Origin of the sequence: Streptomyces sp. NPDC053427, from assembly GCF_044544985.1 — a bacterium.
Classification (GTDB): Bacteria; Actinomycetota; Actinomycetes; order Streptomycetales; family Streptomycetaceae; genus Streptomyces.
On record NZ_JBITYA010000002.1, the window covers coordinates 581760 to 638336 of the forward strand.

The 56577-nt window shown below is 72.4% G+C and carries 49 protein-coding genes and 2 tRNA genes (2 of these 51 running past the window's edge); 20 read left to right on the top strand and 31 right to left on the bottom strand.

The window, feature by feature from the left end:
- From ACIGWZ_RS07225 to ACIGWZ_RS07235, 3 genes are all read right to left on the bottom strand, one after another.
- Positions 1-187, bottom strand: partial view of an LLM class flavin-dependent oxidoreductase gene (locus ACIGWZ_RS07225; protein WP_400061694.1) — the beginning only. 929 nt of this gene lie to the left of the window's left edge; the window shows 187 of its 1116 coding nt (coding positions 1-187); its start codon is at positions 185-187; its stop codon lies beyond the left edge, outside the window.
- 106 nt (positions 188-293) lie between these two features.
- On the bottom strand, positions 294-1019 hold the full coding sequence (locus ACIGWZ_RS07230; RefSeq protein ID WP_400061696.1) for an aspartate/glutamate racemase family protein: 726 nt from the start codon (positions 1017-1019) through the stop codon (positions 294-296).
- A 119-nt stretch (positions 1020-1138) separates the two neighbouring features.
- Positions 1139-2050 (bottom strand): decarboxylase, encoded by a 912-nt coding sequence (locus ACIGWZ_RS07235; RefSeq protein WP_400061698.1) that lies wholly within the window; start codon positions 2048-2050, stop codon positions 1139-1141.
- Positions 2051-2255: 205 nt separating this feature from the next.
- On the opposite strand from ACIGWZ_RS07235, the gene ACIGWZ_RS07240 reads away from it, so the two are divergent.
- A complete protein-coding gene (locus ACIGWZ_RS07240) occupies positions 2256-3221 on the top strand; it encodes a D-2-hydroxyacid dehydrogenase (protein ID WP_400061700.1) in 966 nt (321 codons plus the stop codon).
- A gap of 71 nt (positions 3222-3292) precedes the next feature.
- Positions 3293-4744 carry an amidase gene (locus tag ACIGWZ_RS07245; protein ID WP_400061702.1) on the top strand — a complete coding sequence of 484 codons (1452 nt, stop codon included), beginning with the start codon at positions 3293-3295 and terminating at the stop codon, positions 4742-4744.
- Between the two features lie 604 nt (positions 4745-5348).
- On the opposite strand, the gene ACIGWZ_RS07250 is transcribed toward ACIGWZ_RS07245, so the two are convergent.
- A complete protein-coding gene (locus ACIGWZ_RS07250) occupies positions 5349-5849 on the bottom strand; it encodes a DUF3830 family protein (RefSeq protein WP_400061704.1) in 501 nt (166 codons plus the stop codon).
- Between the two features lie 140 nt (positions 5850-5989).
- Here ACIGWZ_RS07250 and ehuB point away from each other — a divergent pair, with 140 nt between their 5' ends.
- The 6 genes from ehuB to ACIGWZ_RS07280 all read left to right on the top strand — a co-directional run bounded on the left by ehuB (position 5990) and on the right by ACIGWZ_RS07280 (position 10599).
- Complete coding sequence (gene ehuB, locus ACIGWZ_RS07255) at positions 5990-6922, top strand: ectoine/hydroxyectoine ABC transporter substrate-binding protein EhuB (protein WP_400061706.1); 933 nt, start codon at positions 5990-5992, stop codon at positions 6920-6922.
- A complete protein-coding gene (gene ehuC / locus ACIGWZ_RS07260; RefSeq protein ID WP_400061708.1) occupies positions 6919-7701 on the top strand; it encodes an ectoine/hydroxyectoine ABC transporter permease subunit EhuC in 783 nt (260 codons plus the stop codon). Before ehuB ends, ehuC begins: the two co-directional genes overlap by 4 nt.
- A complete protein-coding gene (gene ehuD / locus ACIGWZ_RS07265) occupies positions 7698-8348 on the top strand; it encodes an ectoine/hydroxyectoine ABC transporter permease subunit EhuD (protein ID WP_400061710.1) in 651 nt (216 codons plus the stop codon). The genes ehuC and ehuD overlap by 4 nt, the downstream gene beginning before the upstream one ends.
- 100 nt (positions 8349-8448) lie before the next feature.
- Positions 8449-9204 carry an ectoine/hydroxyectoine ABC transporter ATP-binding protein EhuA gene (ehuA, locus tag ACIGWZ_RS07270; RefSeq protein WP_400062024.1) on the top strand — a complete coding sequence of 252 codons (756 nt, stop codon included), beginning with the start codon at positions 8449-8451 and terminating at the stop codon, positions 9202-9204.
- Between the two features lie 464 nt (positions 9205-9668).
- Positions 9669-10427, top strand: coding sequence for an IclR family transcriptional regulator (locus tag ACIGWZ_RS07275; protein ID WP_400061712.1), 759 nt, complete (start codon positions 9669-9671; stop codon positions 10425-10427).
- Between the two features lie 98 nt (positions 10428-10525).
- Positions 10526-10599, top strand: a tRNA-Lys gene (locus ACIGWZ_RS07280).
- A gap of 50 nt (positions 10600-10649) precedes the next feature.
- Here the strand turns inward: ACIGWZ_RS07280 and ACIGWZ_RS07285 are convergent.
- The 5 genes from ACIGWZ_RS07285 to ACIGWZ_RS07305 form a co-directional block, all read right to left on the bottom strand.
- Positions 10650-12428 (bottom strand): AMP-binding protein, encoded by a 1779-nt coding sequence (locus ACIGWZ_RS07285; RefSeq protein ID WP_400061713.1) that lies wholly within the window; start codon positions 12426-12428, stop codon positions 10650-10652.
- Positions 12429-12620: 192 nt separating this feature from the next.
- Complete coding sequence (locus ACIGWZ_RS07290) at positions 12621-13214, bottom strand: lytic polysaccharide monooxygenase (protein WP_400061715.1); 594 nt, start codon at positions 13212-13214, stop codon at positions 12621-12623.
- Between the two features lie 108 nt (positions 13215-13322).
- On the bottom strand, positions 13323-14381 hold the full coding sequence (locus tag ACIGWZ_RS07295) for a VanZ family protein (protein ID WP_400061717.1): 1059 nt from the start codon (positions 14379-14381) through the stop codon (positions 13323-13325).
- Positions 14382-14524: 143 nt separating this feature from the next.
- A complete protein-coding gene (locus tag ACIGWZ_RS07300; RefSeq protein WP_400061718.1) occupies positions 14525-15745 on the bottom strand; it encodes a hypothetical protein in 1221 nt (406 codons plus the stop codon).
- Positions 15745-16164: an SsgA family sporulation/cell division regulator gene (locus ACIGWZ_RS07305; RefSeq protein WP_400061720.1), complete on the bottom strand. Its 420-nt coding sequence runs from the start codon at positions 16162-16164 to the stop codon at positions 15745-15747. Before ACIGWZ_RS07305 ends, ACIGWZ_RS07300 begins: the two co-directional genes overlap by 1 nt.
- Before the next feature lie 662 nt (positions 16165-16826).
- Here ACIGWZ_RS07305 and ACIGWZ_RS07310 point away from each other — a divergent pair.
- The 3 genes from ACIGWZ_RS07310 to ACIGWZ_RS07320 all read left to right on the top strand — a co-directional run bounded on the left by ACIGWZ_RS07310 (position 16827) and on the right by ACIGWZ_RS07320 (position 21474).
- Positions 16827-16900: transfer RNA gene (locus tag ACIGWZ_RS07310), tRNA-Lys, on the top strand.
- Between the two features lie 618 nt (positions 16901-17518).
- Positions 17519-19531 (top strand): glycosyltransferase family 2 protein, encoded by a 2013-nt coding sequence (locus ACIGWZ_RS07315; protein WP_400061722.1) that lies wholly within the window; start codon positions 17519-17521, stop codon positions 19529-19531.
- A complete protein-coding gene (locus tag ACIGWZ_RS07320; protein WP_400061724.1) occupies positions 19528-21474 on the top strand; it encodes a galactose oxidase-like domain-containing protein in 1947 nt (648 codons plus the stop codon). Before ACIGWZ_RS07315 ends, ACIGWZ_RS07320 begins: the two co-directional genes overlap by 4 nt.
- A gap of 159 nt (positions 21475-21633) precedes the next feature.
- On the opposite strand, the gene ACIGWZ_RS07325 is transcribed toward ACIGWZ_RS07320, so the two are convergent.
- The 13 genes from ACIGWZ_RS07325 to ACIGWZ_RS07385 form a co-directional block, all read right to left on the bottom strand.
- On the bottom strand, positions 21634-22737 hold the full coding sequence (locus ACIGWZ_RS07325; protein WP_400061726.1) for a glycoside hydrolase family 6 protein: 1104 nt from the start codon (positions 22735-22737) through the stop codon (positions 21634-21636).
- Between the two features lie 218 nt (positions 22738-22955).
- Complete coding sequence (locus tag ACIGWZ_RS07330; RefSeq protein ID WP_400061728.1) at positions 22956-23564, bottom strand: hypothetical protein; 609 nt, start codon at positions 23562-23564, stop codon at positions 22956-22958.
- A 115-nt stretch (positions 23565-23679) separates the two neighbouring features.
- A complete protein-coding gene (locus ACIGWZ_RS07335; protein WP_400061729.1) occupies positions 23680-24459 on the bottom strand; it encodes an HAD-IIA family hydrolase in 780 nt (259 codons plus the stop codon).
- Between the two features lie 99 nt (positions 24460-24558).
- Positions 24559-26139, bottom strand: coding sequence for an alkaline phosphatase family protein (locus tag ACIGWZ_RS07340; RefSeq protein ID WP_400061730.1), 1581 nt, complete (start codon positions 26137-26139; stop codon positions 24559-24561).
- Positions 26140-26256: 117 nt separating this feature from the next.
- Entirely contained in the window at positions 26257-27327 is a 1071-nt protein-coding gene (locus tag ACIGWZ_RS07345; protein ID WP_400061731.1) for a 2-aminoethylphosphonate ABC transporter substrate-binding protein, read from the bottom strand.
- Positions 27328-27414: 87 nt separating this feature from the next.
- Positions 27415-28212, bottom strand: coding sequence for an ABC transporter permease (locus tag ACIGWZ_RS07350; RefSeq protein WP_400061733.1), 798 nt, complete (start codon positions 28210-28212; stop codon positions 27415-27417).
- Complete coding sequence (locus ACIGWZ_RS07355) at positions 28199-29083, bottom strand: 2-aminoethylphosphonate ABC transporter permease subunit (protein ID WP_400061735.1); 885 nt, start codon at positions 29081-29083, stop codon at positions 28199-28201. The genes ACIGWZ_RS07350 and ACIGWZ_RS07355 overlap by 14 nt, the downstream gene beginning before the upstream one ends.
- A complete protein-coding gene (locus ACIGWZ_RS07360; protein ID WP_400061737.1) occupies positions 29076-30254 on the bottom strand; it encodes an ABC transporter ATP-binding protein in 1179 nt (392 codons plus the stop codon). Before ACIGWZ_RS07360 ends, ACIGWZ_RS07355 begins: the two co-directional genes overlap by 8 nt.
- A 1-nt stretch (position 30255) precedes the next feature.
- Positions 30256-30960: a phosphonatase-like hydrolase gene (locus ACIGWZ_RS07365; protein ID WP_400062026.1), complete on the bottom strand. Its 705-nt coding sequence runs from the start codon at positions 30958-30960 to the stop codon at positions 30256-30258.
- A gap of 32 nt (positions 30961-30992) precedes the next feature.
- A complete protein-coding gene (locus tag ACIGWZ_RS07370; RefSeq protein ID WP_400061738.1) occupies positions 30993-32114 on the bottom strand; it encodes a TIGR03364 family FAD-dependent oxidoreductase in 1122 nt (373 codons plus the stop codon).
- Between the two features lie 139 nt (positions 32115-32253).
- Positions 32254-33024 carry a GntR family transcriptional regulator gene (locus tag ACIGWZ_RS07375; RefSeq protein WP_400061740.1) on the bottom strand — a complete coding sequence of 257 codons (771 nt, stop codon included), beginning with the start codon at positions 33022-33024 and terminating at the stop codon, positions 32254-32256.
- Positions 33025-33049: 25 nt separating this feature from the next.
- Positions 33050-33997 (bottom strand): hypothetical protein, encoded by a 948-nt coding sequence (locus tag ACIGWZ_RS07380; protein WP_400061741.1) that lies wholly within the window; start codon positions 33995-33997, stop codon positions 33050-33052.
- Between the two features lie 233 nt (positions 33998-34230).
- Positions 34231-35370, bottom strand: a complete 1140-nt coding sequence (locus tag ACIGWZ_RS07385; RefSeq protein WP_400061743.1) for an ROK family protein — start codon at positions 35368-35370, stop codon at positions 34231-34233.
- Positions 35371-35453: 83 nt separating this feature from the next.
- Between ACIGWZ_RS07385 and ACIGWZ_RS07390 the strand changes: the two genes are divergently transcribed.
- Positions 35454-36569 carry a Gfo/Idh/MocA family oxidoreductase gene (locus ACIGWZ_RS07390; RefSeq protein ID WP_400061745.1) on the top strand — a complete coding sequence of 372 codons (1116 nt, stop codon included), beginning with the start codon at positions 35454-35456 and terminating at the stop codon, positions 36567-36569.
- Between the two features lie 599 nt (positions 36570-37168).
- Here ACIGWZ_RS07390 and ACIGWZ_RS07395 read toward each other — a convergent pair.
- From ACIGWZ_RS07395 to ACIGWZ_RS07405, 3 genes are all read right to left on the bottom strand, one after another.
- Positions 37169-38026: a fumarylacetoacetate hydrolase family protein gene (locus tag ACIGWZ_RS07395; RefSeq protein ID WP_400061746.1), complete on the bottom strand. Its 858-nt coding sequence runs from the start codon at positions 38024-38026 to the stop codon at positions 37169-37171.
- Between the two features lie 139 nt (positions 38027-38165).
- Positions 38166-39086, bottom strand: coding sequence for a YidC/Oxa1 family membrane protein insertase (locus tag ACIGWZ_RS07400; RefSeq protein WP_400061748.1), 921 nt, complete (start codon positions 39084-39086; stop codon positions 38166-38168).
- Positions 39087-39184: 98 nt separating this feature from the next.
- The gene (locus ACIGWZ_RS07405; RefSeq protein WP_400061750.1) at positions 39185-39490 is read right to left on the bottom strand and encodes a DUF6412 domain-containing protein; all 306 of its coding nucleotides are present in this window, start codon (positions 39488-39490) and stop codon (positions 39185-39187) included.
- A 154-nt stretch (positions 39491-39644) separates the two neighbouring features.
- On the opposite strand from ACIGWZ_RS07405, the gene ACIGWZ_RS07410 reads away from it, so the two are divergent.
- The 3 genes from ACIGWZ_RS07410 (at position 39645) to ACIGWZ_RS07420 (ending at position 44056) form a co-directional block, all read left to right on the top strand.
- Positions 39645-41585, top strand: coding sequence for an AMP-dependent synthetase/ligase (locus ACIGWZ_RS07410; RefSeq protein ID WP_400061752.1), 1941 nt, complete (start codon positions 39645-39647; stop codon positions 41583-41585).
- Positions 41586-41832: 247 nt separating this feature from the next.
- The gene (locus tag ACIGWZ_RS07415) at positions 41833-42516 is read left to right on the top strand and encodes a DUF4142 domain-containing protein (RefSeq protein WP_400061753.1); all 684 of its coding nucleotides are present in this window, start codon (positions 41833-41835) and stop codon (positions 42514-42516) included.
- Positions 42517-42595: 79 nt separating this feature from the next.
- The gene (locus ACIGWZ_RS07420; protein ID WP_400062028.1) at positions 42596-44056 is read left to right on the top strand and encodes a DUF1996 domain-containing protein; all 1461 of its coding nucleotides are present in this window, start codon (positions 42596-42598) and stop codon (positions 44054-44056) included.
- 243 nt (positions 44057-44299) lie between these two features.
- Here ACIGWZ_RS07420 and ACIGWZ_RS07425 read toward each other — a convergent pair whose 3' ends face one another.
- Positions 44300-45100, bottom strand: coding sequence for a PucR family transcriptional regulator (locus tag ACIGWZ_RS07425; RefSeq protein WP_400061755.1), 801 nt, complete (start codon positions 45098-45100; stop codon positions 44300-44302).
- 610 nt (positions 45101-45710) lie between these two features.
- Between ACIGWZ_RS07425 and ACIGWZ_RS07430 the strand changes: the two genes are divergently transcribed.
- The 3 genes from ACIGWZ_RS07430 (at position 45711) to ACIGWZ_RS07440 (ending at position 49265) form a co-directional block, all read left to right on the top strand.
- Positions 45711-46493 carry a hypothetical protein gene (locus ACIGWZ_RS07430; protein ID WP_400061757.1) on the top strand — a complete coding sequence of 261 codons (783 nt, stop codon included), beginning with the start codon at positions 45711-45713 and terminating at the stop codon, positions 46491-46493.
- A 48-nt stretch (positions 46494-46541) separates the two neighbouring features.
- Positions 46542-48080, top strand: coding sequence for an NADH-ubiquinone oxidoreductase-F iron-sulfur binding region domain-containing protein (locus ACIGWZ_RS07435; RefSeq protein ID WP_400061759.1), 1539 nt, complete (start codon positions 46542-46544; stop codon positions 48078-48080).
- Positions 48081-48296: 216 nt separating this feature from the next.
- Entirely contained in the window at positions 48297-49265 is a 969-nt protein-coding gene (locus tag ACIGWZ_RS07440) for an SCO0930 family lipoprotein (protein WP_400061761.1), read from the top strand.
- Here the strand turns inward: ACIGWZ_RS07440 and ACIGWZ_RS07445 are convergent.
- From ACIGWZ_RS07445 to ACIGWZ_RS07455, 3 genes are read right to left on the bottom strand one after another with little or no spacing between them, the layout of a single operon-like run.
- A complete protein-coding gene (locus tag ACIGWZ_RS07445; protein ID WP_400061763.1) occupies positions 49243-50751 on the bottom strand; it encodes a sodium:solute symporter in 1509 nt (502 codons plus the stop codon). The genes ACIGWZ_RS07440 and ACIGWZ_RS07445 overlap by 23 nt on opposite strands.
- Positions 50748-50981, bottom strand: coding sequence for a DUF3311 domain-containing protein (locus tag ACIGWZ_RS07450; RefSeq protein WP_400061765.1), 234 nt, complete (start codon positions 50979-50981; stop codon positions 50748-50750). Before ACIGWZ_RS07450 ends, ACIGWZ_RS07445 begins: the two co-directional genes overlap by 4 nt.
- Before the next feature lie 32 nt (positions 50982-51013).
- On the bottom strand, positions 51014-51790 hold the full coding sequence (locus tag ACIGWZ_RS07455) for a class E sortase (protein ID WP_400061766.1): 777 nt from the start codon (positions 51788-51790) through the stop codon (positions 51014-51016).
- A gap of 154 nt (positions 51791-51944) precedes the next feature.
- Between ACIGWZ_RS07455 and ACIGWZ_RS07460 the strand changes: the two genes are divergently transcribed.
- A complete protein-coding gene (locus ACIGWZ_RS07460) occupies positions 51945-53027 on the top strand; it encodes an SMP-30/gluconolactonase/LRE family protein (protein WP_400061768.1) in 1083 nt (360 codons plus the stop codon).
- Positions 53028-53135: 108 nt separating this feature from the next.
- Here ACIGWZ_RS07460 and ACIGWZ_RS07465 read toward each other — a convergent pair whose 3' ends face one another.
- Positions 53136-54491, bottom strand: a complete 1356-nt coding sequence (locus ACIGWZ_RS07465) for a DUF445 domain-containing protein (protein WP_400061770.1) — start codon at positions 54489-54491, stop codon at positions 53136-53138.
- 292 nt (positions 54492-54783) lie between these two features.
- Between ACIGWZ_RS07465 and ACIGWZ_RS07470 the strand changes: the two genes are divergently transcribed.
- A complete protein-coding gene (locus ACIGWZ_RS07470) occupies positions 54784-56094 on the top strand; it encodes an SGNH/GDSL hydrolase family protein (RefSeq protein WP_400061771.1) in 1311 nt (436 codons plus the stop codon).
- Between the two features lie 28 nt (positions 56095-56122).
- On the opposite strand, the gene ACIGWZ_RS07475 is transcribed toward ACIGWZ_RS07470, so the two are convergent.
- Positions 56123-56577, bottom strand: the 3' portion of a protein-coding gene (locus ACIGWZ_RS07475; RefSeq protein WP_400061773.1) for a DUF1707 domain-containing protein. Its footprint extends 241 nt past the window's final position; 455 of the gene's 696 nt are visible here — the last part of the coding sequence; its start codon lies off the right edge, out of view; the stop codon is at positions 56123-56125.

The window sequence follows — 56577 nt, forward strand, 5'->3', positions numbered from 1 at the left end:
AGCGGTGGAAGCCGCGGCGCTCTGCCGTGCGGGCGATGTCGACGGCGGTGCGTACGGCGCCGGTGGCGGTGTTGCCGGCGCCGACGGTCACCAGGTCGAGTACGGACAGGGGCACGGGCGCCGTGCCCCGGGCGGTGCCCCGGATGCCGTCGTCGGTGCCCGGCCTGTGCTCCACTTCGCCACTCACGGTGCGGATCCTCCTCGCGTCTCGCTGGTCTGCGAGAAGGTCAACCGGAGCGGCTCTCCGATTATTCCGGCGCCGGTCCGGTGATTCCGGCCGGCGCCGAAGCGCCCTAGGCGTGCGCGGCCCGCGCGAAGAGCGTGCCCAGCGGCGGGCAGGCGATCGGGCGGTCGAGGAGTCGCAGCCCTTCCCAGACCGTGACCTGATTGGCGGTGAGGACCGGCTTGCCCAGCTCGGCTTCGAGGTCGGGCAGATACGCGGCGGTGTGCAGGGCGGTGTCCGGCAGCAGCACCGCCTCGGCATCGGGATGGTCTCCGGCCCGCGCGAGCGCCAGCACCTCCGCGCGGCCCCAGGTGCCGACCTCGGCGGCGGTGATGATGCCGCTGCCGCGGGTCGAGACGACCTCCGTACCGGCGGACTTCAGGAACGCGCGGAAGTGCTCGGCCACCTCCTCCGGATAGGTCGCCGCGATCGCCACCCGGTGCGCGCCCAGCGCCTGGATCGCGTGCGCGAAGGCGAAGGACGTACTGGAGGCGGGCAGGCCGGCCGTGGCCGACAGCTCCCGTACCTGTTCGTGGGCGCCCTCCCAGCCGAAGACGAAGCTGGCACTCGTACAGGCCCAGACGACGGCCTCGGCGCCGCGTTCCTTGAGTTCCTCGACGCCGGCCGCGAGCCGGGCGGCGGAGCCCATCTCCAGGAGCGCGTCGACCCGGTGGGCGTCCTCGCCGATATCGGTGTGTACGAGCGGGAGCCCGACCGCGCCGCCGAGCAGCGCTTCGAGCCGGGGGTAGTCGTCCTCCGCGGAGTGACCGGGGTAGAGGAAGCCGACCGATGCCATGCAGGCCTCTCTTTCGTGTACGGCGGTGGGTGCGGGTGTGCGGGTCGGGGACTGCCGGCGGTGGGGGCGCCGGCAGTGCGGGGTGGTCGCGGGGAGGGGAGCCGGGTCCGGGCCGGCTCTCACACCGAGGGCGGGGGCCCGGGATCCTCGGGCAGGAAGGGCGGCGGCTCGATGCCGTCACCCACCTCCCCGTCAAGAGGCGCGGCCGGCCCGGCGAACGCGGCCTCGGGGGTCACCCCGGGCCTGCTCTCCGGAACGCCGGCCCCCGACCCGGTCATCGCGGCGGGGCCGCGCCGCGCCACCGGATCGAGCAGCGCCTGGTACGGGCCTACCGCGTACACGCCGATGGCGCGCAGCGCGGCCCACATCGTGACCTGGTTGGCGGACAGGACGGGCATCCGCAGCTCGGCCTCCAGCTGCGGGATGACGTCGTAGGTCGGCAGGTTCGTACAGCTGATGAAGAGCGCGTCGGCCGCGCCCACCACAGCCGCGCGCGCCATGTCGACGACATCGCGGTAGGGCACCTTCCAGATGTGCCGGGTCAGTCCGAGGTAGGCGCGGCCGGTGACCGTGATGCCCGCCTCGCCGAGATAGTCCTCCAGGGAATCGGTGACCGATTTGGTGTACGGGGTCACCACCGCGATGCGTCGTGCGTCGATCTCGCGCAGCGCTTCGAGGAGTGCGCCCGATGTGGTGAGGGAGGGAACCTCCCCCGCCTGGGCCATGGCGGCACACATGGCCCGCTCGCCCGCCACACCTCCGACGAAGCTGCCGGAGGTGCAGGCATAGGAGATGACCTGCGGGGAGACCGCGCACAGTGCCTGCACGGCGGCCTGCAGGGTTTCGTGCTCGCTGACCAGACGGGCCAGATCGAGGCTGACCTCGACGGGCACGAAAGGAGTCCGGGTGAGGTGGAGGGACACATCGTCGGGAACCCATCGCCACAGCTCGCGGTCGAGCGCGAAGTCGAAGGGAGCGACGACGCCCACGCCGAGCTGAGGCTGTGGGCCTCCGAGAAAAGAGACGTCCATGAAGGCCCCTAGAAACGAAGGGGTGGAATGGCCAGGCCAGTGGCCGGGGAAGTGGTACAGCCGGTGCGTGCCGGGACGTCGGGACAGAGCCGTTGTTGACACGGTAGATACGACTTCTTAGCGTGGTCAATCCTCGCATCTCAGGCATCTGTCGGCGCCCTTTTTTCTTCATACGGGGCACACGTTTCAGAACGGTTTCTGGCCTATGTCCGAAAGCACCGTCCTTGTTCTTGGTTCCGACCCGCCACCGAAGCTGGACCGTCTGACCGGCAGAGCCCGGGTGATCTTCGCCGACGAGGCCTCGCTGGCCGACCTAATCCCTTCCGCCGATGTGCTGTTGGCCTGGGATTTCACCTCCGATGCGATCCTCCGGGCATGGCCGGAAAAGGGCCCCAGGCCCGGGTGGGTGCACACCGCCAGCGCCGGCGTGGACCGGCTGCTGTGCCCGGCACTGATCGCCGACGACACGCTGGTGACCAATGCGCGCGGCGTCTTCGAGCAGCCGATCGCCGAGTACGTCGCCGGCCTGGTGATCGCCATGGCCAAAGATTTCTACGGAAGTTGGGAGCTCCAGCGACAGCGGCGCTGGCAGCATCGCGAAACCATCCGGGTGGCGGGCACCCGAGCGGTCGTGGTGGGCTCCGGCCCGATCGGCCGGGCCATCGGCAGCACCCTCCTGGCACTGGGTGTCAAGGTCGATCTGGTCGGCCGCCGGGCCCGTCCCGACGATCCGGAATTCGGCCTCGTCCACCCGGGGGAGGCGCTGAACGGCCTGCTGCCCCACGCCGATTGGGTGGTCTGCGCGGCCCCCCTGACGGAGGCCACCCGGGGGATGTTCGGCAAGGAGGCGTTCGCCCTGATGCCGCCGCGGGCCCGGTTCGTCAACATCGGGCGCGGGCCGCTGGTCGTCGAGGACGAGCTGGTGGCGGCGCTGCGCGGCTGGCGGATCGCGGCCGCCGCACTGGACGTCTTCGAGCAGGAGCCGCTGACCACCGACAGCCCCCTGTGGGACGTCCCGCATCTGATCGTCTCGCCCCATATGAGCGGGGACACGCTGGGCTGGCGGGACGCGCTCGCCGAGCAGTTCCAGGACAACTTCGACCTGTGGTCGGCCGGCGAGCCGCTGCGCAATCTCGTCGACAAACGGCTCGGGTACGTACCGGTGCAGTGACGGCGCGGGCCGCCCCGGCCCGGCACCCCGCCCGCCGCCTCCCCCGGGGGCGGCCGACGCTCGGAGGACGCATGACGACCGAACCGACCCCCACTCACCTCGCCGACCTCACCGCCGTACAGCTCACCGCCGGGTACGCGGCCGGCACGTTCTCCCCCGTCGAGGCCACCCGGGCCGTCCTGGAACGCGCCGAGGCCGCCCAGGCCCGGACGAACTGCTTCACCCGGATCGCCGCCGACGAGGCGCTGGCGGAGGCCGGGAAGTCGGCGGAGCGCTGGCGGTCGGGGACGCCCGCGGGGTTGGTGGACGGGGTGCCGGTCACCGTCAAGGACCTGCTGCTGACCCGCGGCGCGCCGACGCTGCGCGGCTCGCGGACGGTGCGCGAGGAGGGCGCGACGTGGGACGAGGACGCGCCGTCGGTGGCCCGGCTGCGGGAGTCCGGCGCGGTGTTCGTGGGCAAGACGACCACGCCGGAGTTCGGCTGGAAGGGTGTCACCGACAGTCCGCGGCACGGGGTGACGGGCAATCCCTACGACCCGGAGCGCACCGCGGGTGGCTCCAGCGGCGGCAGTGCGGCGGCGGTGGCGCTGGGCGCGGGCCCGCTGAGCCTGGGCACGGACGGCGGCGGCTCGGTCCGGATCCCGGCCTCCTTCTGCGGGATCTTCGCCCTCAAGGCCACCTACGGGCGGGTCCCGCACTACCCGGCGAGCCCGTTCGGGACGCTGGCGCATGTCGGGCCGATGACCCGGGATGCGGCGGACGCGGCGCTGATGATGGAGGTGATCTGCGGGCCGGACTGGCGGGACTGGTCGCAGCTGGGGCCGGTGGCCGGGTCGTTCCGCGCGGCGCTGGACGAGCCGCTCGCGGGGCTGCGGGTGGCGTTCAGCCCGTCGCTGGGCTGGGATGTGCCGGTGGCCGGGGACGTCGCGGCGGCGGTGCGCCGGGCCGTCGGGGCGCTCGCCGAGCTGGGCGCGGTGGTCGAGGAGATCGACCCGGGCATCGCGGACCCGGTGGCGGCGTTCCACACGCTGTGGTTCAGCGGGGCGGCGCGGGTCGTGCAGCATCTGGGTGACGCCGAGCGCGAGCTGCTCGACCCGGGGCTGCGGGAGATCTGCGAGCAGGGGGCCCGGTACAGCGCGCTGGACTATCTGGCGGCCGTCGACACCAGGATGGCGCTCGGCCAGGCGATGGGGCGTTTCCACAGCGCCTACGACCTGTTGGTGACGCCGACCGAGCCGATCACGGCATTCGAGGCGGGCGCGGAGGTACCGAAAGGATCCGGCCATGCCCGCTGGACGGGCTGGACGCCGTTCACCTACCCGTTCAACATGACGCAGCAGCCCGCCGCGACCGTCCCCTGCGGGGTGGACGGCGCCGGGCTGCCGATCGGCGTGCAGCTGGTGGGAGCGCGCCACGCGGACGCACTGGTACTACGCGCCGCACACGCGCTCTACGAGGCAGGCGCGGCAAGGATCCCCGCACCTCCCGCCCTGGCGGGCCCTGCTGCGGCTACCTCTGCCTGACCTTCCGGCCGTGCCGGTCCTGCTGCCTTTGCCGAGCCTTCTGGCCGGGTCTGCCGGTCCCGCCGGGTCCGCCGGGTCTGCCGGTCCTGCCGGTCCTGCCGGGTCCTGACGGCTCCGACGGGTCCTGACGGCTCCGACGGGTCTGCTTGTCCCGCCAGGTCCTGACGGCCCCGCAGGGTCTCCCGGTCCCGCCAGGTCTGCTGGCTCCCCCGGGTCTGCTGGCTCCCTCGGGTCTGCCGGCTCCCTCGGGTCTGCCGGGTTTGCTGGCTCCGCCGGGTTTGCTGGCTCCGCCGGGTCTCCCGGTCGCGCCAGGTCCTGTCGGGTCTGCCGGCTCCGCCGGGTCTGCCGGGACTGGCGGCCCCGCCGGCCCTGCCACCGCTGCGACCGAGCCGGACCTACCACCCCCGGGCCGGGCGGCGTCCCGTCGGTCATCTTGCGCACCACGGGAATACCGCCCCGCACCCGCCGCGTTGAGGCCCGCAAGGGGCGCGCGCACCCCCTACGGGATCTGTTCCCCGCGCCCCTAGGTGGCCCAGGGCCCGGCCATGACACACCGGACGGGCCCAGGGGCCGCCCGCGGGCACGCCTTACGCGGGCCGGCGCCTCACGCGCGGCGGAAGTTGAGGGACTCGCCCAGGGCGCCGGCCCGCCACAGGTCCTGGCAGGCGTCCGCCATCCGGTCCAGGCCGTCGACGACCGCGCCCCACACGATGCCCGGAACCCAGCCCGCGTCGCCGTTGATCAGCAGGTTGTTGCGCTCGTAGAAAAGGGCGAGGTCCACGACCGTGGCGCGGCCCTGGTGCTTGGCCTGCTGCTCGTAGCCGTACGAAGCGGTGCCCAATTGGGTGTCGCTGAAGGTGAAGTAGCACAGATCGCCGGGGATCGGGGTGATCGTCGGGTTCTCCAGCGGCGGCTCCTGCGGAGCGAAGGGCGGAACGAGGGCGTAGATCTCGTTGCGGGCGTACTTGGCGTGGTAGACGTCGCCGCCGAGCGGGAGCGCGTCCCAGACGGCGTTACAGGTGATCGGCGCGCGGTCGTCGAGCAACTTGGCCGTGCAGCTGACGCCGCGCTTGTCCAGGGAGACTTCGATGAAGCGATCGGTCATGCCCCGATCGTAGGGGGGCAATACCGGCCAACGGAACAAGTCCCGCCGCTCGTATCAGCATCACTTGTATTGCCCTCGATTACATCAAGGGCCGGAAACGATCGGCATATGTTCGGAGGGTTTCGGGTAGTCGCGCGCCCATGGCTCCACCACAGGGGAAGACCTCAAAAACCGAAGAACAATCGACAGGCGGCATCCGTCGCCGCTCGCTGCTCGCGGGGGTAGCGGCGCTCGGCGCAGCGGGTGCGATAGGAGCGACCAGTGCCTGTAGCCGGGTGTCGACGGCCCAGGACAAGGACGGCGGGCATCTGCTGGAGCGGCTGAAGGCCAAGGGCTCGGTGACGCTGGGCCTGGCGGGCGAGCAGCCGTACGGGTACATCGGCGAGGACGGCAAGATGACCGGCTCGGCGCCCACCATCGCCAAGGTGATCTTCAAACGGCTCGGCGTGCCCAAGGTCGAGCCCTTTCCGACCGATTTCGGCTCGCTGATCATCGGGCTGAATTCTCAGCAGTTCGACGTGGTCGCGGCCGGGATGTACATCAATCCGGAGCGCTGCGCAAAGGTCATCTTCGCCGATCCCGAATACCAGATGCTGGACGCGTTCATCGTCCCCAAGGGAAATCCGAAAAAGCTGCACAGCTACAAGGACATCGCCCGGACCGGGGCAAAAATGGCGACCGGCGTCGGTTACGCCGAAATCGGGTACGGCGAGGAAGCCGGCGTCAAGAACATCACCACGCTGCCGGACCAGCTGGCGGGTCTGCTCGCCGTCGAGCAGGGCCGGGTGGACGTCTTCGTCGGCACGGCCGTGACCGTGCGCAATGTCGTACGGCAGTCGAAGAGCACCAAGGTCGAGGCGACCGCCGAGGTCACCCCGTATGTGAAGGGCAAGCCGGTCATCGACGTCGGCGGCTTCGCGTTCCGCACTCCGGAGACGAATCTGCGCAACGCGTTCAACCGCGAGCTGCACAAGATGAAGAAGTCCGGCGAACTCCTGGAGCTCATGCGGCCCTTCGGCTTCACGAAGGACCAGATGACGACGATCACCGCCAAGGAGAAGTGCCGACCATGAGCGATATCAGCTGGGGTTTGTGGGAACTCCTCCTCAACGGCCTCTGGATCACCATCCAGTTGACCGTCTACAGCGCGGCACTCGGCGTGGTCGTGGCCTTCGGGATCGGTATCGCGCGCACCCATCATCTGCGGATCGTCCGGTTCCTGTCCGGCGCCTATTTCGAGATCTTCCGTGGCACCTCCGCGCTGATCCTGATGTTCTGGGTGTTCTTCGTGGTGCCGATGGCCTTCGGCTGGCAGCTCGTCCAGATGTGGGCCGCGGTCCTGACGCTGGGCCTGACGTACGGCGCGTACGGCTCCGAGGTCGTCCGCGGCGCCATCGCGGCGGTCTCCCCCGGACAGCGCGAGGCGGGCATCGCGCTCAGCTTCTCGCCCACTCAGCAGCTGCGGAAGATCATCCTTCCGCAGGCCTGGCCGGAGATGGTCCCGCCGTTCAACAACCTGCTGATCGAGCTGCTCAAGGGCACCGCGCTGGTGTCGCTCCTGGGCGTCCCCGACATCACCTTCGGCGCGCAGCTGGTGCGCAATGCGACCGCGCAGAGCGCTCCGGTCTACACGATCATCCTGGTCATGTACTTCGTCCTGGCCTTTGTGCTGACCCGGGGGATGCGTGTGGTGGAGCGGCACGCCAAGACAGGTATCGGCCAGGCCCCGACGAAGCGGGCGGGTCTGACATCGAGGTTGAGCATCGGCCGGCAGTCGAGCCCGATCGGCCCGGTGGCCCGTACGGCCACCAGCCCGACGACCGGTACCGCAGCGGAAGGTGAAGTCCGATGACGTTCGACTGGTCCGCGGTCGGCGACTTCATGCCGACGTTCTGGAAGGGCGTACTGGTCACCCTCGAGGTGCTGGCGCTCGGCTCGCTGATGGCCTTCGCGCTCGGTCTCGTATGGGCACTGGCGCAGCGCTCCTCTCTCAAGGTGGTGCGCTGGCCGGTGCTCGCGATCACCGAGTTCGTGCGCAACACCCCGCTGCTGGTACAGCTGTTCTTCTTCTACTACGTCATGCCCGAGTGGGGCATCACGCTGACCGCCATGGTCACGGGCGTCATCGGACTGGGCCTGCACTACTCGACGTACACCGCCGAGGTCTACCGCGCCGGCATCGACGGCGTGCCGCCCGGCCAGTGGGAGGCGGCGACCGCGCTGAGCCTGCCGCGCAGCCGCACCTGGATCGCGGTGATCCTGCCGCAGGCGATCCGCCGGGTCGTTCCGGCGCTGGGCAATTACGTCATCGCGATGCTGAAGGACTCGCCGATGCTGATCGGCATCGGTGTGCTGGAAATGCTGGGCGAGGCACGGCAGTTCTCCTCCGAGACCTTCCAGACCGTCGAGCCCTACACCGTCGTCGGTATCGCCTTCATTCTCATCGCCTACCCCGCTTCTCTTCTGCTGCGAGCCCTGGAGCGTCGTCTTGTCCGCTGACAGCACTTCCCACACCCCCAAGAACACCGCGAGCGGGAAGGACGTTGCGTCCGGTTCCCCCTCCGGCGAGAGCGCCAACCCGGCGGTCGACGGCAGCGAGCTGATCCGCTTCGACAAGGTCACCAAGCGCTTCGGCTCGCACACCGTCCTCGACTCGCTGGACATGAAGGTCTACTCCGGCAAGCACGTCACGCTGATCGGTCCGTCCGGCTCCGGCAAGACCACGATCCTGCGCCTGATGATGACGTTGCTGAAGCCGGACGAGGGCACCATCATGCTCAACGGCGAGTACCTCACCCATGAGAAGAAGGGCGACAAGCTCGTCCCGGCGGGCGACAAGCACAGCCGCGCGATCCGCAAGAACATCGGCATGGTCTTCCAGCAGTTCAACCTCTTCCCCAATATGAAGGTGCTGCGGAACATCACCGAGGCGCCGGTGCACGTCCTGGGGCTGGACAAGGACGCCGCGGAGGAGCGGGCCCGCGAACTGCTGGACCTGGTGGGCCTGACCGAGCACCTCGACAAGTACCCCACCCAGCTCTCCGGCGGCCAGCAGCAGCGGGTCGCCATCGCACGGGCGCTGGCGATGCGGCCGCAGGTGCTGCTGCTGGACGAGGTGACCTCGGCGCTCGACCCGGAGCTGGTGGCCGGCGTGCTGGACGTCCTGCGGGACATCGCGCACACCACGGACATCACGATGCTCTGCGTCACGCACGAGATGAACTTCGCCCGGGACATCTCCGACTGCGTGATGATGTTCGACGCCGGCCGGGTCATCGAGTTCGGCCCGCCGGAGCAGATCTTCACGGACCCGGAGCACGACCGGACGCGGGAGTTCCTGAGCGCGGTGCTGTAAGGCGGTGGCGCGACGCGGTGGCGTAACGCGGTGCCGTGAAGGGCGGCGGGGACTGCGCACAGATGGCTGGATGGGGCGGCTGGGACTCGTGCGACCCACGTGGCCACTGCCCCCGCCGTTGCCACCGATGCGCCCCCGGCGCACGCCCAAGCGCCTCCATGTGCGCCCCCGTGCCACGTAAAACGGAGCCCGGTCCTCTCCCGAGGGCCGGGCTCCGGGCACGTCACGGAACGACGACCCGGCGCACCGGCAGACCCCTACCATTCCACCGGCATATGCCAGTGAAACTCTCTCCTGCACAGACGCGTGAAAGGCATCGTCTTTCGGTCAAGACCCCCTCCATCGAGGGCCGTTGACCGCTATCGTGATACGAGCCCCGTTGTCCGGGAACGGTGCGCGCATGCGCCGCCGCGACCGCCAGCGAGGTGACGACGCAAGCGGTAACAACCTGCTAGGGGGACACCGTGGCGCTGAAGCCCGAGCCGACCGCGCCGTTCCATTCGGTGCAGTACGCCCTTCGCGTGCTCGAAACGATCTCCAGGCACGCCGACGGCGTGACCGACGCGCAGATCGCACGCGAAACCGGCCTGCCCACCGGCCATCTCGCCCACATGCTGTCGATGCTGCGGCGCGAAGGCTATGCGGAACAGGTCGCGGACGGTGCGTATGTCGTCGGTGAATCGCTGCTCCTGCTGGGATCCGGCGGCGACCGGCACCACGCCCTGCGGGACAAACTGCAGGTCACCCTCGACGAGCTGCGTGATTCGGTGGGTGCGGCGGTCTACATCAGCCGGTACATCGACGGCGAGGTCAAGATCCTGCACTACGCCGACGGGCCGCTGGCCCCGAAGGTCAACGAGTGGGCCGAATTCCGCCGCACCGCCCACGCCAGCGCGGTGGGCAAGTGTCTGCTCGCGCAGCTCGACCACGATGGCCGAAAAGACCACCTTTCGCGCCACAAGACCGCCCGGCTCACCTCCCGGACGATCACCAACGAGAAGGTCCTCTTCCACAAGCTCGACAGCCAGCCGCCGACGGTCCCGGTGCTCGACCTCCAGGAGTACGCCGTCGGCACGGTCTGCGCCGCCGTACCGATCACGGCCGGTTCGGCGGTCGGCTGCCTCGCGCTGTCCATGCCCCTGGAGCACGCCCACCGTCTGCGCCAGGCCGCCGATGCCCTCAACCGCAAGGCCGCTCCGGTACTGCTGTCGCTGGCGATCTGAGCGGGGGCCCGCCGGGGTCTCCGCCGGCCTTCCGCGGGGCCGTCCGGGCGTGGTCGGAAGCACCCCTTCGGACCAGGTAGTATTTCTTTCGTCAGCGCGCGCCGCTAGCTCAGTTGGTTAGAGCAGCTGACTCTTAATCAGCGGGTCCGGGGTTCGAGTCCCTGGCGGCGCACCTGTGAAGTGGGCGTTCTCGGTTCTCCGGGGACGCCCACTTCGGCGTTCTCACCTCTCCAGCAGGTGCCCTCGATCATGAGCGCGGTAGTGGGCCAGCAGCGCGGCGCGGTCCTCGTCGGTGAAGCGGCGGTACTCGCTCCCGGCCGGGGTGGCCGGTCCGCGCGCCCCGCCGCGTCCCGTCCCCATCGGTGTCCACCAGACCGGTTCGGGACAGTGGAATCCGGCCCGGCGCAGGGCAACCCGGTGCACCTTGTTGGTCGCGGTCACCGGCAGCGCGGCCACGGTCCGTACGAAGCGGGGCGCCATCTTCGTCCCGAGGTCGGGCTGAGCGGCGAGAAAGGCCACGAACTCCTCCGGGTCGAACGCCGCGCCGTCCCGCACCGCAAGGGTCGCCATGACCTGGTCCCCGGCGACCGGATCGGGCACGGCGTACACGGCGACGCCGCCGGCCGGGGCGTACCGGGCGAGGATGTTCTCGATCATCGCGGCGGCGAGATTCTCGCTGTCGACCCGCAGCCGGTCGTCCGTACGGCCCGCGAAGTGGAAGAACCCCTCGGTGTCCCGGAAGAAAAGATCGCCGGTCCAGTACCAGCCGGCGCCGGCCCTCCCGCCGGGGGTGCCGCGGGTGCGCGCGGCGGTGGCCTCGGGGTTGCGCCAGTAGCCCTCGAAGGAGCTGCGGCCGCGGTTGACCAGCTCGCCGATGGCCTGCTCACCGTTGAGCAGCCGGCCGTCGGCGTCGAGGCGGGCGCGGGGCAGCTCGGCGGCGGTCTCCGGGTCGACGACGGCGAGATCGTCGCCGGGGGCGGGCCGTCCGATGGCGCCGGGCGGGGTGTCCGGGGAACGCTGGAGGGCGGCGCCGCCCTCGGAGGAGCCGTAGCCCTCTATCAGGCGCACGCCGAACCGGTCAGCGAAACGAGCGGCGTCGACCGTTCCGGCCTCGGTGCCGAATCCCGTACGGAGCGGGTTGTCGCGGTCGTCGGGGGCGGGCGGGGTGGCGAGCACATACTGCACGGCGCGGCCCACGTAGGTGAAGTACGTGGCGCCGTAGCGGCGGACGTCCGGGAGGAAGGCGGAGGCCGAAAAGCGACGGCGCAGCGCGACGGCCGCGCCGCCGGCCAGGGCCGGGGCCCAGCCGGCGATCACGGCGTTCCCGTGGAACATCGGCATGCAGAGGTAGTGCACATCGTCGGGCCGCACGCCGAAGTATTCGACCAGCGAGTTCCCGGCCGCCGCCAGCCGTCCCTGGGTGCAGACGGCCGCCTTGGGGGCGCCGGTGGAGCCGGAGGTGAAGTAGAGGAGCATCCGGGAGGCGGGGGTGGGGGCGCAGCGGCCGGTGATCTCGTCGGGGTGGGCATCCTCGTAGGGCGTGAGCAGCGCGCGGTAGGCCGGGTCGTCCACGACCAGGACGCGCCGGGGCGGGATCGGCAGCTCCAGGCCCGCCAGCAGCGGCAGGTGGGTGCGTTCGGTGATCAGCAGCGCGCAGTCGGTGTGGACGATGTCGCGGGCGAGCTCGGGGCCGCGGCGGGTGGGGTTGATGCCGGCCACGGCGGCCCCGGCGAGCGCCGCGGCGCCGAGCCAGAGCGGGTACTCGGGCACGTTGTCGAGCAGCACCCCGATGTGCGGCTCGGCCCCGCGCGGCAGCAGCTCCCGGAACAGCGCCGCCCGCGCGGCGGCCCCGGCGGCCGCCTCATGGTGGGTGAGCGCGCCCTCGGCACACTTCACGCCGGTGCGGTGGTCGCCCCATCGGGCCCGTACGAGTTCCGCGACGGTCAACGGGCCGCCGCCCGCGCCGGGGGTGTTCCTGTCACTGGTGCGGTGGGCTGCCATGGCGTCGGAGGGTAGCTGACGGTGCGTCAGAAGGGGAGGCGTCCGTCGCTCCTGGGCGGGCGGCCGGGGCGCCGGGTCTCCCTGGAGGAAGGCAGGGAGACCCGGCGGAGACGACCGGCGCCGCCACGGAGAGCGACGGACGTCGGGAGGTGGACGTCAGGAGGGTGGAGAGCGGGGGCCAGGAGCCGGGGGTCAGGAGAGGTCGACGTCCGAGCAGGCGTAGAACGCGTTGCCGGTGTCGGCGATGTTCCAGACGCCCAGGATGATGTGGCGCCCCGACTTCTGGGTGGGCACGGTGCCCTGGTGCTGCACCGTTTCGCCCGGTTGCGCGCCGCCCATCGGCACCGTCATGAACGGCTCGGGTTCGAGGTCGGCGCGGGTGAGCGGCTTGGTGGGGTCGTAGCCGTCCTTGGTGATGAAGTATGCGAAGTCCGTGGTGGAGTGACGTGCGGTCAGGCGCCAGGTGAAGGTGTAGCCCTGACCCGGGGTGAGTGCGGTGCCGGGCCATTTTCCGCCGCGGGGATCGTCGAGTTCGGCGAAGTTGTCGTGACCGCCGGAGCAGATCTTTCCGTCGGCGGGCCCGGCGGCCGGGAAGCCCTTGGGCGCCTCGACGCTCTGCGGTTCGTACTGAATCGCACCGCAGTCCTTGACCGTTCCGTTGGCGCAGAGCGCCTGGCGGCTGGGGGGTGCATCGCTGTAGCCGTGGCTGGAGGCGCTGCCCGTGGCGAGGAAGGAGACACCGAGGACGCCGAGGCCGATCACGGCGGCGCCGATCCGTTTGCGCATGCTTCGCTCCTGAAGAACGTGGGGGGAGTTCCGTGAGCTGACGATGTGCGGTCCAGACCAATCGGCAGACTAATCAGGGTGGGTTGGTCATGTCCAGACCAATGACGTTCAGGGTGCCGCTGTCTTCACGGCCACGATCCGGCCGGACGTCGTGACGGTGATGTCCAGGCGCAGGGGCGCCGTGGCACCGCGGGCGGGGCGTCGGTAGCTCAGCAGAGCGGCGCCGTGCGTGCCGGGCAGGGGCCGGAAGGCGGGCTCGGGCCCCGCCGCGGCCCGCGGGAACCAGGTGCGGGCGAACTTCTCCCCGGCCGACTTCATCGCGGGCCGGGTCAGCCGGCCCTCGTCGCCCCGGCCCCGTTTCGCCCGCAGGCTTTCGAGCGTGCGGGCGGGCCACAGCGCGACGACCGTTCCCCGGGTGGTCTGCGCCGTCAGCCGGAAGCGGCCGTGTCCCAGGGCTACGGTCGCCGACCCCGTGACGGTCGCGTGCTGTCCCAGGAGCCGGGGAACCGTCCGGTTCATCCATCGGTCCTGCCGGTCCATGTCGCGGAACACGGCCCGGTTCCGCTGCGACCGCGCTTCGAAGTCGGTGGTGGTGACCGAGAACCGGAAGGCGGCCGTGAGGGCGACGGCTCCCGCGACGGCCAGCGCGGCGCCCCACGCGAGGTCGGCGCGGGTGACGGGGAGGCGGCGGCGCGCGATCCACAGGACCACCGTGCCGCACAGAGCGCCCGCCACGCCGCCCGCGGCGTTCGCGACGATGTCGTCGTAGGTGCAGGCGCGGCCCAGCGAGGCCCAGGACTGGAGGAATTCGATGGTGCAGGCCAGCGCGGCGGCGCCGACGGCCACCGTGACCGGGCGGGCGAAGAGCAGGACCGCGAGAAAGCAGAGCGGAACGAAGAGCAGGAAGTTCAGCCGGGCGGACTCGGAGGCGACGAAGGCGGCGGCCGGCAGGCCGGCATCACAGCGGCCGGCCTCGCCCGACCCTCCGCCGCCCGGGGTCAAGGTCACCGCGAGCACACCGGACAGGGCCGTGGTGAAGAGCAGGGCGAGGGTGAGGGGCCGGTTCCTGGCCGCGGCGGTCAGCGCCGCGGGGATCCCCAGCACAAGGGCCGTGAGGAGGAATACGGAGACCAGGCCGGGCAAGGCGCCGACGGAGGCATGGATCACGGAGCTCGTCTCTCGCAGGTGAGCCGTTGGGACGCGGGGATTGTCCCCCGGGGCTCGTACTGGCGTCCGGATGGTGCCGACGTCGGCGCCATGGGGCCGGGCCCGTCACCCCCTCCCTCTCGGGGGAGTTGCGCGCCGTGGGGTCATGCCGCCGCCGGGAGGACGGCCGTTGCGGGGTCGGCGGCGGCGTGGACGAGCGAGGTGTAGGCGCGGCGGAGGGCGATGAGGGATTCCTGGGCCTCCCGGTAGACGGCGGCGTCGGGGCCGCCGCGGTGGGCGAGGGTGCGCACCGGGGCGCAGTGCCGGTCCATGGCGCTCAGCCAGGCGCGTTGGGGTGCCGGAAGGTGGCGGCGCAGAAGCTGGCGCCGGCCGTCGCCCGGCCGGCGGCCGCCGACACCGAGGACCGCGTCCGCGGCCTGGAGGACGGGTGGTTCCAGGGCGCCCTGTTCGACGAGGGCGCCGAGGACGGCGCGCTGCTGCGGGGCCGACGGCGCAGCCGCCAGTTCCGCCGCCTCGGAACGGAGTTGGACGCGCAGGGCGTGCTGGACGCGGACCAGGCGGCGCAGGGCCGTCGGGGTGGAGGAGTCGTCGGGGGCGCGGCCCGCGAGGGTCTCGGCGAGCCGGAAGAGCCAGATGCCGTGCGCCTCCAGGCGGGTCGTGGCCAGCATCAGGCGGTCGAGGCGGCTGAGCGGCCGGCCCTCCGGGGCCCAGCGGACGATGGGGACGAGCGGTTCCGTGCGGGCCAGTTGGTCGATGGGGATGTGCTTGCGCGGTTTGCGCTCGGGGGCCCAGTTGCGGAGCGCGAGGGTGGGCAGCGCGACGAACTGGTCGTGGTCGATGCGATGGGCGACGGCCGCCCACAGGTCGAGGAACCCCTCGTCGGCGATCCGGCGGGCGGCCGGGGCCTGCGGGTCGAGGCCGTTCCAGCCGCAGGACACCGCGATCACCGCGACCCGCATCGCCGCGGCTTCCGCATTGCGCGGCGAGAGGCGGGAGACGCGTTGCCGCAGGGCGCTCAACTCGTCCGCGCGGCGGGCGCGTTCCACGACGGCGACGGCGGTCTCCCGGCAGGGGGCGGCGGCCGCGGCATGGGCCATGGCGTCCAGCCGGGTCCAGGTTCCGATCATGGACCGGACCGGGGGCCGCTCGGGAAGGAAGCCGTGCACCCGGGTCTCGTGCGGCGTCGACCCGCAGGGCGACGGTGCCGGTGCCTGTGCGGGGGACGGCGGACAGGGGCCGGTCGCGGCGTCCGCGGGACGGCGCGGCGCGGGCGGCAGGCCGGGCCGGGGACCGGATGCGGTCGTGCCGTCGGGAGCGGCCGGCGCCGTCTTGTCGAGTTCGGTGGTGATCGGCATGGTCGTCATCAGTGCTTTCCCGCGAGGAGCCGGGCCAGATGGGTATCCATGTCGAGGTATTCGTCCTCCCGGCCGGGCGGCACGACGGCCGCCGTCTGCTCCAGCCATGCGGTCAGCTCCGTTGCACGTACCGACAGCTCGCAGACGCTGTCGTCGGTGGACAGTTCGATGTGGATACGGCGCTGCCCGCCCGGCTCGCGGAACGGCCACACCCGTACGTCTCCTTCTCCGGTCTCGTCGCGCAGGCCGCCCAGCAGCAGATCGCGGGCGAACAGCCAGGTGGCGACCGACCGGCCGCGGGTTATGAAGTCGACCTCGACCTCATAAGGGCGGTCACTGCGGTAGCTGAACCGGCCGGCCACCGGGACCGCGTCGTGCGGTCCTATGAGGAGCTGCATCTCAAGGGTGCGCTTGGCTGTCGACACCACGACGATCAACCTTTCCGAGGAGGGGCGAGTCCCGGGAGACCCGTTTCCGGGGCGCGCGTCCTGGCAGACGTCGACGCGCGCGGTGGGGTTGCCGGAGGTGGGGCAGGAGTGACGGACGCCATCCGGGGACGGCATCTTCGAGGGGTGTGAGCGAGAAGGGCGCGGGTGAGCGGGTCGCGGGCTCGGGCTCGCGCCCGTCCGGCGCGGGACGGCACATTCCGGACCGGTGATTCCGCCGGAAGTGGGCGTGGCGCGGGCCTCCGGGGGCCGCGCCCGGCCCCCGTCCCGGTAGCCGCCTGCGCGGCCGCCTGTGGCACATCCCGGCGTTGCCATGCCAGCTCCCTCCGGGCTCGTTCGGGCTTCCCGTACCGCTCTCGCCTCGGCTGCACACCGCTCGCTCCGGCGTTGGCCTCAGCCTCTCAACGGGCGGTTCATGGCGCATGTTGACGGGCAAGCGGCGACGTACCGCCATGAACCCGATCCTCACAGGCCGATGCGGGCGGCCCGGCGGCCGAAGGTCCCGAGCTGACGGGACTTTCGGCCGGGCGCGGGAGGGTCGCGACCTGGCGAGTGGCACAGGTCACACGGTTCGCGCGTGTGGGTGGTTCGGACGTGGGTACGGAGCACCCCCGAACTTCGTGTAAAGTTCTTCAGGTCAGCGCGCGCCGCTAGCTCAGTTGGTTAGAGCAGCTGACTCTTAATCAGCGGGTCCGGGGTTCGAGTCCCTGGCGGCGCACGTAGCACGAAGGCCCCTCGCCCAGCGAGGGGCCTTCGTCGTTCTGCCGTCGGCCGCGGTGCGGCGCCGGAGCAGTCGGCCTTCGGTCCCGACGAGCAACAGTGCCGCACATTTGTGCGAGGTCGCGGCGAGGCGGAGGGCCTCGGCGGCGAGCGCGAACCCGGCCGGGGCGCGCAAGCGGGCGGGGAGCGTCGCGAGGGCGGTCGGGGCGACGGCCGTGCGGACCGTTCCCGCGCCGAGACAGGCGGCGTACCCATCGGCAGCTCGCCGCCGACGGGTGCCGGACTTTACCGGCGTAAGGCCATGGCATTGCCGGGCGGAGGACCGATGACGGCCGAAATCGATCGGACGTCCCCTGTCGCGCCCTACGGTGGCCTGGACGACGCCCGGTCGAGTGAGGCGCGGAGTGGTGCGCAGGGGGCGCGACCCACCGGCCTCGCGCCGCCAACTCCCGCCGGGGAAGGGGTAGTTCAGGCGTGGTGTGCAACCACCGCACGGTCGCGGCCGTCTCACCCGATGGGGGCCGATCGAGTGGACCCGAGTCGGTCGACGGGGACCGCGGACTCGGGCCATCAGCTAGTGGCACGCAGCCGGTGCTGCGTGCGGGGGGATGGACTCATGACGTCGCCACCTGACGGCGCCCGTAAGGCGTATCCGTACGACCCACGGCCTGCGCAGGGACAGCAGCCCGCACCGGGGCAGCGGTCCGTGCACGACCGGCCGACGCCCTACGACCCCTCCGCGACCACCCGGCTGCGCGTACCACGCCAGCACTGGCAGCAGCGGCGGACGCCGCGCGCACCGCTGCCGCGCTACGACTACGAGCACTACAGCCGGCTGGCCGGACCGCTCACCCAGCCCGACCCGGACAAGCCCTACCGGGTCCGCTACCGCTCCCTCCTCGCCGACGAGCCGCACCGCATCCGGGCGGCCCTGCTGCTGGGCGCCGCGCCCCTGGTCTCCCTCGGCCTGCTGGTCTGGCTGCTGCAGCCCGCCCACTGGACCCAACGCGACCACCCCGCCCAGGAGTTCCTGCCGGCGCTGGACGTCGTCATGCTCGTCGCCATAGGGCTGATCGAGTTCTTCCGGTGCATGAACGTGCTCTCCAATGCGCACGCCACCCTCGTCGCCCGCGACCCGGTCCCGGTCGTGCCCGAGCACGGCACCCGCGTCGCCTTCCTCACCTCCTTCGTCCCCGGCAAGGAACCCCTGGCCATGGTGACGAAGACACTGGAGGCCGCGGTCAAGGTGCGCCACCGGGGGCCGCTGCACGTCTGGCTGCTGGACGAGGGCGACGACCCCGAGGTCAAGGAGGTCTGCCGGCGGCTGGGCGTCCACCACTTCACCCGCAAGGGCACCGCCGAGTGGAACCGGCCCAAGGGCCCGTACCGCGCCAGGACCAAGCACGGCAACTACAACGCCTGGCTGCAGGCGCACGGCGACGACTACGACTACTTCGCCTCCGTCGACACCGACCACGTCCCGCTGCCCAACTACCTGGAGCGGATGCTCGGCTTCTTCCGCGATCCGGACGTCGGATTCGTCATCGGCCCGCAGGTGTACGGCAATTACGACACCTTCGTCACCAAGGCCGCCGAGTCGCAGCAGTTCCTCTTCCACGCGCTGATCCAGCGGGCCGGCAACCGCTACGGCGCGCCGATGTTCGTCGGCACGTCCAATGCCGTACGCATCAGCGCGCTCCGCCAGATAGGCGGGCTGTACGACTCGATCACGGAGGACATGGCGACCGGGTTCGAGATGCACCGGCACCGCAATCCGCGCACGGGGCGGAAGTGGCGCTCGGTCTACACGCCGGACGTGCTCGCCGTCGGCGAGGGGCCGACGGCCTGGACGGACTTCTTCACCCAGCAGCTGCGCTGGTCGCGCGGGACGTACGAGACGATCCTCAAGCAGTTCTGGAGGGCGCCGTTCACGCTGCCGCCCGGCCGGCTCTTCAACTACACCATGATGGTGATCTTCTACCCGATGTCGGCGCTGAACTGGATTCTGGCGGCGCTCAGTTGCGCGCTGTTCCTGGGGCTGGGCGCCTCGGGCGTCCAGATCGACCCCTCGGTGTGGATGATGCTCTACGGCAATGCCTCGGCGCTGCAGATCGGCCTGTACGTCTGGAACCGGCGGCACAATGTCTCGCCGCACGAACCGCAGGGGTCGGGCGGGATCGCCGGCATGATGATGTCCGCGCTGTCCGCGCCCATCTATGCCCGCGCGCTCTTCGATGCCGTACTGCGGCGCAAGAGCGGATTCGTGGTGACGCCGAAGGGCGATGCGTCGAGTCCGGACACGCTGTTCGGGACGTTCCGGGTGCATCTGTTCTTCCTTCTCGTCTTCGGGGGGTCGCTGGGCGCCTCGTTCGTCCTGGGGCACAGCCATCCGGCGATGATCATGTGGGCCGCGTTGGCGCTGCTGATCACGGCCGCGCCGATCGTCGCCTGGCGGGCCGCCGTCCACGGGCAGAAGCGCAGGCGGCGGGCGGCGGCCGCCACCGATGACGGGAGCGCCCCGGCCACCGACCGGACCGGCGAACCGACCCCCGACCGGACCGGCAGCCCGGCCGTCCGCCCGGCCGCCGACCAGACCCGGCAGATCGCTTTTGGGGGACGTCAGCCATGAAGTACCGTCCGAGCCGCCGCGCCCGCCGAGTGGCCATAGCGACGGCGGTGGTGCTGGCGCTGGCCGGGATGAACGGGCCGGCGCTCTACGACTTCGCCTCGGAGCAGTACCACCGGTACGAGATCAACAAGCCCGAGTACAAGGCGGCGAACGGCCACTGGGACACCGTCGACGTCCCGGACAAGTACCGCATCAACACCATCCATGCGGCCCTGCTGCACACCGGGAAGGTGCTGCTGGTCGCCGGGTCGGGCAACAACGCCGCCAACTTCCGCGCCAAGTCCTTCCGTACGGTGCTGTGGGATCCGCGGAGGAACACCTTCAAGAACATCGGCACCCCCAAGGACCTCTTCTGTTCCGGGCACACCCAGCTCCCGGACGGCAAGCTCCTGGTGGCGGGCGGCACCCGGCGCTACGAGAAGTTGGGCGGCGATGTGAAGAAGGCCGGCGGCCTCATGATCGTCTACAACGAGAACCCGGAGGGGCCCCGGACCTTCCCGGCCGGCACGCGCTTCACCGGCAACGAGAACGGCAGGACCTTCGCGTCCAAGGACCCGGTCGTGGTGCCGCGGGCGAAGAAGACCAAGGACCCGGTGACCGGCAGGGTGACCGTGACACACAGCCAGGCCCGGGTCTATGTCGAGGCGCTCGAGGAGGGCCGCGAGTACTCCACCGGCGCCCAGGACCACTACCGCATCCACGGCCTGACCGGCGTGGATGCGCACAACCTCTACGGCATCGCGCAGAAGCTGTCCTTCGACAAGAAGGACTTCCAGGGGATCCGGGACTCCTTCGAATTCGACCCGGTGGCCGAGCGCTACGTACCCGTCGACCCGATGAACGAGGCCCGCTGGTATCCGACGCTGACCGGCCTCCAGGACGGCAAGGTCCTCTCGGTCTCCGGGCTGGACGACATCGGGCAGGTCGTCCCCGGCAAGAACGAGGTCTACGACCCGCGGACGAAGAAGTGGACCTACCTCCCCCGGCAGCGCTTCTTCCCCACCTATCCGGCCCTCTTCCTCACCGACCGGGGACGGATCTTCTACACCGGCTCCAACGCGGGCTACGGCCCGGACAACGTCGGCCGCACCCCGGGCATCTGGGATCTGACGTCGAACAGCTTCCGGACCGTACCGGGGATGAGCGATCCGGACATCCTCGAGACGTCGATGTCCGTGCTGCTGCCGCCCGCCCAGGCACAGCGGTACATGGTGCTCGGCGGGGGCGGGGTCGGCGAGGATCCCCGGGCGACCGCCAGGACGCGGATCGTGGACCTGCACTCCCCCAGCCCGCGCTTCAGGGACGGCCCCGACCTCTATGCCAAGGCCCGCTACCCCAGCAGCGTGATCCTGCCGGACGACTCGGTGCTGACCACCAACGGCTCGGGCGACTACCGCGGACGCGGCGACTCCAATGTCCTCAAGGCGGAGCTGTACGACCCACGGAGCAACACCGCGCGCCAGGTGGCCGATCCGCTGGTGGGCCGCAACTACCACTCCGGTGCGCTGCTGCTGCCGGACGGCCGGGTGATGACCTTCGGGTCCGACTCGCTCTTCGCCGACAAGGACAACACCAGGCCCGGTGTCTTCCAGCAGCAGATCGATCTCTACACGCCGCCGTACCTCTTCCGGCACTCGCGGCCCCAGCTGACGGATCCCGGGCCGAAGACGGTGCCGTTGGGCGGGCGGGTGACGTACGGGACGAAGCAGGGCGCCGCGATCACCAGGATGCGGCTGCTGCGGCCCGGCTCATTCACCCATGTCACCAACGTCGAACAGCGCTCCATCGCCCTGGACTTCACGAAGACCGCGAGCGGGGTGACCGTCACCCTGCCCAAGGACCCGTCGCTGGTGCCGCCCGGCTGGTACATGCTCCACGCGATCGACGGCCACGGGACGCCGTCGACGGCGGTGTGGGTGAGGGTGCCGGTGGTCGGGCGGTAGCCGTTCACCGCTGCCGCTCCTTCTTCCCCTCCCCTCCCCCCCGCCCGCCCCGCCACCGCCTCCCTGGCCGACGTGCGCTCCTCGTCGGCTCCTGCCCCTCGTCGGCGTGCGCTCGCCGTCGGCTCGTGCCCCTCGTCGGCGTGCGCTCGCCCGCCGGCGCTAATTCTTCGCGTTGCGGGCCAGTTGCAGGGCGTACGTGGGCCACCACTCGCCCGCCTTGGGGCCGCCCTTGCAGGTGCCGTCCGACTCGCCCGGCCGTTTGATCCACAGGTAGGCGGCCGTCTGCGGGTCGCCGGTCCTGGTCGTGGGCGGGGTGCCCAGTGCGCGGCCGGGCGGGTTGCACCAATTCTCCGGGTCGTCGCCGCCGGGTGCCGGGCCGTTGCCGTTGCGGCCGGTGTCGATGACGAAGCGCTTGCCGCCGACCATCGCGGCCAGTCGCTTGCCGTACGCCGTGTTCTCCGCCGTGGTCCGGTAGTTGGATATGTTCAGCGCGAAGCCGTCGGCCCGGTCGATGCCGGCCCGCTTCAGCGGTTCGGCCATCCGGCCCGGGTCCTTGATCCAGTGCGGATTGCCGGCATCCAGATAGACCTTGGTGTGCGCCAGCCCCTTGAGCTTGCCGACCGCCTCCGTCAGCAGGGCGTAGCGCTCCTCGTGGAACCGCGCCGGGGTGCACCCGTCGGCGATGTGCGGCAGCGCGTCGGGCTCCAGGACGACCGTGGCGGCGCGGTCGCCGATGCCCTTGAGCACGCCGTCCAGCCAGCTCCGATAGGCGTTGCCGTCCGCGGCGCCGCCCTGGGAGTAGCTGCCGCAGTCGCGGTGCGGGATGTCGTAGAGGACGAGCAGCGCCTCCCGGTCGGCCGCGGCGGCCGCCTCGGTGAAGCCGCGCGCCTGGCCCTCCGGGTCGTCGACGCCTATCCACTCGGCCACCGGCTGCGCCGCGATCCGCTGGATGAGCCGGGCGTCGTCGGGCCTGCCGTCCTTGACGTAGGCCCGGACCTGGCGGGCCGCCGTGCCGTCCGGATTGACCCAGAACGGGGCGATGGATCGGGGGCGTTGGGCGGGACGGGACGGAACGCCGTCGCCGTCGTTCGCGCTCTGGCCGTCGGGGGACGAGGAGCAGCCGGCGAGCAGCGGAAGGGCCGCGAGGAGGAGAAGGAGGGCCCGGAGAGGGAGAAGGAGAGGGAGAAAGGGGGTCTTTGAGGGGAGGGGCGCGTGGGGCGGTCCGCCGCCCACCGCCCCTCGGAGATTTCCGTTGCCGTCCATCAACTCCCCCTCGGAGCACGGAATCCGGCCGGCGGGAGATCGCCGACTGCAACAATCGTGGCACACGGCCCGCCGGCCCGGCCCGGCCTGTGGACAACCTCCCGAGGACCGCCCGCACCCGCCCGAGGACCGCCCGCGCCGGCTCCGGTGACGCCTGCGGCCCGTCAGCCGATGTCGATGAGGGCCGACCCTCTCTCACCGGGCCGGCCCGCTCTCGTCTAGTTGGCTTCCCGTCTGCCCCCGCCCTCCCGTTCGCGCCGGATCCGCAGCCGCAGCCGCAGCAACTGCCCCGCGACGACCAGGAGCGCGCCCCCGGTCAGGACCAGGCCGACGGCCGAGGTGCTGGTCAGTTCGCGGTTGGCGTCGGCCTGTTCGGAGGGGGTCGGCCGAGGCGCCCGGTGGTCGTCTCCGGTGGCGCCGTCGTCGGCCGGTACGGACCGGCGGGAGGCGGCCGCGGCGACCCGGACCGTCCCGGTGGCGAGGGCGGACGCCGCCCGGCCGGCCGCCGCCGGGCAGGCGACGGTGACGGTGTGTGCCCCGGGGGCGGCCTCGTGCCGGATCCGGGTGCCGCCGGCGAGGGCGCGGCCGTCCCCCTCGGCGCTGCGGGCCAGCGGCACCGTACCGGCGAACGCCGACGACCCGGCGGTGGCCCGTGCGGCGTCGCAGCCGGTGACATGGAGGGTGACCGCGGTGCCGGGGGCGGCCGCGGCGGGCGTGACGGAGACGGTCGCGGTCCCGGTGCCGCGCCCGTCGTCGGCGTACGCGGGTGCCGTCGTCACCACGCACGCCGCGACGGCGGCACCGAGAATCAGGTGCGCTGAGTCCATGGGGAACCTCCGCATACTCCGAAGGTCCGCCCGCGCAAGGCGGTCCGCATCCGGTACGGCCCGGCGCTGCACCGTTCCAGTGAGTGTCCGGGCGGCTCCCGCCGCGGCCGGCCGGTCAGACCAGGTCGACCAGGTCCGCGATGGAGTCGACGACCCGGGAGGGCCGGAACGGGTGCCGTTCGACCTCCTCGGGGCGGGTCAGGCCGGTCAGCACCAGGAAGGTCTCCATCCCCGCCTCCAGACCGGCCAGCACATCGGTGTCCATCCGGTCGCCGATCATGGCGGAGGTCTCGGAGTGGGCGCCGATGACGTTCAGGCCGTGCCGCATCATCAGCGGGTTGGGCTTGCCGACGAAGTACGGCGCGACGCCGGTCGCCTTGGTGATCAGCGCGGCGACCGATCCGGTCGCGGGCAGCGCCCCCTGGGGCGAGGGGCCCGTCTCGTCGGGGTTGGTGGCGATGAACCGGGCGCCGTCGTTGATCAGCCGGATGGCCTTGGTCAGCGCCTCGAAGGAGTAGGTCCGCGTCTCGCCGAGTACGACGTAATCGGGGGCGTGGTCAGTCAGGACGTAGCCGATGTCGTGCAGGGCGGTGGTCAGGCCGGCCTCCCCGATGACGTACGCGGTGCCGCCGGGCCGCTGCTCGTCCAGGAACTTCGCGGTGGCCAGCGCGGACGTCCAGATCGACTCCCAGGGCACGTCCAGCCCGATCCGGCTCAGCCGGGCGTGCAGGTCACGCGGCGTGTAGATGGAGTTGTTGGTCAGGACGAGGAAGGGCTTGCCCGATTCGCGCAGCCGCTTGATGAAGGCGTCCGCCCCGGGGACCGGGACCCCCTCGTGCATCAGGACGCCGTCCATGTCGGTGAGCCATGACTCGATCGGCTTGCGCTCTGCCACTGCCGGACTCCTGCCGTACGTGTAGACCCGATTCGTCCGCCGCCCGCCGCGGGTCACCCGGGTGACCCGCGGTTCGTACGTGCGGCCGACGAGCCCACCCTAAGTCAGGGGGGCGCGCCTCTGCTCCTGCCGATGAGGGGGAATTCCGGACCGGGGCCGGGGTCGGCCCGTCGCGAGCGCGACGCCGTCGATCGCCCAGTACCAGTCGTTGCCGCCGGTGTACCGGAAGTGGAACCGGGCGCTGCGTGCCCCGGCCGGGACCGTGAGCGCGAGGGTCTCGACGCGGGCGGGGGCGTCGGCGGTGTAGGTCTTCACGGGGGTGGCGGGGGCGCCGTCGTAGGAGACGAGGACCTCGGCCTTCTGGGAACCCTCCTGGAGGTAGTGGGTGGTGTAGGTGAGGGTGGCCGTGGTGGCGCCGTCGAGCGGCCAGGACGGGGTGCTGAGGGTGGAGTCGAAGGTGCCGGTGACGGCCTTGTCGGACCATTCGTCGCCGTCGGCGACCGCGAAGACGCCGCGGGCGCGGACGTTGGACTCGCGTTGCTGGCCGGGGGCGGTCTTGGTCCAGAACTCGTCGGTGGTGAAGGACCAGCCGCGCCACTCGGTGACCCCGCCGCCGCCCATGGTGCGGTTGTCGACCGACCAGCCGGCGGGCGGGGTGTGGGTGAAGCCCAGTACGGAACCGCCCACTCCGGTCTCGTCGACGGCGGTGCCCAGTTCCGGGCGCAGGGTGTCGAAGTCGTCGACGGCGGAGGCGTGGAGGGGGCGGCCGTCCAGCCGCCAGGCGGGGTCGGCGGGGATGCCGAGGTGGTGCAGGGCGGTGGCCGCGATGTCGACGATCTTGACGTCGTTGCGGAGGGCGCCGGCGGGCAGGCCGGATCCGGTGGCGATGACGAAGGTCTGGCGTTCGGCCCAGGTGGCGCCGCCGTGGCCGCCTGGGTCGGTGTGGCCGTGGTCGGCGGTGACGAGGACGAGCCAGTCCTCGGAGGCGTGGGTGGGGCGGGCGGCGAGGGCCGCGAGCAGTTCGCCGACCTGGGCGTCGACGGTGTGGAGGGCGTCCAGGTAGGCCTGGGAGGCGGCGCCCGAGGAGTGGCCGGCGTGGTCGACGTTGTCGAGCTGGACGAAGACCGCGTCGGGGTTGCCGTTGCGCAGCTCGGCCACGGCGCGGGCGGTGGTGCCCTTGTCGTATTCCGCCTCGGGGGTGGCGATGCGGGTGTCGACCTCGGCGGAGAAGATCCGGTCGGGGATGGGGCCCCAGGAGGCGACGGCGTAGGTGCGGAGCGCCGGGCGGGCCCGCTCGATGCGGGTGAGGACGTCGGGGTAGGTGGCGTAGTCGGCGCCGGTGAAGCTGTTGTCCTTGACGCCGTGTTTGTCGGGCCAGACGCCGGTGATGATCGTCGACCAGCCGGGGGCGGATTCCGTACGGGCCATGGGCTCGGCGTAGAGGCTGGTGGGGGCGGTGACGCCGGCGGCCATCAGGCCGTCGAGGGTGGGGGTGTCGGCGTCCTTGACGCGGTCCAGGCGGCCGGCTCCGTCCAGGCCGATGACCAGGACCTTGGGGGTGGCCGAGCGTCGGGCGGCGGCTCGGGAGAGGCCGGCGAGGGGGCCGGTGGCGAGGGCGGCGAGCGCCAGGCCACCGGTCGCGCCGGTGAGCCAGGCCCTGCGGGATATCGCTGACGACATGGGAGTCCTCTGGGTGTGGGGTGGGGAGGGCTGCGCTGTTCGTGCGATGACGCGCCAACTCCCCCGTAGGAGAAGGGGGAGTTGGCGCGTGGGGGCTTTCCGGGGCCTCGGGAGCGGTCAGCTGCCGGTGGCCGTCTTCCAGGCGGTGACGTACGTGTCGAGGTTCTTGTCGATGTCGTTCCAGTCGGGACGGAAGACCTCGACCCCGTCCATGATCTTGGCGAGGGCGGTGGCGTTGGTGTCGGAGGCCTTGATGTCCTTGCGGGCGGTGAAGCCGCCGCCGACCGAGGAGACCTCCTTCTGGACGTCCTCGGACAGCAGGTAGTCCAGGAACTTCTTGGCGTTGGCGCTGTGCGGGGCGTTCTTGACCAGGCCCGCGGCGTAGGGGAGCGCGAAGGTGGAGGGCTTGCCGCCGGGCTTCGCGGCGGGGAAGAAGATGCCCTGGCCGGGCATCGACTTCATGTTGGCGTAGTTCATCTGGACATCGCCGTTGGCGACCAGGAGTTCGCCCTTGTCGGTCTTGGGGGCGAGCTGGCCGGTGGAGGAGGACGGGCCGACGTTGTTGGCCTGGAGCTTCTTGAGGAACGTCATGGCGGGGCCCTGGCCGCCGAAGTCGTGCATGGCCTTGATGAGTACGGCGGTGCCGTCGCCGGCGACACCAGGGGTGGAGTACTGGAGCTTGTCCTTGAACTTGCCGTCCGTCAGATCGGCCCAGGTCGCGGGCGCCTGCTTCAGTTCCTTCTTGTTGTAGATGAAGCAGAAGTAGTTGTTGACGACGGAGGTCCACCTGCCGTTCGGGTCCTTGTCGGCGGCCGCGACCTGGTCCGAGCCCTTGGGGCGGTAGGTGTCCAGCAGGCCCTTGCCGTCGGCCTGCTGGATGAAGGGCGGGAGGGTGACCACGACGTCGGCCTTGGTGTTGGCGCGTTCACGGGCCAGGCGCTGGACGGCGGCGCCGGAGCCGGACTCGACGTAGTTGACCTTGATGCCGGTCTTCTTCTCGAAGTCCTTGAAGACCTTGTCGTAGAAGCCGTCGCCCTTCTCGCCCTTGAGGCCGTCGGCGCTGTAGACGGTGATCTCCTTGGCGTCGGGGTCGGCGGAGGAGGCGCCGCAGGCGGTGAGCGGGGCGCCGAGGGCGAGGGCGCCGAGGGCGGCGGCGAGCGGCCGGAGGGGGAGGCGGGGACGGGACATCGCGAGGCAACTCCTAAGGCGTTCAAGGTGTTCAGAAGGGAGAAGAGGAGGAACGGGAGCGGGCCGAGGGGGAGAGCGTGGAGCGGGTCAGCGGTAGGTGGCCTTGGTGCGGATCCGGGAGACGGCGAGCAGGACGAGCAGGGTCGTGGCCATGAGGGCCACGGCGAGGGCCGCGCCGGTGAAGAGGGAGCCGCGGTCGGTGGCGGCGAAGATCCGGACCGGGAGCGGCGTCCAGTCGGGGGGATAGATCATCACCGTGGCGCTGAGCTCTCCCATGGAGAGCGCGAAGCACAGGCCCATGGCCGCCGTCAGCGACGGCAGGAGCAGGGGGAGCTTGACCCGCCACAGGACGTAGGCGGGGCGGGCGCCGAGGCCGGCGGCGCTCTGTTCGTACGCCGGGTCGAGACGGGCGAGGGCGGCCGTCACGGACTGGTAGGCGAAGGCGGTGACCAGCACGGTGTGGGCGATGATCACGATCCCCGGGGTGCCGTTGAGCAGGAAGGGGGGCCGGGAGAAGGCGACGAGGAGGGAGAGGCCGATCACCACCGAGGGAACGGCGACGGGGAGGAGGAAGAGGCCGTCGAGGAGGCGGCGGGTGCGACGGCCGAGCCTTTCGGCCGCCAGGGCGGCCCAGGTGCCGCCGGCCAGCGCCGCCGCGCCGGCCGCGAGCGCGGTCAGGACGCTGGTGATCAGCGCCTGGAGGGAGTCGCCCTGCGCGATGTCCTGATAGTGCGTCAGGGTCGCGCCGGAGGGGAGCGCGCCGCTCCAGCCGGTCGCGAAGGACGCGGCGACGATCACGAGCAGGGGCAGCGCGAAGACGGGGACGAAGAGCAGGAAGAAGAGGGTGTGGACGGCCCGGCGGGCGGTCCTGCTATGCACCAGCACGTCGTGGCTCACCTCCGGTACGGGCGCCCGTACGCGATGCCACGGTCCGGTAAAGGGCGTAGAGCGCGACGGACAGGGCGATGTTGAGGACGGCGACGACGCAGGCGCCGGTGTAGTCGCCGTCGAGGATGGCCTTCGTGTAGACGAGCATCGGCAGGGTGACGACGTCCTTGGCCCCGGTGAACAGGACGATCCCGAACTCGTTGAGGCACAGGACGAGGACGAGCGCGCCGCCCGCGGCCAGCGAGGGCAGCGCTTCGGGCAGGATCACCTTCCGCACGATCGCCGGCGGCCGCGCGCCGAGGGAGGCTGCCGCCTCCAGCTGTCCGGTCTCCACCTGGGAGAAGGCGGCCAGCAGGGGCCGCATCACGAACGGGGTGAAGTAGGTGACCTCGGCCAGCAGTACGCCCCAGGGGGTGTGCAGAAAGTTCAGCGGGCCGGACGCGGCGCCCGTCGCATCCGTCCACAGGCCGTTGGCCACGCCGGACGTGCCGTAGAGGAACAGCAGCGCGAGAGTGATCAGGAAGGAGGGGAAGGCCAGAAAGATGTCGATGAAGCGGGCCAGTGCCTTGCCGCCGGGGAACGGCACGAAGGCGATCACCAGGGCGAGCACCAGGCCGAGGAGGAGGGCGCCGAGGGTCGCGCCGACGGCTATCAGGACGGTGTTGGTTAGGGCTTCGCGGAAGGAGGCCTCGGCGAAGACGGTGGTGTAGGGGGCGGTGGAGTGGCCGCTGCCGTCATCGGGGGTGAAGGACTGCCACACCACCAGGGCGAGGGGGTAGAGGAAGACCAGGGCCAGGGCGGCGGTGGGCGGGAGGGCCCAGAGGGCCGCCTTGCCACGGGGAGGCCCGGCGGAGCGGGGACTAGCCATCGTGACCGCCGTCCCGCTGCCACCGGCCGGCGTCCCCGCCGTCCCGGCCGCCCTCGCCGATCCCCGCCGGAATGAGGACGCCGTCCTCGGGCACGAAGTGCAGCGTGATCTCGTCGCCGAGGGCCGGGGTCCGGCGCAGTTCGCGCAGATCGGCCATGACGCGATGGCCGTCGACGTCCGCGCAGAGGCGGTGGGTCGAGCCGCGCCACTGCACCTCGGTGATCCTGCCGGTGAGCGTATTGCCGTCGGCGCCGGGGCTCTCGCCGAGTCCGACGAGATGCGGGCGTACGCACAAGGTGGCGGCGGCGCCGGCGGCCACTCCGTCCACGGGCACGGTCAGCTTGCGGCCGGCGAAGTGGACGCCGTCGCCGGCGACCGTGACCGGCAGCAGATTGGCGGTGCCGACGAACGACGCGGTGAATTCGGTACGCGGGCGCCGGTAGAGCTCCTGCGGGGTGCCGCAGTCGCGCAGCCGGGCCTTGTCGAGCACGGCGATCCGGTCGGCCAGCGTCAGCGCCTCCACCTGGTCATGGGTGACGTAGAGGATGGTGACGTCGGGCAGCTCGCGGTGCAGCCGGGCGAGTTCGGCGAGCATGCCGGAGCGGAGCTGGGCGTCGAGGGCGGAGAGGGGTTCGTCCAGCAGCAGGACGCCGGGGCGGATGGCCAGCGCGCGGGCGATGGCGACGCGCTGCTGCTGGCCGCCGGACAGCTCGCGGGGGTGCCGGCCCGCGTAGGCGGCCATGCCGGTCATCTCCAGCGCCTCGGCGACCCGCCCGGCGATCTCGGCCCGCGGCACCTTCTGCGCCTTGAGGCCGAAGGCGACGTTCTCGGCGACCTTCATGTGCGGGAACAGCGCGTACTGCTGGACGACCATGCCGATGCCGCGCTTGTACGGCGGCAGCCCGGTGACGTCCCGGCCGCCGATCAGCACCCGCCCGGAGGCGGGCTGGACGAATCCGGCGACGGCCCGCAGCGCGGTGGTCTTGCCGGAGCCGGACGGGCCGAGCAGGGCCATCACCTCGCCCGGTTCGACGGTCAGGGAGAAGGAGTCCAGGACGGTGTTCGGGCCGCCGGGACCGCCGTTCCTGCCCGCCCTGCCGTTCCTGCCGTTCCTGCCGTAGACGACGGACACGTCGTCGAAGCGGATCCCGGCCTCCGGAGCGGCGGCCATGTCAGATCCCCCCGGCCAGGGCGGGCAGTTCGGCGACCGAGCCGAGGACGTGGGTGGCGCCCGCGGCGGTCAGCTGCGCCGCGTCGTGCGCCCCGGTGAGCACCCCGGCCACGATCCCGGCGCCCGCCCGCCGCCCGCTGAGCATGTCGTAGGAGGTGTCGCCGGCGACCGCGATCTCCCGGACGTCATCGGCGGCGCCGGTACGCAGCAGCGCGGCCAGCACCATGTCGGGGTAGGGGCGGCCGCGGCCGCCCGCGTCGGCCGGGCACAGCGTCAGGCCGACGAGGTCGCGCCAGCCGAGCGCGTCGAGGATGGCGTCCTGGGTGACGCGGGCGAAGCCGGTGGTGAGCACGACGGTGCGGCCCGCTTCCTGGAGCGCCTCGATCGCCTCGCGGGCACCGGGAACCGGCGCGATCCGCCCGCCGTCCACCAGCTCCCCGTACGCCTCCTCGAAGGCCTTGTTGGCGCGCTGGGCCGCGTCCTCGTCGCCGAACAGGTGCCGGAAGACGGAGATCTTGGACTCGCCCATGGTGGCGCGGACATAGGCCAGCTTCTCGGCGTGGTCGGCGCTGCCCGGCTCGACGCCGAGGCGCCCGGCCGCCGCACCGAAGGCCTGCTCGACGAGGCCGCCGTCGGCGACGGTGGTGCCGGCCATGTCGAGCACCACCAGGGAGATCTTCTCGTTCACCGCGTGCTTTCCGTTCACTTCGATCGACTCGTTGCTCGTGTTCAACCCGCTCACCAGCCCAGGTCGTTCGCCGTGGTCTCGGCGATCGCCGGGGAACAGGTCATCCCGCGCCCGCCGGGGCCGGTGACCAGCCAGACGCCGTCCCGGGCCTGCTGGCGGTGGACCACCCGGGCGGTGTCGGTGCACTGCGCGTACACCCCGGCCCAGCGGTGGCGGATGCGCGGCAGTGGGCGGCCCAGGATCGACTCGACGACGCCGGTCAGGTGCTCGTACGGCTCCTCGACGGTGTCGAAGGCGAACGGCGTCTCGTACTCGTGGGTGTCGCCGATGGTCAGTCCGCCGTCGGCGCGCTGCACCATCAGCAGCTGCATCTTGTGCGCGGCGGCGGTCGGCGCCTGGGCCTGGCCGGCGTTGAGCGTGTCGAGGGCGTCGCTGCGGTACGCCGGGTAGTAGCGGAAGCTGTCGGCGTCGGCGACGGAGGTGGTCAGCGGCTCGCCGAGCGGGTCGGTCTGCATCATCTGCAGGCGCACGCGGCGTACCGGCAGGTCCGGGATCAGCTCGCGGACCAGGCCGCCGAGCCAGGCGCCGGTGCACAGGATGACGGCGTCGCCGTGGTGGGTGTCGCCGTGGTCGTCGCGTACGGCGCGCTCGCCCACCACCTCGCGGACCTCGCGGCCGCCCAGGTAGGTGTACCGGCCGGACTTCAGCAGCTCGGCCTTCAGGGCGCGCTGGGCGACGCGCGGCTCGACGGCGGCGTCCCGCTCGCACCACAGGGCGCCGGCGAACGCGCCCCGCAGTGCGGGGTTGACCGCGCGGGCCTCGTCCGCGGACAGCAGCTGGTAGCCGCGGGCGGCGGCGTCGGGGCGGCGGGTGGCGGCCTCGGCGACGGCCCGCTCCGCCGCGTTCTTGACGACGGTCAGCGAGCCGATGGCGCGGAAGCCCAGCTCGGGTACCCGGGCGCCGATGCCCTCCCACAGTTCGCGGGCGCGCAGCGCGGTGGCCAGCTCCTCGCCGCCGGCCCGGCCGCTGACCCAGATCTGCCCGAAATTACGGACCGAGGCGCCGCGGGCCTCGGCCTCCCGCTCGATGTGCAGGACCTCGTGGCCCCGCTCGATTGCATGCCAGGCGTGCATGGTCCCCAGCACACCGGCTCCGACAACTATGACTCGCATGCCCCAGACGGTCGCGGCGGTGGGTGACCCGCCGGGGGTCATTCGGCGACGCGACGGTGAACACGGCCTCAAACTTGGCCTAGACCCGTTATCTTTCCGTGATATTCAGAGCTCGTCCCCACCGCCGTCGAGCGCCTCCTCAGCCGGGCGCCGGCGTCCCCAGGTGCGTGGTGAACGAGAACCGGTCGCCCCGGAAGAGCGAGCGCACCCGCTCCAGCGGGCGGCCTTGCGTATCCCGCGACAGCCGGTGGATCAGCAGCATCGGCAGCGCCCCGGGCGTGCCGATCAGCAGCGCCTCGCGCGGGGTGGCCAGTACGGTCTCCAGCCGCTCGTCCGCGTCGCCGAAACCGATGCCGAGCCGGTCGTGGAGGTAGGCGTAGAAGGAGGAGTCGGGGGTGAAGTCGGTGTCCAGGTCCGGCACCCGGTCGGCCGCGACATAGGTGCTCTCCAGGCCGACCCGCTCGTCGTCGGCGAGCAGCACCCGCTCCATGTGCCAGACGGAATCGCCCACTTGGAGCCCCAGGTCCTCGGCGAGCGGCGCCGGGCACGGGAAGCGGTCGAGGCCGACGAGATGGCGGCCGGGCGCCCGGCCCTGGCGGCGTACGCCCTCGGTGTAACTGGCCAGGGAGAGGGGCTGCTCCATCTTGGGGCCCGCGACGACCGTGCCGCGGCCCAGGCGGCGCAGCCGTCCCTCCAGAATCAGCTCGCGCAGGGCCTGCCGCAGGGTCTCGCGGGACACCTCGAAGCGCAGCGCCAGGTCCCGCTCGGTCGGCAGCGGCTCGCCCTCCCCCAACTCCTTGAGCAGCGCGGCGATTTCGACCTTCGCCGCGTAGTACTTGGGAATGCGTCCGTGCTCGGGGACACCGGACCGGATGGGTGCGCCAGGTTCCTGGCCGTACTCGTACTCCACCTCGTGATCCTCGCATCACGAGCAATCAGCGGCGCAGGCGGCGGGCCCCGGCCAGCAGGAGGGCGCCGGCGACGAACAGGCCGGCGGCCGCCAGGGCGAGCGCCCGTACCGGCCCCTGGGCGGTGGCGGCGAGCTCGCGCGGCGCGACGGATTCCGGGGACGGGGCGGACTCCGGGACCCCGGGGGCCTCCGGGGACGGGGCGGACTCCGGGGCCCCGGGGGCCTCCGGGGGCGCGGCGGACTCCGGGGAGGCGGGTGCGGCGGAGGCGGCCGGCCGGACGGTGAAGCGGTAGTCGCCGGACTGGCCGATCCATTCGCCGTCGCTGCCGCGGCGCTGGACGGTGGTGACGTTGGCGGTGACCGGCCCCGGGGCGGTACCGGCGGCGAACCGCAGCCGGATCGGGAGGGTCACCGTCCCGTTGGCCGGCACCGCCAGCCCGCCACCGGGGGCGCGCCCCCGCTCCCCGCCGCCGGACTCGGCGGACTTGGCGAACACCCCGATCTGTTCCTCGTGGTCGGTGGCCTCGAAGGGGACCGGCCGCCAGTCGCCGCCGGCCGGGTCGCGGTACTCCAGCCGGATCCGCTCGGGCCGCAGGCCGGGGCGGGCGGCGGTCAGGACGACGACGGGGTGGACGTCCTCGCAGACGGCGTCGGTGGTGTTGCGCAGTTCCAGCTGCCAGGTCTCCCAGTCGCCGCCCGCCTGATAGGTGGCCGGGCCGCCGTGGACCCGGGAGTCGATGGGGAAGCTCGGGCTGTCCGGGCGGCCGCAGGAGACGGTGGGGACGGGGCCGTGCGGCACTCCCGGTTCCGGCGCCGGGCCGGCCGGCTGGGCCGTGGCGAGGGCGGCGGCGGTGGTGCCCAGGACACCGGCGAGCAGGCCCGCCGCGAGCGCGGTACGGGCCGTGCGGTACGCCGTACCGGGGACGGGCACCTGGCGTACGGTGCGCGGACGGGGTGCGCCGGGCGGATGCATGGCGGTCCTCCGCTGCTCGAAGGGCTCAGGGTCGCGGGCCGGGAACCTCACAGGACCCTCCCATGCCCGCCCCGCGCCACCGGACGAGTAGGGCGGGGGATGCGCCCGACCGGCCGACGGATCCCGCCTTATCAGCTGACTTTCCGTCGATCACGGTTGGCGGGCCGTCAGGGCGCAGCCGGGGAGGGCCGCAGGGGCGCCGCGCCGGACGATTCCCGGCCCGCAACACCCCGCTACGGGAGATCCCGGCTCGCCGCGAGGGCGGGATGCCGCGGCCCGAACAGCGGCGCCAGCACCAGCTGCGCCGCCCCGTCCGCGACCGTCCGCGCGCCGCCCCGCGCGAGCGCCACCGGCACCGCGCTCGCGGCCCCGCCGCGCGTACGGACCCGGTCTTCGAGCACCTGGGCCACGCCGCCGGTGAACGCCTCGGGGTTCCCCCACACGGTGCGCCCGCCGAGCAGCACCCGGTCGATGTCCAGCAGTTCCACCAGGTTGGCCGCTCCCACGCCCAGCACCCGCGCCGCCTCCGCCAGGTCACCGCGCGCCACCGCCGCCAGGCACAGCGCCTCCACGCAGCCGCGCTTACCGCACCCGCACGCCGGGCCGTCCAACTGCACCACCTGATGGCCGAATTCGCCGGCTCCGGTGCGCGCCCCCCGGTACAGCCCGCCGCCCAGCACCAGCCCGGCGCCCAGCCCGGTCCCCAGATGCAGATACGCGAACGACCCCGCCCCCTCCGGTATCCCCTGCGCCAGGCCGAGGGCCGCCGCGTTGGTGTCCTTGTCGAGCACGACGGGCAGGCCGAGCCGTTCGGCGAGCGCGTCCCGCAGGGGAAAGCCGTCCCACCGGGGCGCGCCGGTGACCCGGTGCAGCACTCCTGCGGCGTGGTCCAGCGGGCCGGGGCAGGCGATGCCCGCGCCCAGGACGGGCGGGCCGCCGGCCGCCGCCCGCAGCGCCGCGACCGCCCGTTCGGCGGCGGTCAGCACCTGCTCGGCGCCCGCCTCGAAGGCGAGCGGGGCGCGGTGCACGGCGACCGGCTCGCCCGCGAGGTCGGCGAGCACGGCGGTCAGCTCGTCGCGGTCCAGGTGGAGCCCGATGGCGTGCCGGGCGCCGGGGACCAGCCGCAGGACCGTACGGGGCTTGCCGCCCGTCGACGCGCGGCGACCCGCCTCGCCCGCCAGCCCGTCGTCCCGCAACCGCGCGGTGATCTTGCTGACGGCCTGCGGGGTCAGGCCCGTGGCCGCGGCGAGCTCCAGCCGGCTCACCCCCTGCTCCCCCGCCGCCCGCAGCAGCCCGAGCACCAGCGCGGCGTTGTGCCCGCGCAGCGCGGGGAGGTTGACGCCGGGGTGGCCGGCCGATTCCTTACTCGTCACCCACCCATTGTCCCCACCACTTGCGCTTTGGCAACAGCGTTGCTTAAGTGGAGTTCATGAGCGAGTTGAGCGAAATGAGTGAGATGAGCGAGCCGCGAGATGCCGGGGACCCCCACGGCACCCCCCACCCCCCGCTCCGCGTCGGCCTCATCGGCTACGGCCTGGCCGGCTCGGTCTTCCACGCCCCGCTGATCGCCGCCACCGACGGCCTGGTCCTCGACACCGTCTCGACCGCCGACCCGGAGCGGCAGGCGCAGGCCCGCGCCGCGTACCCGCAGGTCCGTACGGTCGACAGCCCCGAGGCCGTCCTCGCCCGCGCCGCCGACCTCGACCTGATCGTCCTGGCGAGCCCGAACAAGACGCACGTCCCGCTCGCCACCGCCGCCCTGAAGGCCGGGCTGCCGGTGGTCGTCGACAAGCCGCTCGCCGCGACCGCCGCCGAGGCCGAAGAGCTCGCCGCCCTCGCCGCCGACCGCGGCCTGCTGCTCTCGGTCTTCCAGAACCGCCGCTGGGACAACGACTTCCGCACCGTCCGCAAGCTCGTCGAGGACGGCGCGCTCGGCGACGTCCAGCGCTTCGAGTCCCGCTTCGAGCGCTGGCGGCCGCAGCCCAAGGGCGGCTGGCGCGAGTCCGGCGACCCGGCGGAGATCGGCGGGCTGCTGTACGACCTCGGCAGCCACCTCGCCGACCAGGCGCTGACCCTCTTCGGCCCGGCCGTCTCGGTCTACGCCGAGTCCGACGTCCGCCGCCCGGGCGCGGAGGCCGACGACGACACCTTCATCGCCCTCACCCACGCGAACGGCGTCCGCTCGCATCTGTGGGTGAGCGCCACCGCCGCCCTGCTGGGCCCCCGCTTCCGGGTGCTGGGCAGCGAGGCGGGCTACACCAAGCACGGCCTGGACCCGCAGGAGGCCGCGCTGCGCGAGGGCCTTCGGCCCGGCACCGAGGGCGTGGAGTGGGGCGTGGAGCCGAAGTCCAGCTGGGGCCGGCTCGGCGCCGGGGCGTCCCCGCGCTACGGGGGCGGCGAGCTCGTACCGACGCTGCCGGGCGACTACCCCGCGTACTACGCCGCGATCGCCCGAGCCCTCCACGAGGGCGGCGAACCCCCGGTCACCGCCACGGAGGCCGCGGCGGCACTACGCGTCCTGGAGGCAGCCAAGCGTTCCGCCGCGGAGGGCCGAACGGTGCGCTGCGGTTAGCTTGGCGCCCCACGTTGTCGGCCGTCCCGCCGTGGTGGTTGTTCGCCGTTGCCCCTCCGCTGCGCTTGGCCTGGGCCCCACGTTCTCGGCCGTCCCGCCGTGGGGGTTGTTCGCCGTTGCCCCTCCGCTGCGCTTGGCCTGGGCCCCACGTTCTCGGCCGTCCCGCCGTGGGGGTTGTTCGCCGTTGCGCCTGGCGGCGGGCGTGGGTTTGTAGGGAGCGGTGCCGGCCCTACACGGCTCCGCCGCTACGGTCCGTCCCCTCCCGTGGGTGGGGGGAAGGGGCCGGTGGGGGCGGGCGTCGAGTGTCCAGTTCCCATCTCTGTCCACATGGGGAACGGGGCCCTCTACGTACACCCCCACCGTCTTCTCTCCACCCACAACGGGGAGGTGCCGGGTCGTAGCGGCGGAGCCGTGTAGGCCCGGTGCCGCTGCCGAACAGCCCCGCGCAGCGGCAACCAGCCCGCCGCAGGCGCAACGGCGAGAAAGCCCGAAACACCGGCCCAGGCCAAACGCAGCGAACGGGCCCGCCGCAGGCGCAACAGAGAGACACCACCACGGCGGGACGGCCGACAACGTAGGGCCCAAGCCAAGCGCAGCGACTAGGCCCCGGCCAAAGCCTGCCGCTGGCGGCCCAGGCCGTCGATTTCCAGTTCCACGACGTCTCCGGCCCGCAGATACGGCTTGGGTTCGGGCTGGCCCATGGCGACGCCGGCCGGGGTGCCGGTGTTGATGACGTCGCCCGGGTAGAGGGTCATGAACTGGCTCACGTAACGGACGACTTCGGCCACCGGGAAGATCTGCTCGGCGGTGGTGCCGTCCTGTTTCAGCTCGCCGTTGACCCACAGGCGGATGCCCAGGGCCTGCGGGTCGGGTATCTCGTCGGCGGTCACCAGCCAGGGGCCCAGCGGGTTGAACGTCTCGCAGTTCTTGCCCTTGTCCCACTGGCCGCCGCGCTCGATCTGGAACGCGCGCTCGGAGACATCGTGCGCCACCGCGTATCCGGCGACCGCCGCCAGCGCCTGCTCGTCGCTCTCCAGGTAGCGGGCGGTACGGCCGATGACGACCGCCAGCTCCACCTCCCAGTCGGTCTTCACGCTGCCCCGGGGTACGAGCACCGTGTCATCGGGGCCGACGACCGTGTCGGGGGCCTTCATGAAGATGATCGGCTCCTCGGGGGTCGCGGCCCCCGTCTCTCGGGCGTGGTCGTGGTAGTTCAGCCCGATGCACACGACCTTGCCGATCCCGGACACCGGGGCGCCGGTGCGCAGCCCGGAGGCGTCGAGTGCGGGCAGGTCGCCGGACGCGGCGGCGGCGCGGATCCGCGCCAGCGCCTCGTCGTCCGCGAGCAGCGCCCCGTTGATGTCCGGGACCAGGCCCGATAGGTCCCGCAGAACCCCGGTCTCGTCGAGCAGCGCCGGGCGTTCCGCCCCCACCGTTCCGACACGCAGCAGCTTCATCGGTACAACTCCCGTGGTCGAAGGGTCGGCCCGGGAAGGGTCTTCCGGGGCCGGCCGATGGGGGACGGCCATCGAGCGATTTGGTCGATCGTCCAAGAACGGGGTCCAGTCCGCAAGACCCCGTTCAGGGAGTGGACCGTTACTGAGGGGTAGTAACGGTTTTCTGCGGCGCCGCGCCCCCGGGGGACGTGCCGGTCTCCGCCCGCCGGGTGTTGGCCCTGGCCCGTGCCGCCCGCTGCCGGGCGGCGCGGGTCTTGGGGGCGCGCCGCTTCACAGGCGCCGGCTCGACCGCGGGCGGGGCGGCCTCGGCCGGCTTGTCCGGCTCCGCCGCCCGGCCGCCGTCCCGCTTGCGGTCCCGGAGCAGCAGCGCTCGCTCGCACGCCGTCCAGATCGTCGTCGTCACCATGTACAGCCCGGCCGCCAGCGGCACCACGGCCACGGTGATCAGCGTGCCGAACGCCAGCAGCGGCATCACCTTCGCCATCTGGCCCAGGCCGGGAAGCGCGGGGCCGGCGCCCGGAACCGGCTTCGGGGCGGCGGCCGCGGTGGCCCGCGCCCGGCGGAAGTTCCAGGTGGCGACCGCGGCGACCAGGGCGAACAGCCCGAGATAGACCCGCCCCTGGGGCCCGAACACCCCGCCGTCGGCGAGCGCCTGGTTCCAGTGCCCGCCGAGCGGGGCGCCCAGCAGGGTGTGGCCGAGCAGAGCGCCGCCCCCGGTGGAGAACAGGTGGTACATGAGGAAGAAGACGGGGAGCTGGAGGAGGGTGGGCAGGCAGCCGGCGAGGGGCGAGGCGCCGGTCTTGGAATAGAGGTCGGCCATCGCCTTCTGCAGGCGCTCGGGGTTGCCCTTGTGCTTGCGCTGGAGCGCGGCGATCTGCGGGGCGAGCGCCGCGCGGGCCTTCTCGCCGCGGGCCGCGGCGCGGGCGAGCGGGTGCAGCGCGGCGCGTACGGCGAGGGTGAACAGGACGACGGCGGCGGCCATGGCCGCGGTGCCGAAGAGCGGGGTGATGGCGTCGGCGCCGCGCGCCAGACCCTCACCGAGGGTGTCGAAAATGGACAAGGCTGAGCCCTCCACGGGTCTCGTCGTGCCGGAGATGATGCGGATGCGGCGTGACGAGCGGCGTGGACGCGGGGGAAGGGTGGCGAAGTGCCCGGCGTCTACGCGGCCGTCGGGAGGGAACGGCCCGGTGCTCGGGGACGCGGCCGGCCGGCCGCGTCGGGATCGCGCTGCGGCAGGAATGCCGTACGGCGCTCGCGGTCGCGGAGGGCGGTGCGGATCCGGCCCGGTGGCAGCGGCCGGGCGCAGACGGCGAGCAGGAAGGCGCTGCACAGCAGCAGGACCGCGGCGGTGGTCGCGGCGGCCGCCAGAGCCGACGTCAGGCCCGTCTGGGCCAGCAGGAGTCCGGCGAGCAGGAAGAACAGCGCGCAGGTGTACAGGCGCCAGGCATCGGCGATGCGGTACATCCCGGGCCCTCCTCCCGCACTGTCCTTGTCGTCTTCCGCTCAAGAGTAGCCGGGGATCTGGGCAGGAGGGAGACCGACCGGTAACTTGCCCTCCCTGCCGTCGGGGACGGGCGGCGGACCAGGGGGAATCAAGGGGGATCACCTAGGAGGTGCTGTGCGCGACATCAGCGTTCCGGCCCTGGCGGCGCCACTTCGGACCGGCGGCCTCGCCGACTCCGTCTTCGACACCGCCGCCTACCAGCCGGACTTCGCCCAGCTCGCCCGCCGCGACGACAGGGCCCCCGGTACCTGGCGGGAAGTGACGGCAGCACAATTCCGCGACGAGGTCATGGCCCTGGCCAAGGGGCTGCTGACGGACGGGGTCCGGCCGGGCACCCGGGTCGCGCTGATGTCCCGTACCCGCTACGAGTGGACGCTGTTCAGCTATGCCCTCTGGGCGATCGGCGCGCAGCTCGTACCGGTCTATCCGACCGCCTCCGCCGAGCAGCTGCGCTGCATCCTCGCGAGCGCGCGGGTCGCCGCGATCGTCGTCGAGAACGAGGCGGGGGCCATGACCGTGGCCGCGGCCTGCGACGAGGGGTCGCGGCTGCGGCGGCTGTGGCAGCTGGACCGGGACTGCGTCCGGCGGCTGGCCGAGGAGGGCACCCGGCTGACCGACGCGGATGTGCACCGGCTGCGCCGCGCGGTCACCCCCGGCTCCATCGCCGCGATCGTGCACACCTCGGGGACCACCGGAGTCCCCCGCGGCTGCGTGATCACCCACGCCAACCTCGCCGCCGAGTGCGACACCCTCTACGCGGGCTGGGGCGACCTCCTCGCCGCCCCGGGGGAACGCCCCTCGCTGCTGGCCTTCCTGCCCCTGGCGCACGTCTACGGGCTGATGGTCCAGGTGGCCTGCATGCGCGGCGGTGTGCTGCTCGGCCACCAGCCGGATCTCTCCTCGGACGCGCTGCTGGCGGCGCTGGCGTCGTTCCGGCCGACCTTCCTGTTCGCGGTGCCCTACATCTACGAGAAGATCTGCGACCGCGCCCGGATGGCCGCCGAACAGGCCGGGCGGCGGCGGATGTTCGACGCGGCGGCAACGGTGGCGGTGCGCTACGCCGAGGCGCTCGCGGCGCAGGCACAGGGCACCGGGCGCGGCCCCGACCCGTTCCTGCGGGCCCGGCACGCGGTCTACGACCGGCTGGTGTACTCCCGTATCCGGCAGCTGCTGGGCGGGCGGGTGCGCACCGGCGTCTCCGGCGGCTCGCCGCTGCTGCGGGAGCTGGGCCTGCTCTACGCGGGCGCCGGGATCACCGTCTACGACGGCTACGGCCTGACGGAGACCACCGGGGCGATCACCGTGCAGCCGCCGGGGCGGGTGCGGTTCGGGACGGTGGGGCTGCCGCTGCCGGGGAGCGCGGTGCATCTGGCGCTGGACGGGGAGGTGTGGGTGCGCGGCCCCGTGGTGTTCGCCGGCTATCTGGACGAGGGGGACGGGCCGGGCAGCGGGCTCTACGACGGCTGGCTGCCGACCGGTGACCTCGGTCATCTGGACGACGACGGCTATCTGGTCATCACCGGCCGCAAGAAGGACATGATCATCACCAGCGGCGGCAACAGCGTGGCCCCCCAGGGGCTGGAGGAGCGGCTGCGCAGCCATCCGCTGATCTCGCAGTGCGTGGTGATCGGCGACAACCGGCCCTATGTGACGGCGCTGGTCACGCTCGATCCGGAGGCGCTGGCGCACTGGCGGCGGCTGGGCGCCGGACGGGACGGCACCCACGCCCGGGACGCCGACGGCCCGGACGCGGACGGCCCGGGGCCCGACGGCCGGGACCCGTCCCTGGAGGAGCAGGTGCAGGCCGAGGTCCGGCGGGCGGTGGCGCGGGCGAACAGCGCGGTCTCGCGCGGCGAGTCGATCCGCGCGTTCCGCATCCTGCCGGGCGAGTTCTGCGAGGAGGACGGGCTGATGACGCCGTCGCTGAAGCTGCGTCGGGCGGCGATCGTCCGGGCGTATGCGGCGGAGATCGACGACATGTACGCGCAAGGGCAGCGCGAGCTGCGCGAAACCCGCGCGCGGCGCGTGGGGTCCGCCCTGCTCGAACGCAGTTGAGAGCCGGGGGCAGGGCGGCCGCCGCGGGGCCGTGCGCGCGCTGCAGCCCGCACCGGCACGCCGAAGCCCGCACCGCTCGTCCGTGCCGGGCCCGCACGCGGACCGTAGCAGCGCCGCGCCGGGCCCGGCCGTTATTTGTCCAGGGGTGAGGACCCCGGGCCACGGGCCCGGCCCGGCGCTTAGCGTCCGGTGGCATTCCGGTGGGCCCCACCCGGGGGCCCACCACGGAGACGAACCGGGAGGCCATGTGCGGTCGAGCGTCCGCAACTCCGCGGTATCCACAATCGCCGCGAGGTCCGCAGGCTCCGCGGTATCCGGACGGGCCATCGCCACCGGGCTGGTGGTCTGCGCCCTCGTCGCCACCCTGGCGGCGCTGCTGCTGCCGGTGCAGCTCTTCGGCGAGAGCGCGGCGGCGGCGACGAACACGGTCGGGTACGACGACGACGGCGGCGGCACGGTGAACACCCGCTACGGGCCGCTCACCCCGCTGGACCGGGACTTCGTACGCAAGGTCAGGCTGGCCGGGCTGTGGGAGATGCCGGCCGGCCGGCAGGCCCAGGAACGGGGCAGGACCGCCGCGGTACGCACCGCGGGGGACCATCTCGTCGCCGGACACACCGAGTTGGACCGTCGATCGGTGGAGACGGGGCGGGCGCTGGGCATCCCGCTGCCCAACCAGCCCACCCCCGAGCAGCAGAGCTGGCTCGCCCAGATGAACGCCGCACAGGGCGACGACTTCCCCAGGGTCTTCGCGGAGCTGCTGCGCCGGGCGCACGGCAAGGTCTTCGGCCTGATCGCGCTGGTCCGGGACCAGACCCGCAACTCGATGGTGCGCGCGCTGGCGACCCGTACCAACGCCGTCGTGCTCGACCACATCACGGTCCTGGAGAAGACCGGAAAGGTCGACTTCAACACCCTCCACACCAGCTGAACACCGGATGAAGCGAAGTGATCCCATGAGGCAAGGACAACGCCAACAGGCGCACAAACGCTCACGTTTGACGAACAGAATGGTCGTCGCCGCGGCCGCCCTCCTGCTGGGCGGCGGCGGCCTGACGGTGGTCGCCACCACCGCGCTGGCCGGGAACTCCACCCCGGACGCGGCGGCCGGCCACCAGCACACCGCCGTCGCCACCACCGTCTCCTGCCCCGACGTGGGCGACCGACTCCGGAAGGTCCCGCGCGGCGCCCGCCTCCAGGTCTCCAAGGGACTGGCCGCGCTGGACCGTCAGGTGCACGACGCCTACCACCGGATGATGGACGGCAGCGGCAGCACCGCCCTGACCACGCTCAAGCGGCAGCGGACGCACACCATCGGCACGATGGTCGACGCCATCGCCAAGAACGCCGAACGGCCCAGCTATCTGATCAGGATGAGCGGCTGCACCACCAAGCCCGTCGACGAGGGCGCGGGCGCCGACGGCTTCGACTCCACGAAGTCCACGGCGCAGGGCTGGTACCAGGGGCAGGCCCCGCAACAGGACCAGCAGCAGGACCAGCAACAGGGGCAACAGCAAGGGCAGGACCAGCAGCAGGGGCAACAGCAGGGGCAGGGCCAGGACCAGCAGCAGGGCCAGGGCCGGCCCGGCGGTCCCACCCCCGACGACTTCGTGGACATCACCACCGTCCAGCCGAACGCCGACGCACCGCCGTTCGCCGCGCCCAAGGGCGGCAACGCCACCACCGGCACCTTCACCACCGAGTGCGGCCGCAACGAAGAGGGCCACTTCAACCCCGACAACGTCATCGTCACCCCGGGCGTGAGCAACGGCGCCCACCACACGCACGACTACGTCGGCAACAGGTCCACCGACGGCTTCTCCACCGACCAGTCGCTCGCGGCCTCCGACACCACCTGCGACAACGGCGATCTGTCCACCTACTACTGGCCGGTGCTGCGCAAGCTGGACGGCAACGCGGAGCAGAAGCCGGGTGCCGCGCAGGACGCCAACGTCGGTTCGGTGCTGACCCCGGCCACGGTGACCCTCACCTACCGCGGCAGCCAGGCCGGCCAGGTCAGGGCGATGCCGCGCTTCCTGCGCATCATCACCGGCGACGCCAAGGCCTTCACCAACGGGACGGCGAACGCCAACGCCTCCTGGAGCTGCACCGGCTTCGAGGACCGCCAGCTCAAGGACCGCTACCCGCTGTGCCCCCAGGGCTCGCAGGTCGTACGGAACTTCGCCTTCCAGAACTGCTGGGACGGCCGCAGCACCGACAGCGCCAACCACCGCACCCATGTCGCCTTCTCCGACCGCAACGGCACCTGCCCCCAGGGCTTCACGGCGATACCCCAGCTGGTGGAGCGGATCACCTACGACGTGCCGCAGGGCCAGAGCTTCGCGGTGGACAGCTTCCCCGAGCAGCTGCACAAGCCGGTGACCGACCACGGTGACTTCATCAATGTGATGCCGGACGATCTGATGAACAAGGCCGTCGACTGCATCAACGGCGGTCGGGAGTGCAGGTGAGGGCCCCGGGCCTCTGAGGCTTCCGCGCTCGCAGCCCCTACGGGTGGGGGAACGGATCCCGTAGGGGCTGCGAGCGCCCCCTGCTGGGCCACAACGCGGCGGCCCCGAGCCGGAATTCCCGGGCTCGGGGCCGCTTTTTTCGGGTCGGGCCGTGGAACCGATTACCCGGCACGCGGCGCCGGCGGAGACGTGGAACCGATTACCTGGCGCACGGCGCCGGCGGAACCGAATGTCCGGTGCCCGTCAAAGGCCGTTCACCCGGGCCTCCCTGGCCATCCCGAGGGGCCGGATGGTGGAGGCGACGGCGCGGGCGCGGCGGCCGGCGCGGGCGCGGTAGCTGCGGACATGGGCCATCAGGCGGCGGCTGCGCAGCGCCATCTCCAGTTCGAAGCGGGCGCGCGGGTCGCGGAGCACCGGGCCGAAGAGCTTCTCTATCTGGCGCAGGCGGTAACGCACCGTCTGCGGATGCACATGCAGCAGCTTGGCCGCTTCGGGCGCACCGCCTCCCTCGAGCCACGCCAGCAACGTAACCTCCAGGCGTTCGCTCTGGCGCGGCGTCAGTTCCTCCAGCGGGCCCAGCCATCGGGACGTCAGGGCGTCGGCGAGGGACTCGTCCTGGAGGAGCAGCAGCGCGGAGAGGTGGTCGTCGACGAACGCGGCCCGCGCCTCGGGGCCGACCCGGCTCGGGGCCAGCGTCAGCAGATAGCGGGCCCAACGCAACGAGGACGCCGCCTCGGTGGCCGGCACGACGTGCCCGACGGCCGCCACCCGTCCCTTGAGCGCCGCCTCCAGGCGGGCCCTGGTCTGGGTGGCCGGGTCGGGGACGAACAGACAGGTGTCGCCCTCCACGGTGCCGATGAGCGCATGGCCCAGGGCGGCGGCCAGTTGGGGCGCCTCGGCCGGGCTGGCGAGGACGACGGCCTGGACGGTGTCCGGGACCGGCCAACCGGCCGCGCGGGCCAGGCCGTCCAGGCCCTTGCCCGGTACGTCGCGGTGCCCGGCGAGCACGTCGAACAGGTCCTGGCGGGCCTTTGCGACAGGCATGGGTGTGACCACGGACGATACGGCCGGACGTTTACTCTGCGACTCTTTTTGATAGCCGAGGCATGTCAGCAGGGCCTGTTCAAGTGCCCATTGCGCCTCTTCTACGGGCGTATTACCGAGAAGTTCCGCCAATGCGGGAAATCCGCGCTGCAACTCCGCGACGACCTTCTCGGTGAAGTCCGGGAGTTCCATTCGCACTACGCGGGCCCACTCGCCTCTGGGGCGCGACCAAATGCGGTTCAGGAGATCACACATCGCTACCTCAATCCTGGCGGGGATGCGGCTAGGGCAGGCGCCGAACTCCCCCGTGCGCCTGACTCGGCATCATCGGGAGTCCGTCCGGGTGACCGCGATGCCGGTGCAGGAATTTGTCACAGCGCGCTAAACCTTACGAAATCCGAACGGCGCTCGTAGATGCTTTTGCACATCCCGGATTACGGCACTGCGTATTCACACGGTCACTGAATGTTCAGTGTTACCAGGGGTTACGCAAAGGTGTTACCGGGGGTCACTGGAACAAATGTCCCGGCGCAAATACCGCAGCAATACCACCGTCGGGAGATTTCGCCACAATTTGCAACCGCAACCATGTTCGTCATCGGGAGGTCCGATGCCCGCCCCTCGCCTGCAGAATCTGCAGAGCCGGCAGAGCCGCCAGGGCCGCACCAGCCGCCATGCGCACCGCGCGCGGTCCTCGCCGCCCCCGCCCCGCCCCCGGCGGCCGCCCCGAGAACCCGGGCCGCCGCCCCGGCGTCCCGCCGGCGGCCGCCTCGTCACCACCGCCGGCACAACCGCCGTACTGCGCCCGGCACTTCCGGCCGCGCTGCTGCTCTTCCTCGCGGTCACCGTGCACTCCGGCGCGATGGACACCGCGATGCGGTTCCTGGACTTCGGCGCCGGGGTGCTCGCCCTGGTCGCGCTGTCCACCACGGTGCTGTGGGGGCTGGCCGCCACCGACCGGATGGTGCTGCACTCCGGCCACCGGCTGCTCGCGCAGGCCGTGCACCGCGGCACCGGCATCGCCGGCCTGGGCTTTCTCGGCCTGCACATCTGGGTGAAGATCGCCGAGGGCCACACCGGCGCACTGGCCGCCGCGGTGCCCTTCACCGACGGCGCCCGGCCCTTCCTCATCGGCCTGGGCACGCTCGCCATGTATGCCTTCCTCGCGGTCGCGGTGACCGGCGCGGTGCGCGGCGCGTTCACCGGCATCACCGGCTCCCGCTGGTGGCGGGCGCTGCACATGAGCGCGTACGCCGCCTGGGCGCTGGCCCTCGTACACGGCCTCAAGTCCGGCCGCCCGGCGGCCGGCTGGGCGATCGCCGGCTATGCGCTGTGCCTGGCCGCGGTGGCCGTACGGCTCGCCCTGCGGATGCGCCCCACGGGCCGCGGCTGACGCACCCAGGACCCGCAGGCACCCGGAGCAGGAATTCAGGAGAACCCCATGACCGCCCCCGCCCCCACCCGCCCGCTGCCCGTCGTCCCCGGGCCCGAACCCGTGCCGACGCTGGCGTCCCTGGGGCCGCCGCGGCTGCTGGCCGGGCTCGACGAGGCGCCGCGCCTGGACCGGGTGGCGCATCTGGCCCGGCACGGCGGCCCGCCCCGCCTCACCGCGCAGGAGCTGGTGGCGCTGGCCGAGGACACCGATCTGCGTGGCCGCGGCGGCGCCGGCTTCCCCTTCGCCCGCAAACTGACCGCCGTCCTGGACGGCATGCGGCGCTCCGACGGCCGGGCCGCGGTCGTCGTCAACGGCAGCGAGGGCGAGCCCAGTTGCCTCAAGGACACCGCGCTGCTGCTGCACGTACCGCATCTGGTGCTGGACGGCGCCCTGCTGGCCGCCGAGGCGCTCGGCGCACAGGAGGTCGCGGTCGGGGTGACCCGTTCGGACGTGGCCCACTCGGTGCAGCGCGCCATCGACGAACGCGGCCCGGTGCGGCCGGCGTTACGGGTCACCCTGCTGACCGAACGGTTCGTCACCGGCGAGGGGTCCGCCATGACGAGCGGGCTGGGCGGCGGCCCCGGCCTGCCCTCCGGCCGCAAGGTCCGCTCCAGCGAACGCGGCCTGAACGGCGTCCCGACCCTGCTGTCCAACACCGAGACCTTCGCCCAGCTCGCCGTCGCCGCGCGGCTCGGCGCGCTCGGCTACCGCACCGCCGGCCTGCCCGCCGAGCCCGGCACGCTGCTGCTGACCGTCGCCGGCAACCGCGTCGTGGAGGCCCCGTACGGCGTCCCGCTCGCCCGGGTCCTCGCGCTGTGCGGGCTGGACCAGGGGCAGGGCGTGCTGATCGGCGGCTACCACGGCACGTTCATCTCCCCGGCCGACGCGGCGACCGCGACCCTGTCGCGGGCTGCCCTGGCGACCCATGACGCGGTGCTGGGCGCCGGGGCGGTGCTGCCGCTGCCGTACGACACCTGTCCGGCGGGCGAGACGGTACGGGTCGCCCGCTGGATGGCCGCCGAATCGGCGGGGCAGTGCGGGCCGTGCGTCCTGGGCCTGCCCGCGCTCGCCGACCAGCTCGACCGGGCCGTACGGGGCGGCGGGGAGACCGCCCTGCAAGCCGTGCAGGCCCGGATGCGCGCCGTGGAGAAGCGCGGCGCCTGCAGCCACCCGGACGGTACCGCGCGCTTCGTGGCCTCGGCTCTCGCCGCCTTCCCCGAGGAGTTCGAGCGCCATGCGCGGGGGTTCGGGTGCGGCCGCCCGGTGACCGGGGCGCTGCCGGTCACCGGGCACCAGCCGCCGCCGGACACCGCACCGGCGCCGTCGCGGTCGCCCTCGCCGCCGCAGGAGCGGCTGCTCGTCGACTGGACGCTGTGCCGCGGCCACGGGCTGTGCGCCGATGTCGTGCCCGGCATCGTCAAACTCGGCCCGGACGGCTATCCCCAGCAGGCCAGCATGCCGATGCCGGCCCGGATGCGGCGCCGGGCGCAGCTCGCGGTGCGGCGCTGCCCGGCGCTGGCGCTGCGCGTCCAGGACGCCAACTGACCCCACCCGTCCGTTTTTTGTCACCCGGAGGAAAATTCCGCGCCCGCTGAACGCGGCGCCCCCACCGCCGCGTATCCCCCCCCACGACAGCACCCGGCCAAGGCCCCGGCACCGCGCCCCGGCCGGCCGCCGAAAATCCGGCGGACCGGCCGACGGACCGACCACACACAGACCGGCAACAGACGGACCGACAGACGGACCGACCAAGGAGAGACCGTGACCATCACCCGACGTCGTGCAGGACTCGCGGCCACCGCGCTCGCCACCCTGGCCCTCACCGCCGCCTGCGGCAGCAGCGGCAACCAGAGCGCCGGCACCCCCACCACCGACACCGTCCAGCCCGCGGGCCAGGGCACCAGCGACTACGGCTACGGCTCCTCCGGCTCCGGCCAGGGCGACGACGGCTACGGCGGGCAGGCCGGCGGCGACGACGGCGCGGCGAAGGCCGCGCCGAGCGCGGGCAAGCTCGCGCTGCGGGATGCCGCCGAACTCGGCCCCGTGGTCACCGACTCCAAGGGCATGACCCTCTACCGCTTCGACAAGGACACCGCGAAGCCGCCCACGTCCAACTGCTCCGGCTCCTGCGCCACCACCTGGCCGGTGGTGCCCGCCGACGGCGCCACCGCGCCCGCCGGGATCGACAAGAGCGCGCTGGGCTCCGTCACCCGCTCGGACGGCACCAAGCAGCTCACCATCGGCGGCTGGCCCGCCTACCGCTACGTCAAGGACACCAAGCCCGGCGACACCAAGGGCCAGGGCGTCGGCGGCACCTGGAACGCGCTGGCCGCCGACGGCAAGAAGGCCGGCGCCCAGCAGCCCGGCGACGTCTCGGTCTTCGACCAGCCCGCGCTCGGCAGGATCCTCGTCGACGGCAAGGGCCGCACCCTCTACCGCTTCAACAAGGACAGCGCCTGGCCGATGAAGTTCGGCTGCAACGACGCCTGCCTGGAGACCTGGAAGCCCGCCAAGCCCGCCGACCGCTCCAAGCTCAACGGCATCGCCCCCAAGCTGATCTCCACCGTCACCCGCCCCGACGGCACCCGTCAGCTGGCCGTCGACTGCTGGCCGGTCTACTGGTTCACCGGCGACAAGCAGCCCGGTGACATCAACGGCCAGGGCAAGATGGGCCTGTGGTTCGCGGTCTCCGAGGAAGGCAAGAAGATCACGACGACGCCGGCCGGCTGACCGCGTCCCGCCGGGGGAACTCGTCGTCCAGCGCCAGCACCTCGCCGTCCGGCCGCTCGTCCCTCTCGCGCGGCCCCCACCAGGTGACCGCCAGCGCCACCGCCACGTTCACGGCGAGAGCGACGATCCCCGCGTTCATCCCCCACAGCGGGTCGTGCCCGGTGAACACCAGCGCACACACCAGCGTGAAGCCCGCCACCAGGCCGCTCACCGCGGCGTGCATCGTCAGCCGCCGCCACACCAGCCCCAGCAGCAGCATCGGCACGAGCTGCGCCATGCCCTCGTACGACAGCAGGGACAGCCGGACCAGGGTGTTGGGGGCGGTGTAGGTCAGCAGCAGCGCGAGCGTTCCGGAGGCCACCACGACCACCTGGGACGACAGCTTCTGCCGGCCGGCCAGCCGCGGGATCGCCCCCAGTACGCTCCTCCCCCACATCGTGCCGATGACCAGCATGAACACGGCCATCGGCACGATGGAGGAGAGGGCGGCGGCGGCCCCGATCAGGCCCACGGCCCAGGCCGGGAGGGAGTCCACGACCATCTTGAACAGCGCGAGGTTGGAGTCCGCACCGGCCAGCCCCGGCACCACGAACAGCGCCGCGAGGCCGAGCAGCATCGGCACGAACAACAGCACGTTGTAGAAGGGGAGGTACATGGCGTTGCGGCGCAGCGCATCGGCGTTGCGGGCGCCGAGATAACCGGCGACGGTCGTCGGGAAGATCACCACGGTGAGGGAGTTGATGACCGTGGTGGTGAGGAACCAGACCTGGTCCAGGCCGCCGGACGCGTGTCCGGGGAAGGTCAGCCACTGCGGCTTCTCGGCGACGAGGCGGTGCAGGAGGGGGCCGTAGCCGTCGAAGTAGTGCACCGGGACGTAGAGCGCGAGGAAGCCCAGCGTCCCGATGACCAGGATGTCCTTCAGCACGGACACCCAGGCGCTGCCGCGCAGTCCGCTGACCACGACGAAGGCGGTGGTGACCGCGAACGCTATGAAATAGGCCCAGTCGAGGCTGATGGCGCCGTAGGAGATGGTGGAGACGACCACGCCCATGCCGGTGATCTGGAGCTGGATGTAGGGCAGCAGACAGACGGTGGCGAGGACGGCGACGGCGGCGCCGAGCCAGGGCCGCCGGTAGCGGTGGGCGACGATGTCGGTGATGCCGACCAGGCCGTGCCGGCGGGCGTAGGCCCACAGCATCGGGCCGACGACGTAGCCGATCGCATAGCCGCAGGACATATAGGCCAGGACATAGAGGACCGGGGCGCCGAAGTTGTAGCCCCAGCCGGCCGCGCCGAGGTAACTGAAGCTGGTGTAGCTCTCGCCGGCCATCAGCACCCAGATGAAGACGGTGCCCAGGCTGCGGCCGCCCACCGACCACTCCGTCAGCCCGCCGCCGGAGCCCCTCCCCCGCACCGCCAGCAGGCCGAGGGCGACGGTCAGGACCATGAAGCCGCCGAAGACGGCGGTGGCGACGGTGGCGTTCATTCCCGGCCCCGCTCGAGGTCGCCGCGCCGCGCCAGCCACACCGCGAGCGGGGTGGCGAGCGTCGCCAGCAGCATCCAGAAGAACAGGAACGGCAGCCCGCAGACGGTCGGTGTCACCCGGTTCACCAGCGGCAGCACCACCAGGAACAGCACATAGGGCAGCAGCAGCCACAGCAGCGCCGGGCGCCTTCTCGAGCCCGGCGGGCGGCCGCCGGAGAACTGGTTTCGCACGTCGGAAGAGCCTAGGGGACGGCGGGCCGCGTTCACCGCGACTGTGTCGACCGCAACACCGCCCAGACCACCAGCCGGTAGGTGGAGGTGTATTCGGGCGTACAGGTCGTCAGGGTGAGATACGCGCCGGGGGCGGTGAAGCCGTAGGCGGGGTGGACGCTGCTGCGGGGGACGGGGGCGATGACGGTGCCGTCGCCGGGGGTGGTCTCCGGCAGGGTGCGGCGGACGGTGTACGTGTAGCGGGCGTCGGCGGTGTCGACGGTGACCCGGTCGCCGGGGCGCAGCCGGTCGAGGTGGCGGAACGGCTCGCCGTGGGTGTTGCGGTGCCCGGCCAGCGCGGCGTTGCCGGCGCCGCCGGGCTGTGCGGTGCCCGGATAGTGCCCCACATAGCCCTTGTTGAGGACGGCGGCCTTGCCGACTCCTTGGGCGATGGGGGCGGTGAGGCCGATGCGGGGGATGCGCAGGACGGCGTAGGCGAGGCCGTCAGGGGGTGGTGCGGGGGCGCGCGGCCGGGTTGCCAGCGGCCGGGCCGCGCGGCCGGCACCGCCGTCACCGCCGGGCGTCGGTGCCGTCGAGGGCGGCCGCGGGGGTGCCGTCGGCCGCGTCTGCCACTGCCGCTCCAGCCGCGCAACCTGCTCCCCGGCGTCGTCCCGCGCCTGACGGTTCGTCCACCACAGCTGGTGGACGACGAGCAGCAGCAGCACGGCGCCGAGCGTGACGGCCAGCTCCGCGCCGGTCCACAACGCCCGCGCGGTGAGGGGGCGGCGGGTGCGCCGCCCCTGTACGACCACCGGTATCCGCTCCCGCACGGGCCGCACGGTAGGCCCTGCGGGCGGCGATCACCAGGGGTACGGGCGGGATACCCGCCTGCGGGATCCCGAGATGCCCGTTCGTGCGGTTCGGGTCATGATCACTTCTTGTGGAACCGGTAATGATCACTACTGATCCAGGAGAGCACCTGTCATGCATCGATTCCGCCCGCTGGGCGCCCCGCCCGGCACGGCTTCACGACACCCCTGTCCGGGCATCCCGCCGCGCTCCCGCCGCAGTCGTCGCCTCCGCTGGCGCTCGGCCTCCGCCCTTCTTCTCCTGCTGCTCCCCTGCCTGCCGGCCGCGGCCGGCTCACCACCGACGCGCACGCCCCGGCACCTGGCACGCTTTCCCCTGCGCGTCAGCGCCTACGTGGCCAACAGCGGCTCGACGACCCTTTCGGTCTACGACACCCGTCTGGAGAGCCGGGTCGGCGCCGTACAGGTGGGCCACGCCCCGACCGGCGTGGGCACGGCTCCGGACGGCGAGACGGTCTACGTCGCCAACAGCCGCTCCGACACCGTCACCTTCGTCGGCACCGCCCACCGGCTGCCCATTGCCACGGTGCCGGTCCAGCACCGGCCCTTCGCGGCGATGCCGACCCGCGACGGGCGCCATGTGCTGGTGGCCAACTTCGGCTCGGACTCGGTCTCCGTCATCAGCGTCCGGGACCGTCACGTGATCGCCAATGTGCAGGTGGGGCCGCTGCCGCACAGCATCACCACGGTGCCGAACGGAACCGCGTACGTGACCAACAACGGCGGTCGCACGGTGACCGTGCTCGACCCGGAGGCGCATGTGGAACGGGTCGTCCGGGTGGGCGACTTCCCCAGCGGGATCAGTTCGTCGCGCGACGGCGACCGGGTGTACGTCTCCAACACCGGTTCCGGCACGGTGTCGGTCATCAATCCCCACACCGACACCGTGGTGGCCACCCTGCCGGCCGGCAAGGCGCCGCTGGGCAACGCGGTCAGCCCCGACGGCAACCGCCTTTACGTCGCCGATTCGGCGCGGGACTGCCTGCTGATCATCGACATCGCCGCCCGGCGCGTCATCGCCCATGTGCGCGTCGGCGCCAAGCCGCAGGGTGTCGCCATCACCCCTGACGGCGGCCGGGTGTGGGTGACCAACGAGGAATCCGACAGCGTTTCGGTCATCGACCCCTTCGCCCAGCGGGTCCGCTTCACCCTGCCGGCCGGACACGAGCCCGAAGGCATCGCCATCACCCCGCGCTGACACGAACGAGTCGACATCGTTGTCGGGCCCGAGGGCCCGCCCTGCACCGCGGCGCAGCCGTTCGGGGAGGCGGTGCCATGGGCGGGCCGGGCGGCCGCACGGGCGGGATCAGCCGCCGAAGGCCTGCGAGACGGCGTAGATGCACAGCCCGGCGAGCGCGCCGACGACCGTGCCGTTGATGCGGATGAACTGCAGGTCACGGCCGATGTGCGCCTCGATCTTCTTCGAGGTGTGCTCGGCGTCCCAGCCGGCGACGGTGTCGGTGATCAGGGAGGTGATCTCGCTCTGATACGTCGTCACCACATAGACGGCCGCGCCCTCCAGCCAGCCGTCGACCTTGCCCCGCAACCGCCGGTCCGTGGCCATCCGCCCGCCCAGGGACAGCAGCGAGGCCCGCACCCGCAGCCGCAGCTGGCTGCGCTCGTCCTCGGCGGCGGCCACGATCATGGCGCGTACCGAGCCCCACGCCGAGGCGATCAGGTCCTGCACCTCGCCGCGGCCCAGCACCTCGGACTTGAGGCGTTCCACCTTGGCGCGGGTCTCCGGGTCGGACCGCAGATCGGTGGCGAAGTCGGTCAGGAAGCGGTCGACGGCGCCACGAGCGGGATGGCCGGGCATGTCGCGCATCTCGGTGACGAAGCGGAGCAGTTCCCTGTAGACGCGGTCGCCGACCTTGCGGTCGACGAAGCGGGGGGTCCAGCCGGGGGCGCCGCCGGAAACCGCCTCCATGACGGAGTCGCCGTGCGCGACCAGCCAGTCGTGGGCGCGGGCGCACACCAGGTCCACCACCCGGGTGTGGCCGCCCTCGGCGACGACCTTCTCCAGCATGGCGCCGATGCCGGGCGCGATCTCCTGGGCGTCCGCGCGGCGGGTGATGGCCTCGCCGACGACGGCCTGGACGTCGGAGTCGCGCAGCACGGTCAGCGCGCCGCGCAGCGCGGTGGACAGCTCGGCGGTGACCCGGTCGGCGTTCCCGGGTTCGGCGAGCCAGCCGCCGAGCCGTCCGCCGATGCCGACGGAGCGCAGCCGGCGGCGGACGACCTCGCCGGAGAGGAAGTTCTCCCCGACGAAATCACCCAGACTCTGCCCCAGTTGATCCTTTTTGGTAGGAATGATGGCGGTGTGCGGGATCGGCAGGCCCATCGGCCGCTTGAACAGCGCGGTGACCGCGAACCAGTCGGCCAGCGCACCGACCATGCCGGCCTCGGCCGCCGCGGCGACGAAGCCGGTCCAGCCACCCGCCCCGGAGGACTGAGCCCATTTCGCCAGGACGTAGATCAGCGCCACGGTCAGCAGCAGGCCGGTGGCCAGCGCCTTCATCCGCCGCACGCCGCGCCGCTTCTCCTCGTCGGCGGCGCTGCGGCCGAAACCTCCCAGCGGTGCGGCCCGGCCGGGCGGCGCCGCGACCGCTCCCGGGTCCGCCTGCGCCGCCGACTGCGCGGTATCCGTCTTCGTGCGTGCCATCCGCTCCACCGTTCCCACCGTGCCCCCGCCCCCATCCGTACGCCCGTATGCCCGGCCCGGCTGCCCGCTCCGGATGTCCGGCCTGTATGTCCAACTGTGACCTACTCCCGGAACGAACCACGAGTTCCCCGCGTCCACGTCATGAGGGGGCATCGCCAGGGCGCCGGGCGGCGTCCCGGAGGTCCGTGGGATCATGACGAAACGATCGGACCGCAACGGTGCCGCTGATCACTCGCTGCCCTTTGCCCGCCCGGAGCGCCTCGCTCCGCCTTCCCCAGGAGACACCCCCCGCATGAAGAAAAGTGTGGGTTACGCCCTGCTCGCCGGTCTGGCGGCAGTGGTGGTGCTGATCTCGACCGCCATATTCGTCGGCTTCGGCGGCGGTCATGACGGGCTGGGCAGCGACCACCACAAGCCGCGCGACCCGGCGGCACCGGCGGTCTCCGGGCAGTGGGTCGGCAGCTGGTCGGCGGCCGCCGCGGCCGCCGAGCCGGGCACCCTGGACGGCTACGCGGGGATGTCCATACGCAACGTCGTGCACACCAGCGTCGGCGGCTCCGGCGCCCGCATCCAGCTCTCCAACCTCTACGGCACCCGCCCGCTGGTCGTCAGCCACGCCTCGCTGGCGCTGGCCGCCGCCCCCAGCAACCCGACGGCCGCGGCCGGCACCATGCGGCGCCTGACCTTCGGCGGCAGGCCCGCGGTGACCATCCCGGCCGGCGGCGCGGTCACCAGTGACCCCGTACGGCTCAAGGTCCCGGCCGACGCGGACCTCCTGGCCACCACCTACTCCCCCTCCCCCTCCGGCCCGGCCACCTACCACCCCTACGCCCGCCAGACCTCCTACCTGGCGCGCGGCGACCGGGCCGAGGACGCCACCGGCGCCGCCTATACGGAGCAGAGCCCGTACTGGCGCTATCTGACCGGCGTGGACGTGTGGAGCACCGAGGCCCGGGGCACGGTCGTGGCCATCGGCGACTCGATCACCGACGGCATCACCTCCACGGCGGGCGCCAACCACCGGTGGACGGACTTCCTGGCCGAGCGGCTGCGCACCGAGCCCGGCGCGCCCCGCTACGGCGTCATCAACCAGGGCATCAGCGGCAACCGCCTGCTGGTCAACGGCAGCCGCTTCTCGCCCAACAACGGGCCCAGCGTGCTGTCCCGCCTGGACCGCGACGCGCTCTCGCGGACCGGGGTGAAGGCGGTCGTGGTCGAGATAGGGCTGAACGACCTGTTCAAGTCGCCGCGGCAGTGGGACCCGCAGAAGATCGTCGCCGGCATGCGGGCGATAGTCCGCGAGGCGCACGCCCGCGGGCTGCGGGTGACCGGCTCCACCCTGACGCCGTTCGGCGGGCACCGCGGCTACTCCACGCGGATGAACCAGGTACGCGAACAGGTCAACCGCATCATCCGGTCCGGTTCGGTCTACGACGAGGTCGTGGACTGGGACAGGACGCTGCGCGACCCGGCGGCGCCGGTGCGGCTGCGGCCCGTCTACGACTCCGGTGACCATCTGCACCCGAGCGATGAGGGCTTCCGGGCGATGGCCCATGCGCTGAACCTGGACCATCTCAAGCGGTCGGCGCCCGCCCAGCTGTGAGGGCGGGCGGGCCCGGGACCGGCCCGCGTCAGCCCAGCTGCTTGCGCTGCTTCTCCTCCGCCTTCAGGCGGCGCTGCTCCTCCTTGAGTCGCAGCCGCTCCTGCTTGGGCAGCTTGCGCTCCACACCGACGCCGCCCATCAGCGCCAGGCCCTTGACGATCACGCGGGGCGCCCCGGGCTCGGACGGTATCCCGTCCTCCCGCGAGTCGAAGCCGCCCATGATGCCCAGGCCGCGCACGTCGACCTCGACGCCCGGCGGCACCACGATGTTCACCCCACCCATCAGCGCCCAGACGCTGATGACGACCTCGGGCCCGGCGAAGTCCGCCTCGCGCAGATCGAGCTCGCCGCCGCCCATGCAGCACACGGCCGTGAAGCGGCGCCCTATCGTCCAACGGCCCTTGCGCTGGAAGCCGCCCATGATGCCGACGCCGACGGTGGAGCCGTCCGCCTCGCTCACGATGCGCCCGGACCAGGACGTCA

Bases quoted from the DNA above. Each gene is read 5' to 3' on its own strand.
- ACIGWZ_RS07230 (WP_400061696.1), bottom strand. From the start codon at position 1,019: ATGGCATCGGTCGGCTTCCTCTACCCCGGTCACTCCGCGGAGGACGAC.
- ACIGWZ_RS07235 (WP_400061698.1), bottom strand. From the start codon at position 2,050: ATGGACGTCTCTTTTCTCGGAGGCCCACAGCCTCAGCTCGGCGTGGGC.
- ACIGWZ_RS07240 (WP_400061700.1), top strand. From the start codon at position 2,256: ATGTCCGAAAGCACCGTCCTTGTTCTTGGTTCCGACCCGCCACCGAAG.
- ACIGWZ_RS07245 (WP_400061702.1), top strand. From the start codon at position 3,293: ATGACGACCGAACCGACCCCCACTCACCTCGCCGACCTCACCGCCGTA.
- ACIGWZ_RS07250 (WP_400061704.1), bottom strand. From the start codon at position 5,849: ATGACCGATCGCTTCATCGAAGTCTCCCTGGACAAGCGCGGCGTCAGC.
- ehuB (WP_400061706.1), top strand. From the start codon at position 5,990: ATGGCTCCACCACAGGGGAAGACCTCAAAAACCGAAGAACAATCGACA.
- ehuC (WP_400061708.1), top strand. From the start codon at position 6,919: ATGAGCGATATCAGCTGGGGTTTGTGGGAACTCCTCCTCAACGGCCTC.
- ehuD (WP_400061710.1), top strand. From the start codon at position 7,698: ATGACGTTCGACTGGTCCGCGGTCGGCGACTTCATGCCGACGTTCTGG.
- ACIGWZ_RS07285 (WP_400061713.1), bottom strand. From the start codon at position 12,428: ATGGCAGCCCACCGCACCAGTGACAGGAACACCCCCGGCGCGGGCGGC.
- ACIGWZ_RS07290 (WP_400061715.1), bottom strand. From the start codon at position 13,214: ATGCGCAAACGGATCGGCGCCGCCGTGATCGGCCTCGGCGTCCTCGGT.
- ACIGWZ_RS07300 (WP_400061718.1), bottom strand. From the start codon at position 15,745: ATGACGACCATGCCGATCACCACCGAACTCGACAAGACGGCGCCGGCC.
- ACIGWZ_RS07315 (WP_400061722.1), top strand. From the start codon at position 17,519: ATGACGTCGCCACCTGACGGCGCCCGTAAGGCGTATCCGTACGACCCA.
- ACIGWZ_RS07320 (WP_400061724.1), top strand. From the start codon at position 19,528: ATGAAGTACCGTCCGAGCCGCCGCGCCCGCCGAGTGGCCATAGCGACG.
- ACIGWZ_RS07325 (WP_400061726.1), bottom strand. From the start codon at position 22,737: ATGGACGGCAACGGAAATCTCCGAGGGGCGGTGGGCGGCGGACCGCCC.
- ACIGWZ_RS07330 (WP_400061728.1), bottom strand. From the start codon at position 23,564: ATGGACTCAGCGCACCTGATTCTCGGTGCCGCCGTCGCGGCGTGCGTG.
- ACIGWZ_RS07340 (WP_400061730.1), bottom strand. From the start codon at position 26,139: ATGTCGTCAGCGATATCCCGCAGGGCCTGGCTCACCGGCGCGACCGGT.
- ACIGWZ_RS07345 (WP_400061731.1), bottom strand. From the start codon at position 27,327: ATGTCCCGTCCCCGCCTCCCCCTCCGGCCGCTCGCCGCCGCCCTCGGC.
- ACIGWZ_RS07355 (WP_400061735.1), bottom strand. From the start codon at position 29,083: ATGGCTAGTCCCCGCTCCGCCGGGCCTCCCCGTGGCAAGGCGGCCCTC.
- ACIGWZ_RS07360 (WP_400061737.1), bottom strand. From the start codon at position 30,254: ATGGCCGCCGCTCCGGAGGCCGGGATCCGCTTCGACGACGTGTCCGTC.
- ACIGWZ_RS07370 (WP_400061738.1), bottom strand. From the start codon at position 32,114: ATGCGAGTCATAGTTGTCGGAGCCGGTGTGCTGGGGACCATGCACGCC.
- ACIGWZ_RS07380 (WP_400061741.1), bottom strand. From the start codon at position 33,997: ATGCATCCGCCCGGCGCACCCCGTCCGCGCACCGTACGCCAGGTGCCC.
- ACIGWZ_RS07390 (WP_400061745.1), top strand. From the start codon at position 35,454: ATGAGCGAGCCGCGAGATGCCGGGGACCCCCACGGCACCCCCCACCCC.
- ACIGWZ_RS07395 (WP_400061746.1), bottom strand. From the start codon at position 38,026: ATGAAGCTGCTGCGTGTCGGAACGGTGGGGGCGGAACGCCCGGCGCTG.
- ACIGWZ_RS07405 (WP_400061750.1), bottom strand. From the start codon at position 39,490: ATGTACCGCATCGCCGATGCCTGGCGCCTGTACACCTGCGCGCTGTTC.
- ACIGWZ_RS07420 (WP_400062028.1), top strand. From the start codon at position 42,596: ATGGTCGTCGCCGCGGCCGCCCTCCTGCTGGGCGGCGGCGGCCTGACG.
- ACIGWZ_RS07425 (WP_400061755.1), bottom strand. From the start codon at position 45,100: ATGCCTGTCGCAAAGGCCCGCCAGGACCTGTTCGACGTGCTCGCCGGG.
- ACIGWZ_RS07430 (WP_400061757.1), top strand. From the start codon at position 45,711: ATGCCCGCCCCTCGCCTGCAGAATCTGCAGAGCCGGCAGAGCCGCCAG.
- ACIGWZ_RS07435 (WP_400061759.1), top strand. From the start codon at position 46,542: ATGACCGCCCCCGCCCCCACCCGCCCGCTGCCCGTCGTCCCCGGGCCC.
- ACIGWZ_RS07445 (WP_400061763.1), bottom strand. From the start codon at position 50,751: ATGAACGCCACCGTCGCCACCGCCGTCTTCGGCGGCTTCATGGTCCTG.
- ACIGWZ_RS07460 (WP_400061768.1), top strand. From the start codon at position 51,945: ATGCATCGATTCCGCCCGCTGGGCGCCCCGCCCGGCACGGCTTCACGA.
- ACIGWZ_RS07465 (WP_400061770.1), bottom strand. From the start codon at position 54,491: ATGGCACGCACGAAGACGGATACCGCGCAGTCGGCGGCGCAGGCGGAC.
- ACIGWZ_RS07470 (WP_400061771.1), top strand. From the start codon at position 54,784: ATGAAGAAAAGTGTGGGTTACGCCCTGCTCGCCGGTCTGGCGGCAGTG.